At 59.5% G+C, this 56,159-nt stretch carries 55 protein-coding genes and 1 tRNA gene (2 of these 56 running past the window's edge); 39 read left to right on the forward strand and 17 right to left on the reverse strand.

The annotated features are described in order from the left end of the window. The 15 genes from nuoF to VOY09_RS01205 form a co-directional block, all read left to right on the forward strand. Nucleotides 1–842: the 3' portion of an NADH-quinone oxidoreductase subunit NuoF gene (nuoF, locus tag VOY09_RS01135; RefSeq protein WP_322892722.1), read on the forward strand. It extends 445 nt beyond the left edge of the window; the window shows 842 of its 1,287 coding nt (coding positions 446–1,287); its start codon lies off the left edge, out of view; it ends in the stop codon at nt 840–842. Beyond that, nucleotides 839–1,246, forward strand: coding sequence for a hypothetical protein (locus tag VOY09_RS01140; RefSeq protein ID WP_322892721.1), 408 nt, complete (start codon nt 839–841; stop codon nt 1,244–1,246). Before nuoF ends, VOY09_RS01140 begins: the two co-directional genes overlap by 4 nt. Before the next feature lie 125 nt (nt 1,247–1,371). Next, nucleotides 1,372–1,779, forward strand: a complete 408-nt coding sequence (locus VOY09_RS01145) for a DUF5333 domain-containing protein (protein WP_322892720.1) — start codon at nt 1,372–1,374, stop codon at nt 1,777–1,779. A 134-nt stretch (nt 1,780–1,913) separates the two neighbouring features. Beyond that, the gene (gene nuoG, locus VOY09_RS01150; protein WP_322892719.1) at nt 1,914–3,932 is read left to right on the forward strand and encodes an NADH-quinone oxidoreductase subunit NuoG; all 2,019 of its coding nucleotides are present in this window, start codon (nt 1,914–1,916) and stop codon (nt 3,930–3,932) included. An 11-nt stretch (nt 3,933–3,943) separates the two neighbouring features. After that, nucleotides 3,944–4,984 carry an NADH-quinone oxidoreductase subunit NuoH gene (gene nuoH, locus VOY09_RS01155; RefSeq protein ID WP_322892718.1) on the forward strand — a complete coding sequence of 347 codons (1,041 nt, stop codon included), beginning with the start codon at nt 3,944–3,946 and terminating at the stop codon, nt 4,982–4,984. Between the two features lie 3 nt (nt 4,985–4,987). After that, entirely contained in the window at nt 4,988–5,488 is a 501-nt protein-coding gene (gene nuoI, locus VOY09_RS01160; RefSeq protein WP_322892717.1) for an NADH-quinone oxidoreductase subunit NuoI, read from the forward strand. Then, entirely contained in the window at nt 5,485–5,883 is a 399-nt protein-coding gene (locus VOY09_RS01165) for a carboxymuconolactone decarboxylase family protein (RefSeq protein WP_322892716.1), read from the forward strand. Before nuoI ends, VOY09_RS01165 begins: the two co-directional genes overlap by 4 nt. Continuing rightward, entirely contained in the window at nt 5,880–6,485 is a 606-nt protein-coding gene (locus VOY09_RS01170) for an NADH-quinone oxidoreductase subunit J (protein ID WP_322892715.1), read from the forward strand. Before VOY09_RS01165 ends, VOY09_RS01170 begins: the two co-directional genes overlap by 4 nt. Before the next feature lie 76 nt (nt 6,486–6,561). Continuing rightward, nucleotides 6,562–6,867, forward strand: a complete 306-nt coding sequence (gene nuoK, locus VOY09_RS01175) for an NADH-quinone oxidoreductase subunit NuoK (RefSeq protein WP_322892714.1) — start codon at nt 6,562–6,564, stop codon at nt 6,865–6,867. Nucleotides 6,868–6,871: 4 nt separating this feature from the next. Continuing rightward, nucleotides 6,872–8,941: an NADH-quinone oxidoreductase subunit L gene (gene nuoL, locus VOY09_RS01180; protein ID WP_322892713.1), complete on the forward strand. Its 2,070-nt coding sequence runs from the start codon at nt 6,872–6,874 to the stop codon at nt 8,939–8,941. Then, the gene (locus VOY09_RS01185) at nt 8,941–10,482 is read left to right on the forward strand and encodes an NADH-quinone oxidoreductase subunit M (RefSeq protein WP_322892712.1); all 1,542 of its coding nucleotides are present in this window, start codon (nt 8,941–8,943) and stop codon (nt 10,480–10,482) included. The genes nuoL and VOY09_RS01185 overlap by 1 nt, the downstream gene beginning before the upstream one ends. Before the next feature lie 11 nt (nt 10,483–10,493). Further along, entirely contained in the window at nt 10,494–11,939 is a 1,446-nt protein-coding gene (nuoN, locus tag VOY09_RS01190) for an NADH-quinone oxidoreductase subunit NuoN (protein WP_322892711.1), read from the forward strand. After that, nucleotides 11,929–12,690: a biotin--[acetyl-CoA-carboxylase] ligase gene (locus tag VOY09_RS01195; RefSeq protein WP_322892710.1), complete on the forward strand. Its 762-nt coding sequence runs from the start codon at nt 11,929–11,931 to the stop codon at nt 12,688–12,690. Before nuoN ends, VOY09_RS01195 begins: the two co-directional genes overlap by 11 nt. A 16-nt stretch (nt 12,691–12,706) precedes the next feature. Then, nucleotides 12,707–13,480 (forward strand): type III pantothenate kinase, encoded by a 774-nt coding sequence (locus VOY09_RS01200; RefSeq protein WP_322892709.1) that lies wholly within the window; start codon nt 12,707–12,709, stop codon nt 13,478–13,480. Then, a complete protein-coding gene (locus VOY09_RS01205) occupies nt 13,477–15,156 on the forward strand; it encodes a ribonuclease J (protein ID WP_322892708.1) in 1,680 nt (559 codons plus the stop codon). The genes VOY09_RS01200 and VOY09_RS01205 overlap by 4 nt, the downstream gene beginning before the upstream one ends. Nucleotides 15,157–15,258: 102 nt before the next feature. Here VOY09_RS01205 and VOY09_RS01210 read toward each other — a convergent pair whose 3' ends face one another. The 3 genes from VOY09_RS01210 to VOY09_RS01220 all read right to left on the reverse strand — a co-directional run bounded on the left by VOY09_RS01210 (nt 15,259) and on the right by VOY09_RS01220 (nt 19,265). Continuing rightward, nucleotides 15,259–16,746, reverse strand: coding sequence for a DEAD/DEAH box helicase (locus VOY09_RS01210; protein WP_322892707.1), 1,488 nt, complete (start codon nt 16,744–16,746; stop codon nt 15,259–15,261). Nucleotides 16,747–16,876: 130 nt separating this feature from the next. Next, entirely contained in the window at nt 16,877–17,614 is a 738-nt protein-coding gene (locus VOY09_RS01215) for a hypothetical protein (protein ID WP_322892706.1), read from the reverse strand. 55 nt (nt 17,615–17,669) lie between these two features. Further along, the gene (locus tag VOY09_RS01220) at nt 17,670–19,265 is read right to left on the reverse strand and encodes a peptide chain release factor 3 (protein ID WP_322892705.1); all 1,596 of its coding nucleotides are present in this window, start codon (nt 19,263–19,265) and stop codon (nt 17,670–17,672) included. 104 nt (nt 19,266–19,369) lie between these two features. Here VOY09_RS01220 and VOY09_RS01225 point away from each other — a divergent pair, with 104 nt between their 5' ends. Beyond that, nucleotides 19,370–20,038 carry a hypothetical protein gene (locus tag VOY09_RS01225; RefSeq protein WP_322892704.1) on the forward strand — a complete coding sequence of 223 codons (669 nt, stop codon included), beginning with the start codon at nt 19,370–19,372 and terminating at the stop codon, nt 20,036–20,038. A 34-nt stretch (nt 20,039–20,072) separates the two neighbouring features. Next, nucleotides 20,073–20,654, forward strand: coding sequence for a transferrin-binding protein-like solute binding protein (locus tag VOY09_RS01230; protein ID WP_322892703.1), 582 nt, complete (start codon nt 20,073–20,075; stop codon nt 20,652–20,654). On the opposite strand, the gene VOY09_RS01235 is transcribed toward VOY09_RS01230, so the two are convergent. Next, nucleotides 20,643–21,605 (reverse strand): Hint domain-containing protein, encoded by a 963-nt coding sequence (locus tag VOY09_RS01235; RefSeq protein ID WP_322892702.1) that lies wholly within the window; start codon nt 21,603–21,605, stop codon nt 20,643–20,645. The two genes, VOY09_RS01230 and VOY09_RS01235, sit on opposite strands and share 12 nt — an antisense overlap. Before the next feature lie 117 nt (nt 21,606–21,722). Here VOY09_RS01235 and VOY09_RS01240 point away from each other — a divergent pair, with 117 nt between their 5' ends. Continuing rightward, nucleotides 21,723–22,502, forward strand: coding sequence for an SDR family oxidoreductase (locus VOY09_RS01240; RefSeq protein ID WP_322892701.1), 780 nt, complete (start codon nt 21,723–21,725; stop codon nt 22,500–22,502). Between the two features lie 66 nt (nt 22,503–22,568). Next, nucleotides 22,569–23,642 carry an ABC transporter ATP-binding protein gene (locus VOY09_RS01245; protein WP_322892700.1) on the forward strand — a complete coding sequence of 358 codons (1,074 nt, stop codon included), beginning with the start codon at nt 22,569–22,571 and terminating at the stop codon, nt 23,640–23,642. Between the two features lie 6 nt (nt 23,643–23,648). Here the strand turns inward: VOY09_RS01245 and VOY09_RS01250 are convergent, their stop codons facing one another. From VOY09_RS01250 to ccmI, 4 genes are read right to left on the reverse strand one after another with little or no spacing between them, the layout of a single operon-like run. Continuing rightward, nucleotides 23,649–24,149 carry a GNAT family N-acetyltransferase gene (locus tag VOY09_RS01250; RefSeq protein WP_322892699.1) on the reverse strand — a complete coding sequence of 167 codons (501 nt, stop codon included), beginning with the start codon at nt 24,147–24,149 and terminating at the stop codon, nt 23,649–23,651. A gap of 13 nt (nt 24,150–24,162) precedes the next feature. Next, nucleotides 24,163–24,399, reverse strand: coding sequence for a DUF1289 domain-containing protein (locus VOY09_RS01255; protein WP_322892698.1), 237 nt, complete (start codon nt 24,397–24,399; stop codon nt 24,163–24,165). Next, nucleotides 24,396–24,872 (reverse strand): Holliday junction resolvase RuvX, encoded by a 477-nt coding sequence (gene ruvX, locus VOY09_RS01260; RefSeq protein ID WP_322892697.1) that lies wholly within the window; start codon nt 24,870–24,872, stop codon nt 24,396–24,398. Before ruvX ends, VOY09_RS01255 begins: the two co-directional genes overlap by 4 nt. Beyond that, complete coding sequence (ccmI, locus tag VOY09_RS01265) at nt 24,869–26,065, reverse strand: c-type cytochrome biogenesis protein CcmI (RefSeq protein WP_322892696.1); 1,197 nt, start codon at nt 26,063–26,065, stop codon at nt 24,869–24,871. The genes ruvX and ccmI overlap by 4 nt, the downstream gene beginning before the upstream one ends. A gap of 185 nt (nt 26,066–26,250) precedes the next feature. On the opposite strand from ccmI, the gene VOY09_RS01270 reads away from it, so the two are divergent. The 8 genes from VOY09_RS01270 (at nt 26,251) to VOY09_RS01305 (ending at nt 34,566) form a co-directional block, all read left to right on the forward strand. Next, the gene (locus VOY09_RS01270) at nt 26,251–27,498 is read left to right on the forward strand and encodes a sarcosine oxidase subunit beta family protein (protein ID WP_322892695.1); all 1,248 of its coding nucleotides are present in this window, start codon (nt 26,251–26,253) and stop codon (nt 27,496–27,498) included. After that, complete coding sequence (locus VOY09_RS01275; RefSeq protein WP_322892694.1) at nt 27,498–28,205, forward strand: hypothetical protein; 708 nt, start codon at nt 27,498–27,500, stop codon at nt 28,203–28,205. The genes VOY09_RS01270 and VOY09_RS01275 overlap by 1 nt, the downstream gene beginning before the upstream one ends. A gap of 294 nt (nt 28,206–28,499) precedes the next feature. Continuing rightward, a complete protein-coding gene (locus VOY09_RS01280) occupies nt 28,500–28,814 on the forward strand; it encodes a hypothetical protein (RefSeq protein ID WP_322892693.1) in 315 nt (104 codons plus the stop codon). A 78-nt stretch (nt 28,815–28,892) separates the two neighbouring features. Then, nucleotides 28,893–29,222, forward strand: coding sequence for a sarcosine oxidase subunit delta (locus VOY09_RS01285; protein ID WP_322892692.1), 330 nt, complete (start codon nt 28,893–28,895; stop codon nt 29,220–29,222). After that, nucleotides 29,219–32,227 carry a sarcosine oxidase subunit alpha family protein gene (locus VOY09_RS01290; protein ID WP_322892691.1) on the forward strand — a complete coding sequence of 1,003 codons (3,009 nt, stop codon included), beginning with the start codon at nt 29,219–29,221 and terminating at the stop codon, nt 32,225–32,227. The genes VOY09_RS01285 and VOY09_RS01290 overlap by 4 nt, the downstream gene beginning before the upstream one ends. Then, nucleotides 32,220–32,783, forward strand: coding sequence for a sarcosine oxidase subunit gamma (locus VOY09_RS01295; RefSeq protein ID WP_322892690.1), 564 nt, complete (start codon nt 32,220–32,222; stop codon nt 32,781–32,783). Before VOY09_RS01290 ends, VOY09_RS01295 begins: the two co-directional genes overlap by 8 nt. 145 nt (nt 32,784–32,928) lie before the next feature. Continuing rightward, complete coding sequence (locus tag VOY09_RS01300) at nt 32,929–33,528, forward strand: superoxide dismutase (RefSeq protein ID WP_322892689.1); 600 nt, start codon at nt 32,929–32,931, stop codon at nt 33,526–33,528. 72 nt (nt 33,529–33,600) lie between these two features. Then, the gene (locus tag VOY09_RS01305) at nt 33,601–34,566 is read left to right on the forward strand and encodes a threonine ammonia-lyase (protein ID WP_322892688.1); all 966 of its coding nucleotides are present in this window, start codon (nt 33,601–33,603) and stop codon (nt 34,564–34,566) included. On the opposite strand, the gene VOY09_RS01310 is transcribed toward VOY09_RS01305, so the two are convergent. Then, nucleotides 34,561–35,115: a TIGR00730 family Rossman fold protein gene (locus VOY09_RS01310; RefSeq protein WP_322892687.1), complete on the reverse strand. Its 555-nt coding sequence runs from the start codon at nt 35,113–35,115 to the stop codon at nt 34,561–34,563. The genes VOY09_RS01305 and VOY09_RS01310 overlap by 6 nt on opposite strands. Before the next feature lie 85 nt (nt 35,116–35,200). Here VOY09_RS01310 and VOY09_RS01315 point away from each other — a divergent pair, with 85 nt between their 5' ends. From VOY09_RS01315 to VOY09_RS01325, 3 genes are all read left to right on the forward strand, one after another. Then, nucleotides 35,201–36,304, forward strand: coding sequence for a LysM peptidoglycan-binding domain-containing protein (locus VOY09_RS01315; RefSeq protein WP_322892686.1), 1,104 nt, complete (start codon nt 35,201–35,203; stop codon nt 36,302–36,304). A 62-nt stretch (nt 36,305–36,366) separates the two neighbouring features. Further along, the gene (locus VOY09_RS01320) at nt 36,367–38,193 is read left to right on the forward strand and encodes an ABC transporter ATP-binding protein/permease (RefSeq protein WP_322892685.1); all 1,827 of its coding nucleotides are present in this window, start codon (nt 36,367–36,369) and stop codon (nt 38,191–38,193) included. Between the two features lie 132 nt (nt 38,194–38,325). Continuing rightward, nucleotides 38,326–38,667 carry a zinc ribbon domain-containing protein YjdM gene (locus VOY09_RS01325; protein ID WP_322892684.1) on the forward strand — a complete coding sequence of 114 codons (342 nt, stop codon included), beginning with the start codon at nt 38,326–38,328 and terminating at the stop codon, nt 38,665–38,667. 86 nt (nt 38,668–38,753) lie between these two features. Here VOY09_RS01325 and acnA read toward each other — a convergent pair whose 3' ends face one another. Further along, complete coding sequence (gene acnA / locus VOY09_RS01330; RefSeq protein ID WP_322892683.1) at nt 38,754–41,531, reverse strand: aconitate hydratase AcnA; 2,778 nt, start codon at nt 41,529–41,531, stop codon at nt 38,754–38,756. Nucleotides 41,532–41,761: 230 nt separating this feature from the next. Between acnA and VOY09_RS01335 the strand changes: the two genes are divergently transcribed. After that, a complete protein-coding gene (locus VOY09_RS01335; protein WP_322892682.1) occupies nt 41,762–42,454 on the forward strand; it encodes a DUF1223 domain-containing protein in 693 nt (230 codons plus the stop codon). Here VOY09_RS01335 and VOY09_RS01340 read toward each other — a convergent pair. The 3 genes from VOY09_RS01340 to VOY09_RS01350 all read right to left on the reverse strand — a co-directional run bounded on the left by VOY09_RS01340 (nt 42,451) and on the right by VOY09_RS01350 (nt 45,062). Next, a complete protein-coding gene (locus VOY09_RS01340; protein WP_322892681.1) occupies nt 42,451–43,422 on the reverse strand; it encodes a lauroyl acyltransferase in 972 nt (323 codons plus the stop codon). The two genes, VOY09_RS01335 and VOY09_RS01340, sit on opposite strands and share 4 nt — an antisense overlap. A 72-nt stretch (nt 43,423–43,494) precedes the next feature. Continuing rightward, complete coding sequence (locus tag VOY09_RS01345; protein WP_322892680.1) at nt 43,495–44,529, reverse strand: FliG C-terminal domain-containing protein; 1,035 nt, start codon at nt 44,527–44,529, stop codon at nt 43,495–43,497. Nucleotides 44,530–44,573: 44 nt separating this feature from the next. Further along, nucleotides 44,574–45,062 carry an autoinducer binding domain-containing protein gene (locus tag VOY09_RS01350; protein WP_323811263.1) on the reverse strand — a complete coding sequence of 163 codons (489 nt, stop codon included), beginning with the start codon at nt 45,060–45,062 and terminating at the stop codon, nt 44,574–44,576. Between the two features lie 138 nt (nt 45,063–45,200). Here VOY09_RS01350 and VOY09_RS01355 point away from each other — a divergent pair, with 138 nt between their 5' ends. Next, entirely contained in the window at nt 45,201–45,809 is a 609-nt protein-coding gene (locus VOY09_RS01355; protein WP_322892679.1) for a helix-turn-helix transcriptional regulator, read from the forward strand. A 122-nt stretch (nt 45,810–45,931) separates the two neighbouring features. Further along, nucleotides 45,932–46,597, forward strand: coding sequence for an acyl-homoserine-lactone synthase (locus VOY09_RS01360; RefSeq protein WP_322892678.1), 666 nt, complete (start codon nt 45,932–45,934; stop codon nt 46,595–46,597). 54 nt (nt 46,598–46,651) lie between these two features. Here the strand turns inward: VOY09_RS01360 and purB are convergent, their stop codons facing one another. Continuing rightward, on the reverse strand, nt 46,652–47,959 hold the full coding sequence (gene purB / locus VOY09_RS01365) for an adenylosuccinate lyase (protein ID WP_322892677.1): 1,308 nt from the start codon (nt 47,957–47,959) through the stop codon (nt 46,652–46,654). Here purB and VOY09_RS01370 point away from each other — a divergent pair. From VOY09_RS01370 to VOY09_RS01380, 3 genes are all read left to right on the forward strand, one after another. Beyond that, entirely contained in the window at nt 47,958–48,473 is a 516-nt protein-coding gene (locus VOY09_RS01370; RefSeq protein WP_322892676.1) for a DUF6314 family protein, read from the forward strand. The genes purB and VOY09_RS01370 overlap by 2 nt on opposite strands. Nucleotides 48,474–48,550: 77 nt before the next feature. Then, nucleotides 48,551–49,156: a biotin transporter BioY gene (locus VOY09_RS01375; protein ID WP_322892675.1), complete on the forward strand. Its 606-nt coding sequence runs from the start codon at nt 48,551–48,553 to the stop codon at nt 49,154–49,156. A gap of 165 nt (nt 49,157–49,321) precedes the next feature. Next, nucleotides 49,322–49,927, forward strand: coding sequence for a hypothetical protein (locus VOY09_RS01380; RefSeq protein WP_322892674.1), 606 nt, complete (start codon nt 49,322–49,324; stop codon nt 49,925–49,927). 63 nt (nt 49,928–49,990) lie between these two features. Here the strand turns inward: VOY09_RS01380 and glnA are convergent, their stop codons facing one another. Both glnA and VOY09_RS01390 read right to left on the reverse strand, forming a co-directional pair. Next, on the reverse strand, nt 49,991–51,397 hold the full coding sequence (glnA, locus tag VOY09_RS01385) for a type I glutamate--ammonia ligase (protein WP_322892673.1): 1,407 nt from the start codon (nt 51,395–51,397) through the stop codon (nt 49,991–49,993). Nucleotides 51,398–51,462: 65 nt separating this feature from the next. Further along, nucleotides 51,463–51,801: a P-II family nitrogen regulator gene (locus VOY09_RS01390; protein ID WP_322892672.1), complete on the reverse strand. Its 339-nt coding sequence runs from the start codon at nt 51,799–51,801 to the stop codon at nt 51,463–51,465. A 172-nt stretch (nt 51,802–51,973) separates the two neighbouring features. On the opposite strand from VOY09_RS01390, the gene VOY09_RS01395 reads away from it, so the two are divergent. The 3 genes from VOY09_RS01395 to tig all read left to right on the forward strand — a co-directional run bounded on the left by VOY09_RS01395 (nt 51,974) and on the right by tig (nt 55,066). Continuing rightward, nucleotides 51,974–53,524 (forward strand): NAD(P)H-hydrate dehydratase, encoded by a 1,551-nt coding sequence (locus VOY09_RS01395; protein ID WP_322892671.1) that lies wholly within the window; start codon nt 51,974–51,976, stop codon nt 53,522–53,524. Nucleotides 53,525–53,626: 102 nt separating this feature from the next. After that, nucleotides 53,627–53,711 (forward strand) — tRNA-Leu (locus VOY09_RS01400). A gap of 23 nt (nt 53,712–53,734) precedes the next feature. After that, nucleotides 53,735–55,066 (forward strand): trigger factor, encoded by a 1,332-nt coding sequence (gene tig, locus VOY09_RS01405; RefSeq protein WP_322892670.1) that lies wholly within the window; start codon nt 53,735–53,737, stop codon nt 55,064–55,066. A gap of 189 nt (nt 55,067–55,255) precedes the next feature. On the opposite strand, the gene VOY09_RS01410 is transcribed toward tig, so the two are convergent. After that, a protein-coding gene (locus tag VOY09_RS01410) for a PQQ-dependent sugar dehydrogenase (RefSeq protein ID WP_322892669.1) crosses the window boundary here: on the reverse strand, nt 55,256–56,159 show its 3' portion. The gene runs 236 nt beyond the window's last position; only the last 904 of its 1,140 coding nucleotides appear in the window; its start codon lies off the right edge, out of view; the stop codon is at nt 55,256–55,258.

Consider the following 56,159-nt stretch of genomic DNA (forward strand, 5'->3'; position numbering starts at 1 on the left):
TCGGCCCCAATGCCTGCAAATCCGGCTGGGATTTCGATATCTACCTGACCCATGGCGCCGGTGCCTATATCTGTGGCGAAGAAACCGCGCTGCTGGAAAGCCTTGAAGGCAAAAAGGGCATGCCGCGGATGAAACCGCCATTTCCCGCCGGTGCTGGTCTTTATGGCTGCCCGACAACAGTGAACAATGTCGAATCCATCGCCGTGGTGCCGACAATCCTGCGCCGTGGCGGTGGCTGGTTCGCGGGCATGGGCCGTCCGAACAATGCGGGCACGAAATTGTTTGCGATTTCCGGCCACGTCAACAACCCTTGTGTCGTTGAAGAGGAAATGTCGATTTCCTTCGAAGAACTGATCGAAAAACACTGCGGCGGCATCCGTGGCGGCTGGAACAACCTCAAGGCCGTGATCCCCGGCGGGTCATCCGTCCCATGTGTGCGCGGTGAAAACATGCGCGACGCGGTGATGGATTTTGATGCGCTCAAAGAAAAAGGGTCCTCACTGGGGACCGCCGCTGTGATCGTGATGGATAATTCCACCGATATGATCAAGGCGATCTGGCGGCTGTCGAAATTTTACAAACATGAAAGCTGCGGCCAATGCACGCCCTGCCGCGAAGGCACCGGCTGGATGATGCGCGTCATGGCGCGTCTGGTGCAGGGCAATGCCTCGGTCGATGAAATCGACATGCTGCTGGACGTGACCAAACAGGTCGAAGGGCATACGATTTGCGCGCTGGGTGATGCGGCGGCCTGGCCGATCCAGGGTCTGATCAAGAATTTTCGCGACGAAATTGAGGACCGGATCAAGCACAAACGCGTCCCCGGCATCGCGGCAGAGTGATCCGCGCCGCCGCTTTGATCGCCACGGTGGCGCTGTCAGCCTGCGCCACCGGGTCCGGGCCGGAACGGTCCTTTGATGATCCTGCCGTGCAACAAGTGCTTGTCCTGCCGGTGCCTGAATATTTCGCGACACTGGCGATTGCATCTGACATCGCGCGCAATTGTGCGCGCTATCGCTATGATGCGGAACTGGATTCGGCGCTGAACAGCCTGCGCAATGCCGATGACCGCGGCTCGCGCGCCGCTTTGACCCAGCGGGCTGCCATCACGATGGAAACCGACGTCCGCCAGCGCAGTTTCATGGCCAGACATGGGCTTGCCTCGCTTGATGGCGATCTGTGCCCTGCGGCGGATGCCGAAATGCTCACCGCTTCGGCAATCAGCGCGATGTTGGTGCCGGTTTAGGCGGATTGGCGCTGCACTTTGGTGTAAAAAGACCGATCACAGATCCTTGTTATTGAATAACCCGTCGTCTGGCGCAATCTGTTGCGCAAGGGTGCCGTTCCGAGCACCCAAGCAGAGGCACGGACATGACAAAAAGAACAATCGCCTTATTGGTGGTGCTGCTGGCGACCGTCAGCATCGCTGGCAATCTTTCGGCACAATCATCATTGAAAAACGAACCTGCGGTGCGCGACGGGATCATTCAGGTCGGCATGGCGTTCGAGATTTCCGAACAATGCAGCAGCATCGATGCGCGCACCCTGCGCGGCATCGGCTATCTGCAATCCTTGCGCACCACGGCGCGCGACCTGGGCTACAGCGACCCCGAAATCGACGCCTATATCGATGACAGGGACGAAAAACGCCGTCTGGAAGATATGGCGCGCGAACAACTCGCTGTACTTGGCGCGGTTGAGGGCCAGCCAGACAGCTATTGCGCCATCGGCAATGCGCAAATCGCTGCAAATACACGCGTTGGCTGGCTCTTGCGCTGACCGCGCGGCATCTGTGACGAATTGCGGGGTTTTTTGCCAATCCCACTGGCATCATCGCCACTTGCGCGCTAGAACGCGACCAACGCGCCGACCCTTCGACGGATTGCGGCGCGACGGGAACAAGAAGGCACGCCATGTCTGATCTGCGCAAAGTCATCATCGATGGAACCGAGGTAGAAGTTGACGGGGCCATGACCCTGATACAAGCCTGTGAAGTCGCTGGCATCGAAATCCCCCGATTCTGTTATCACGAACGCCTGACCATCGCGGGCAATTGCCGCATGTGTCTGGTCGAGGTGGTCGGCGGCCCGCCGAAACCTACAGCAAGCTGCGCGATGCAGGTCAAGGATCTGCGCCCCGGTCCCGAAGGCCAGCCGCCGGTGGTGAAAACCAACAGCCCGATGGTCAAAAAGGCCCGCGAGGGCGTGATGGAATTCCTGCTGATCAACCATCCGCTGGATTGCCCGATTTGTGATCAGGGTGGCGAATGCGATCTGCAGGATCAGGCGATGGCTTATGGCGTCGATTTTTCCCGCTATCGCGAACCCAAGCGCGCGACCGAGGATCTGAACCTCGGCCCGCTGGTCGAAACCCATATGACGCGCTGCATTTCCTGCACCCGCTGTGTGCGGTTCACGACCGAGGTCGCGGGCATTTCCCAGATGGGCCAGACCGGCCGCGGTGAAGATGCCGAAATAACCAGTTATTTGGGTGAAACGCTCGACAGCAATTTGCAAGGCAACATTATTGACCTTTGCCCGGTTGGGGCGCTGGTGTCGAAACCCTATGCCTTTACCGCGCGCCCTTGGGAATTGTCCAAGACCGAGTCGATTGACGTGATGGATGCGCTTGGTTCCAACATCCGCGTCGATACCAAAGGCCGCGAAGTCATGCGCTTTCTTCCGCGCAATCATGACGGCGTGAATGAGGAATGGATTTCCGACAAGACCCGTTTCGTCTGGGACGGTCTGCGCCGTCAGCGGTTGGACACGCCTTACATCCGTGAGAATGGCAAATTGCGTAAAGCGACGTGGCCAGAGGCTTTGGCCGCTGCTGCGACTGCCATGAAAGGCAAAAAAATTGCCGGGCTGGTCGGTGATCTGGCCCCGGTCGAGGCGGCTTTTGCGCTGAAACAATTGATCGAAGGGCAGGGCGGCAACGTCGAATGTCGCACCGATGGGGCAAAATTGCCAATTGGCAATCGCTCTGCCTATGTCGGCACGGCTGCGATTGAAGATATTGATATTGCACAGATGATTCAGTTGATCGGCACCAATCCACGGGTGGAATCGCCGGTGCTGAACGCGCGCATCCGCAAGGCCTGGGCGCGCGGCGCGACGGTCGGGCTGATCGGTGAAAATGCGGATCTGACCTATGATGTGGTGCATGTGGGCACGGACCGTCAGGCCTTGGTTGATACCGCTGCCAAGGATATGGGCGATGTGACCGAGATGGACAGCCTTGTCGTGATCGGCATGGGTGCTTTGTGCGAGGCCGATGGTGAGGCTGTTCTCAGCCAGGCCATGACACTGGCCGATAAGACAAAATCAAAATTCCTCGTCCTGCATACCGCCGCTGGCCGCGTCGGCGCGATGGATGTGGGCGCTGTGACCGAAGGCGGGCTCGAGGCCGCTTTGGACGGTGCGGAAGTCGTCTACAACATGGGCGCCGATGAAATTGACATCAAACCGGGCGCTTTCGTGATCTATCAGGGCAGCCATGGTGATCGCGGCGCGCATCGTGCCGATATTATTCTGCCGGGTGCCGCCTATACCGAAGAAAACGGGCTCTTCGTGAATACCGAAGGTCGGCCGCAACTGGCCCTGCGCGCCAGTTTCCCACCGGGCGAGGCCAAGGAAAACTGGGCGATCCTGCGCGCGCTTTCCGCTGAACTGAATGCGACCTTGCCTTATGACAGCATGGCGCAATTGCGGCAGGCGATCGTGGCGGCACATCCGCATCTGGGACAGATTGATGAGGTCGCAGAAAACGACTGGCAGCCGCTGACAGCCGTCAAACCCGGCAAGACCAATTTCGTCAGCGCTGTCAGCGATTTCTACCTGACCAACCCGATTGCACGGGCGTCCAGCCTGATGGCCGAACTCAGCGCCACTGCCAAAGCGCGCAAATCACCGCCTTTGGCTGCGGAATAAGGACGACGTGAATGGCTGATTTCTTTTTCAACACCAATCTGGGCATCGTGCTGGTCATTCTGGGGCAATGTCTTCTGGTACTGATCCCGCTGTTGGTCGCACTGGCCTTTCTGATGTATGCTGACCGCAAGGTCTGGGCCGCTGTCCAGATGCGGCGCGGCCCGAACATGGTCGGCCCTTTTGGTCTGCTGCAATCCTTTGCAGATTTCCTGAAATATATCGTCAAGGAAATCGTGGTCCCTGCGGGCGCAGATAAATTCGTGTTTTTCCTCGCCCCGATGATCGCCTTCGTGCTGGCCGTCATCACATGGGCGGTGATCCCATTCAACGATGGCTGGGTTGTCGCCGATATCAACGTCGCGATCCTGTATATTTTCGCGATCTCCAGTCTGGAGGTTTACGGCGTGATCATGGGCGGTTGGGCGTCAAACTCCAAGTATCCCTTCCTTGGCTCGCTGCGGTCTGCCGCGCAGATGATTTCGTATGAAGTTTCCATCGGGCTGATCATCATCGGTGTGATCATCTCGACCGGGTCGATGAATCTGGGCGATATCGTCAATGCGCAGCGCGGTAATGCGGGGCTGTTCAACTGGTATGTCGTCGCGCATTTCCCGATGCTGTTTCTCTTCTTCATCAGCGCCTTGGCCGAAACCAACCGTCCGCCCTTCGATCTGCCAGAGGCGGAATCAGAACTGGTTGCCGGCTATCAGGTCGAATATTCTTCCACCCCGTTCCTGCTGTTCATGATCGGCGAATTGATGGCGGTCGTGCTGATGTGCGCGCTGGTCAGCTTGCTGTTCCTCGGCGGTTGGCTGTCACCGATCCCCGGCCTGCCTGATGGCGTGCTGTGGATGGTGCTGAAAATGCTGTTGGTGTTCTTCATGTTCGCCATGGTCAAGGCCATCACGCCGCGCTACCGCTATGACCAGCTGATGCGGATTGGTTGGAAAGTCTTCCTGCCCTTGTCGCTCGCTTGGGTCGTTCTGGTGTCGTTTCTGGCGAAATACGAAGTGCTGGGGGGCTTTTGGGCCCGCTGGACAATCGGAGGTTAAGGCATGACCAAGACCAATATGGACTATACCCGCGCTGCCAAATATTTCCTGCTGCAGGATTTCTGGGGCGGCTTCAAACTGGGGATGAAATATTTCTTCGCCCCCAAGGCGACGCTGAACTATCCGCATGAAAAAGGGCCGCTGAGCCCGCGTTTCCGGGGTGAACATGCTTTGCGCCGCTATGCCAATGGCGAAGAACGCTGTATCGCGTGCAAGCTGTGCGAGGCGGTCTGCCCCGCGCAAGCCATCACCATCGATGCCGAACCGCGCGATGACGGGTCGCGCCGCACGACACGCTATGACATCGACATGACCAAATGCATCTATTGCGGGTTTTGTCAGGAAGCCTGTCCCGTGGATGCCATCGTCGAAGGGCCGAATTTCGAATTCAGCACCGAAACCCGCGAAGAGCTTTACTACGACAAGGCCAAACTGCTCGAAAACGGCGACCGCTGGGAAGCACAGATCGCCCGCAACCTCGAACTGGATGCACCTTACAGATGAGCGATCAGAACCCCTTTGAACAAATGATGAAGATGAGCCAGGACTGGGCCAAGTCGATGAATTTCGACATGAATGCCTTTACCCCCAAGGGGTTCGAGGCGCTCTGGCCGACAATGCCCAAGGACGCGATGGAAATGTTCTTTGGCAAAGGCATCAACCCGGATGGGCTGGATGCGAAAACCCGGCTGTTGCTGACGCTCGCCGGTCTGACCGTGCTGGGCGCGCAGGCCGAGTCGCAAATTCGCCTGACCCTGCGCCATCTGGTCGAGGCCGGGGCAACCAAACAGGAAATCGCCGAAACCATCGCGCAGATGGGCATGTTCGCGGGTGTGCCCGCAATGACCAAGGCGATGGAACTGGCCAATGAGGTCTTGGAAAAGGACGACAACGCATGAGTGTCTTTGCCTTCACCTTCTATCTTTTCGCCATCACCACGGTTACGGGTGGGCTGTTCACCGTGATCAGCCGCAATCCGGTGCATTCGGTGCTGTGGCTGATCCTGGCCTTTCTGTCTTCTGCGGGTCTGTTCGTGACTTTGGGCGCAGAATTCGTCGCGATGCTGCTGATCATCGTCTATGTCGGCGCGGTCGCGGTTCTGTTCCTGTTCGTCGTGATGATGCTCGATGTCGATTTCGCCCAGTTGAAGGCGGAAATGACGAAATATATGCCGCTCGCCCTGCTGATCGGCGTGGTGATCCTGATGCAATTGGCGATGGCCTTGGGTGTCTGGGGTTTCTCAGACGGTGTCGAAATGCGGATTGCCGCACCTGCGGGGGATATCGACAATACCCGCGCACTGGGGCTGATCCTGTTTGACGATTATATCCTGCTGTTCCAACTGGCGGGTCTGATCCTGCTGGTGGCGATGATCGGGGCGATCGTGCTGACGCTGCGCCACCGCGTGGATATCAAGCGCCAGAATATCCTGAACCAGATGTACCGTGATCCGGCCAAGGCGATGGAATTGCGCGATGTAAAGCCCGGTCAGGGCCTGTGAAAATTTGCCGTTCCGGGTCTGTCCGGGGTGGTGACAACAAAGAATATCGAAGCCTGCGCTTCGGAGGGACGAATGCATGATCGGACTTGAACATTATCTGGCGGTGGCATCAGCGCTATTCGTCATCGGCATCTTCGGGCTGTTTCTGAACCGCAAGAATATCATCATCCTGCTGATGAGCATCGAATTGATGCTGCTGGCGGTGAATATCAATCTGGTCGCCTTTTCTGCCTATCTGGGCGATCTGGTGGGGCAGGTCTTTACCTTGTTCGTGCTGACTGTCGCGGCAGCAGAGGCCGCGATTGGCCTTGCGATCCTTGTGTGTTTCTTCCGCAACCGCGGGACCATCGACGTTGAAGACGTCAACGTGATGAAGGGCTGATCAGATGGAAAGTATCATTCTTTTTGCCCCGCTGGTCGGTGCGATCATCTGCGGCTTTGGCTGGAAGATCATCGGTGAGACAGCCGCGCAATGGACCGCGACCAGCCTGTTGTTTCTGGCGGCGATCCTGTCTTGGGTCGTGTTCCTGACCTTTGATCCGGCAGCCCATGCCAACGGCGGCTATGCCATCACGATCATGCGCTGGATCGACAGCGGCACCTTTGCCACCGATTGGGGCATCCGCATGGACCGGCTGACCACGATCATGCTGATCGTGATCACGACCGTGTCGGCCTTGGTGCATATGTATTCCTTCGGTTACATGGCGCATGACGAGAATTTCAAAGAACACGAAAGCTATCGCCCAAGGTTCTTTGCCTATCTGTCGTTCTTTACCTTCGCGATGCTGATGCTGGTGACGGCGGATAACCTGGTGCAGCTGTTTTTTGGCTGGGAAGGGGTGGGTGTTGCATCCTACCTTTTGATCGGGTTCTATTATCGCAAGCCGAGCGCCAATGCCGCCGCGATCAAGGCTTTTGTCGTCAACCGTGTGGGAGATTTCGGCTTTCTGCTGGGGATCTTCGCGCTCTATCTGCTGACGGACAGCATCCGGTTTGACGATATTTTTGCCGCTGTGCCTGCGATTGCCGAAACCACGATCACCTTTCTGTGGCGCGACTGGAATGCGGCGAACCTGATCGCGTTCCTGCTCTTCGTCGGTGCAATGGGTAAATCCGCGCAATTGTTCCTGCACACATGGCTGCCCGATGCGATGGAAGGGCCGACACCTGTGTCTGCCTTGATCCATGCCGCGACGATGGTCACCGCCGGTGTGTTCCTTGTCTGCCGGATGTCGCCCTTGATGGAATATGCACCAGAGGCGATGAATTTCGTCGTCTTCCTGGGTGCGACCACCGCGTTTTTCGCCGCGACCGTGGGTCTGGTGCAGAACGATATCAAACGCGTCATCGCCTATTCGACCTGTTCGCAGCTTGGCTATATGTTTGTGGCTGCCGGTCTGGGTGTCTATTCGGTGGCGATGTTCCACCTGCTGACGCATGCGTTTTTCAAGGCGATGCTGTTCCTTGGCGCAGGCTCGGTCATTCACGCGATGCACCATGAACAGGATATGCGGAATTATGGCGGGTTGCGCCATAAGATCCCAAAGACTTTCTGGATGATGATGATCGGCACTTTGGCGATCACCGGCGTCGGTATTCCGTTGCTTTACGTGGGCTTCCCGATTGGTTTCGCCGGTTTCGTGTCGAAAGATGCCATCATTGAAAGCGCCTATGCCGGCACCGCAGGCGGCTATGCTTTCTGGATGCTGGTGATCGCCGCCGCGATGACCAGTTTCTATAGCTGGCGTCTGATGTTCCTGACCTTCTACGGCACAGCGCGCGGTGACAAACACACGCATGACCACGCGCATGAAGCGCCCAACAGCATGATGGTCCCGCTTTACGTGCTGGCCATCGGTGCGATTTTCAGTGGTATGGTCTGGTATGGTGGTTTCTTTGGCTCCAACGCCAAGGTCGGCGCCTTCTTTGGCGTGCCCTATGCGGCAGCGGAAAGCGAAGATCCCGAGGCCTATCCGCATTACAACCTGACCGGCATCCCCGGTGAAGGGGCGATCCACGCCGCCGAAGGCAACCATGTCCTGAACGATGCGCATGAGGTGCCGACTTGGGTGCGGCTCGCGCCGTTCATTGCGATGCTGGGTGGCTTGGCTTTGGCCTATCAGATGTATATCCGGCGGCCTGAACTGCCCGCGCAACTCGCTAAACAACAGGCACCGCTCTATAACTTCCTGCTCAATAAATGGTACTTTGACGAATTGTATAATTTCATCTTCGTTCGGCCGGTGCTGGCCTTGGGACGCATCCTGTGGAAACAGGGCGATACCAATACGATCGACGGCGGAATCAATGGCATAGCCCTCGGGATCATCCCGTTCTTCACGCGGCTCGCGGGGCGGGCGCAATCGGGCTACGTCTTTACCTATGCCTTCGCCATGGTGCTGGGGATCGCGGTGCTGATCACCATTGTGACGCTGTTCGGGGGGGCAAACTGATGGGCAATATCCTGACGCTGACGACCTTCCTGCCTTTGCTGGGGGCGATCATTCTCGCACTTGGCCTGCGCGGCGATGATGAAGCCGCACAGCGCAATGCCAAATGGGTGGCGCTGGTGACGACGGCGGTGACCTTTATCTGTTCGATCTTCATCCTGACCAATTTCGATCCGGCCAATATTGATTTCCAATTGGTCGAAACGGCAGATTGGATTTTCGGCTTGCAATATAAGATGGGCGTTGACGGCATCTCGATCCTCTTCGTGATGCTGACCACATTCCTGATGCCTTTGGTGATCGCCTCCTGCTGGAACGTCACGACACGGGTCAAGGAATATATGATCGCCTTCCTGATCCTTGAAACGCTGATGCTGGGCGTCTTCCTCGCCCTTGATCTGGTGCTGTTCTATCTGTTCTTCGAGGCGGGGCTGATCCCGATGTTCCTGATCATCGGCATCTGGGGCGGCAAGGACCGGATTTACGCATCGTTCAAATTCTTCCTCTATACCTTCCTCGGCTCGGTGCTAATGCTGGTCGCGATGGTGGCGATGTTCAGCGAGGCAGGGACGACCGATATCCCGACTTTGCTGACCTTTAGCTTCGGGACCGAGGATTTCTCTGTCCTCGGCATCCAGATCGTCGGCGGCATGCAGACCCTGCTCTGGCTCGCGTTCTTTGCCAGTTTTGCAGTCAAGATGCCGATGTGGCCAGTGCATACATGGTTGCCCGATGCCCACGTGCAGGCCCCGACTGCGGGTTCTGTCGTGCTGGCCGCGATCCTGCTGAAACTGGGCGGTTACGGCTTCCTGCGCTTCAGCCTGCCGATGTTCCCCGTGGGGTCCGAGGTGATGGGGCCGCTGGTGCTGTGGCTGTCGGCGATTGCCATCGTCTATACATCGCTGGTCGCTTTGGCGCAGTCGGATATGAAAAAGCTGATCGCCTATTCATCCGTTGCCCATATGGGTTTCGTGACGATGGGGATTTTCAGCGCCAACCAGCAAGGTGTCGATGGCGCGATTTTCCAGATGATCAGCCACGGTTTCATCTCTGGCGCGTTGTTCCTCTGCGTCGGCGTGATCTACGACCGGATGCACACGCGCGAGATTGACGCCTATGGCGGTCTGGTGAACCGGATGCCCGCCTATGCGCTGATCTTCATGTTCTTCACCATGGCCAATGTCGGCCTGCCGGGGACATCTGGTTTCGTCGGTGAATTCCTGACGCTGGTCGGTGTGTTCCAGGTGAACACCTGGGTCGCATTGTTCGCCACATCGGGCGTGATCCTGTCGGCGGCTTATGCGCTGTGGCTTTACCGCCGCGTCGTGATGGGTGATCTGATCAAGGAAAGCCTGCGGTCGATCACCGATATGAATGGGCGTGAACGGGTGATCTTTGCGCCTTTGGTGGTGATGACGCTGCTCTTGGGCGTCTATCCGGCGCTGATCCTCGATATGATCGGGCCAAGCGTTGCGGCGCTGGTTGAAAATTACGATACGGCTTTGGCGGCTTTCCATGCTGCCAGCCAAGTCGCTGCGAATTAAGGAAGCTGACCATGATTGGCGCTGATATCCAGATCCTGCTGCCCGAGATCGTGCTGGCGGTTTACGCCATGCTCGCCCTGCTGGGTGCTGTCTATACGACCAAGGACGGGGCAGCCTCTTTGCTGACTTGGATGACCTCGGGTCTGTTCGTGCTGCTGGCTTTGGCCATCGGGGTGAATGGGGCAGGGACCAATATCGCCTTTAACGGTATGTTCGTCGATGATGGTTTCGCGCGGTTTGCCAAGGTCACGATCCTTCTTTCCGCCGCCGTCGTGCTGCTGATGAGCGAAGGCTATATGCAGCGCCGTGGCCTGTTGCGCTTCGAATATCCGGTGCTGATCGCACTCGCCGTCGTCGGCATGATGGTCATGGTCAGCGCGGGCGATCTGATGGCGCTTTATATGGGGTTGGAGCTGCAATCTTTGGCGCTTTATGTCGTCGCCTCCCTGCGCCGTGACAGCGTGAAATCGACCGAAGCCGGGTTGAAATATTTCGTTCTTGGCGCTTTGTCCTCCGGTCTGCTGCTTTACGGCGCCTCGCTGACCTATGGCTTTGCTGGCACGACCTTGTTCACCGGCATTATCGCAGCCGCCGAGGGTGGCGCATCTTTGGGCCTGCTTTTCGGTCTGGTCTTCCTGATCGCCGGTTTCGCGTTCAAAGTGTCCGCCGCCCCGTTCCACATGTGGACACCGGACGTTTACGAAGGCTCGCCCACGCCGGTCACAGCCTTTTTCGCGACAGCCCCAAAAGTGGCCGCCATCGCGCTGTTCGCCCGCGTCGTGCATGATGCCTTTGGCGGGATCGTGGGTGAATGGCAGCAGATCGTCGCCTTCCTTGCCGTGGCATCTATGTTCCTTGGTGCCATTGCCGCCATCGGGCAGAACAATATCAAACGGCTGATGGCCTATTCATCAATCTCGCATATGGGGTTCGCGCTGATGGGTCTGGCCGCTGGCACGGTCGGCGGTGTGCAGGCGATGCTGGTCTATGTGGTGATCTATGTGACGATGAATATCGGCACTTTCGCCCTGATCCTGACGATGGAAAAAGACGGACGCCCTGTTACAGACATCACCGCGCTGAAATCCTATGCCAAGCGCCAGCCGCTTTTGGCCTTGGTGATGCTGGTGATGATGTTCAGCCTTGCCGGCGTGCCGCCGATGCTGGGGTTCTTCGGCAAATATGCGGTGCTGCTGGCGGCCTATCAGGGTGGGCTGGCCTGGCTGGCGGTTGCCGGTGTGATCGCCTCGGTCATCAGCGCGTTTTACTATCTGCGCATCGTCTATTACATGTATTTCGGTGAAGACAGCCAAGCGCTCGATGGCCGCACGCCGCCCGTTTTGTGGGTGACAGCCGTGGTGACTGGCGCGATCATCGGGCTGGCGTGGATCCCCGGTGTCAACCTGTTCGGGTTGGACCCGATGGCCGCTGCTGCGGCTGCGACGCTTGTCAACTGACCGGACAGGACATGGGCACTGGCCGGAAGGCTATGGCCGCATTGTGCTGGACGAGGTCGACAGCACAATGGCAGAGGCCGCGCGCCGTGCGGCCCTGATCGACCAGCCGACATGGATCATGGCGCATGCCCAGACCGCCGCACGCGGCAGGCGCGGCAAGGTCTGGCAAACGCCTGCGGGCAATTTGAACGCGACCTTGATCTTCAAACCCGACGCCACAGCGGCAGAGGCGGCACGGCGGTCGTTTCTGGCCGCAAATGCGCTTTTCGCCGCACTCGCGATCTATGTGCCTGCCGAAAAGCTGGCGCTGAAATGGCCCAATGATGTGCTGCTCTCGGGTGGCAAGGTCGCGGGCATTCTGCTCGAAAGCAGCGGGCAGGGACCTTACATCGACTGGCTCTCCATCGGCATCGGCGTCAACCTGCGCCATGTACCTGACAATGTGACCGACGCGGCCTTTGCCCCCACCAGCCTGATGGCGGCGGGCGGCTGGGAGGTGGCACCGGGTGATTTCCTCGCCACGCTGGCCAATGCCTATGCCACGCAGGAAGCCAAGCTCAAGGAACTGGGGTTTGCCCGCATCCGGCAGGATTGGCTGAGCCATGCCGCAAGGCTGGGTGAGATGATCACCGCGCGGACCATGCGCGAAGAGATCAGCGGGATTTTCGACAGTATCGATGAAGACGGCAATCTGGTTTTGATCTCCGGCACTGGCCCGCGCGCGATCTCTGCCGCGGATGTGTTTTTCTGAAGGGGGAGGATGGCACATGCTTCTGGCCATTGATTGCGGCAACACCAATACGGTGTTTTCGATCTGGGACGGCACCAGCTTTATCGGCACATGGCGCACCAGCACCGAATGGCAGCGCACGGCGGATCAGTATTACGTCTGGCTCAGCACGCTGATGCGGTTGCAGCATCTGGATGTGGTGATTGATGAGATGATCATCAGCTCCACCGTGCCGCGCGTCGTGTTCAATCTGCGGGTCTTGGCGGACCGCTATTATAATTGCCGCCCTTTGGTCGTGGGCAAACCCGATTGCGCGCTGCCCGTGCCACCGCGCGTCGATATCGGCACGCAGGTCGGGCCGGACCGGCTGGTCAATACGGCAGGTGCTTTTGACCGGCATGGCGGCAATCTGATCGTGGTGGATTTCGGCACGGCGACCACCTTTGACGTGGTCGAAAGCGACGGCGCCTATGTCGGTGGCGTCATCGCGCCGGGCGTCAACCTGAGCCTTGAGGCCTTGCACAGCGCTGCCGCCGCGCTGCCGCATGTCGATATTTCCAAACCGCAATCCGTGGTCGGATCGAACACCGTGGCCTGTATGCAATCGGGCATCTTTTGGGGTTACATCGGTCTGGTCCGTGAGATATGCGCAAGAATCAAAGCAGAACGCGGCAGTGACATGCCAGTGATCGCAACCGGGGGCCTTGCGGCCTTGTTTCAACAGACCGAAACCCTGTTCGACGCGTTTGAAGATGATCTGACAATGCACGGGTTGACCGTGATTCACCAATATAACAAGGACAATTTATGAGCAGCGCGAAGGCTAACAGCCGATTGATTTATCTCCCGCTTGGGGGTGCCGGTGAAATCGGCATGAACTGCTATGTTTACGGCTATGGCCCGGTGGGCAATGAACGGCTGATCGTCGTTGATCTGGGCATCGCCTTTCCCGATATGGATACGACACCGGGCGTGGATATCATCCTGCCCGATATCGCCTGGCTGAAAGCCCGGCGTAACCAGATCGATGGGATTTTCATCACCCATGCGCATGAAGACCATGTCGGCGGTGTCGGCCATTACTGGCAGCAACTTGGCGCGCCGGTCTATGCGCGCCCCTTCACCGCCAATATCGCCCGGCGCAAGCTGGAAGAACATGGCGCATCGCCCAAGACCGTCACTGTCGTGGACCCTTACCCGCATGTGATCACCTGCGGGCCGTTCAAGGTCTCCTATCTGCCGATCAGCCATTCGATCCCTGAAAGTGCCGGTCTGCTGATCGACACGCCCGAAGGCCGTCTGATCCACACTGGCGATTTCAAGATCGATGAGAACCCCATCGTGGGTGATCCGTGGAACGAAGCCCTGTGGCAGGAAGTGTCCAAACCCGGCGTCAAAGCCCTGATCTGTGACAGCACGAATGTGTTTTCCCAGCATGCGGGCCGGTCGGAAAGCACGCTGACCCCGGCGATCACCGAGATGATGCGCAATGCCAATGGCATGGTGGTGGCGACGACTTTCGCCTCCAACGTCGCACGTTTGCAGACGCTGGCGACAGCGGCGCGGGATGCGGGCCGGTCGGTCGTGCTCTTGGGCCGGGCAATGCGCGCCATGGTCGAGGCGGCCAAGAACGAAGGTTTGTTGGAAGATTTCCCGACGGTGGTCTCGGTCGAGGATGCTTTGTCGCTGCCGCGTCAGAACCTGATGTTGCTGGTCACAGGGTCGCAGGGCGAACGCCGCGCGGCATCGGCGCAATTGGCGCAGGGGTCCTATCTGGGGATGAAGCTGAAGGAAGGCGATACTTTCCTGTTTTCGTCGAAAACCATCCCCGGCAATGAACGCGGCGTGATCAAGATCATGAACCAGCTGTCCGAACTGGGTGTTGATATCGTCGATGACGAAGGTGGCAAATACCACGTCTCCGGCCACGCGAACCGCCCCGATCTGGTGCGGATGCATGAGATCGTGAAGGCGCAGATCCTGATCCCGATGCATGGCGAACACCGCCACCTGCGCGCCCATGCCAAACTGGCCGAGGCGAATGGCATGACCGGCATCGTCGCCGTGAATGGCATGATGGTGGATCTGTCGGGCAACCGGCCCAAGGTCGCAGAATATATCGAAACCGGCCGGACCTATCTGGACGGCTCCGTGCAGATCGGCGCGCTCGACGGTGTGGTGCGTGACCGTATCCGCATGGCGCTGAACGGGCAGATGATCGTCACCGTGATCATCGACGAAAATGACGAAGTTTTGGGCGATCCCTGGGTCGAAACCTCGGGCCTCCCCGAGATTGGCCGCAACAACGTGCCTTTGGTCGATGTGGTGGAAGAGGATCTGGGCCAGTTCCTGGGCCGCGCGCATCCCAAAACGCTCGCCGATGATGAAAAGCTCGATAAAGAGCTCAAGATGATCGCGCGCAGATCGGCGCAGGGTGAGATCGGCAAAAAGCCCGAAGTCATCGTGATCATCAGCCGCTTGGCGTAAGTTTTCGGGTGGGTCGGGGTGAACCCCGACCTACGGCATGCAAAAAGGCCCCCGCTTTCGCAGGGGCCTTTTTTGTAGGTCGGGGTTCACCCCGACATATGATCAACCCTTGGCGCGTTCTTCAAAGCTTTTCGCGATAAAGCTGGGCGTGTCATCACCCATCCCGACAATGCGCGGCCCGTTGTCACGGCGGTCATTGTTGCGGCTGTGCTGGTGGGGACGCGGCTGTTCCTCACGCGGCTTTTGCGGCTCGCGCGCTGGACGCGGGGCGCGCTCCTGCGGCTGTTCGGCGGGCTTTTCCACCATTGTTTCGACCAGCGCTTCGGCGACTTCCGCTGCCGGGGCAGGGGCTTCTTTCGCCGGATTGCGGCGGCTGCGGCTGCGGGTGCGCTTTGGTGCTTCCTCAGTCGGTGCTGCCTCCTCGGCGACTGGGGCCGTCACACCCAGCGGGTTCTCCAACCGCGGGATCGGGTTTTGCACCAGCCGTTCGACATCTTCGAGGTTTTTCTCATCGCGGCCCGCGCAGATCATGATCGCGACACCCGACCGGCCAGCGCGCCCGGTCCGGCCAATCCGGTGGACATAATCCTCAGCATGGCTGGGGACGTCGAAGTTGAACACATGGGTCACGGCGGGGATATCAAGGCCGCGCGCGGCGACATCGGAGGCCACAAGGAACCGCAGCTTGTTGTCACGGAAGGATTCCAGCGTGCGGGTGCGGTGGCTTTGTTCCAGATCGCCATGGATCGGGGCGGCGTCATAGCCGTATTTATTCAACGACTTGGCGACCGTATCGACATCGGCCTTGCGGTTGCAAAAGATGATCGCGTTGGAACAGGCGTCACCTTCGGCATTGATCAGCGCGCGCAGCAGGGCGCGTTTTTCGGCGGCCTCTTTGGTCTTGGTGCTGGCTTTGAAGATCACCACGCCTTGCTTGATGTTCACATTGGTCGTTGCCGCGCGGGCGACCTCGACCTTTGCCGGGTTCGACAGGAAGGTGTTGGTGATCCGCTCGATTTCCGGTGCCATGGTTGCGCTGAAAAACAGCGTCTGGCGGGTGAACGGCGTGCGTTTGAAGATTTCCTCGATATCGGGGATGAAGCCCATGTCGAGCATGCGATCCGCCTCATCCACCACCATGATTTTCACATCGGTCAGGATCAGCTTGCCACGCTCCAGATGGTCCAGCAACCGGCCCGGCGTCGCGATCAGCACATCGACACCTTTGTCGATCAACTGGTCCTGATCCTTGAACGAGGTGCCGCCGATCAGCAAGGCTTTGGTCAGCTTGGTATATTTGGCGTAAGCGTCAAAGTTTTCAGCAACCTGTGCGGCCAGTTCGCGCGTCGGGGCCAGCACCAAAGACCGCGGCATCCGCGCGCGCGCGCGGCCACGGCCCAAGAGCGTGATCATTGGCAAGGTAAAGGCAGCGGTCTTGCCGGTGCCGGTCTGGGCGATGCCCAGAACGTCGCGGCCTTCAAGGGCGGGCGGGATCGCGCCTTCCTGAATCGGGGTAGGGGTATCGTAGCCGGTTTCGGCGACAGCCTTCAGAACCTTGGCGTCAAGGTTCATATCAGAGAATTTGGTCATATGCGTCCTGTGTTTGCGGATCGGTCCGCAAGTTGAATAAGGACGCAATGTTCCGGCGTCCCGGCGTCGTGGCCTGTAAAAGGCGCTGGATAGCGGGTAACGGAAATGCGTCCGATCGTCAAGCTATGGCTCAATTATGCAGCTTTTGCGCAACGTTGCGCATCAGGGCGAGGCGGCGAAAGACAGTGCCATCATCGCGGTCAAGCAGGTCCAGCAGATGCCGCGCCAACCGGCCTGCGGCAGGGGCATCCCCAGCATCGCGCCACAAGGGGGCCAGCAGATGCGCCTCCAGATCGCCTTGCAGGATCGAGAAATCCTGCATCCCCATCGGCAAGGGCGATTTATTGCGGTCGCGGATGCGGAATGGTTTCTGCGGCGGCAGGCCGGAAAAGGCGCGTTCGGCCTCGTAAATCTTCATCAGTGAAAACAACAGGTTGAACGATTGGCCAATCCGCCTGTCCCTCTCTGTCACACCATGATCGGCAAAGGTGATCACGGCAGAGATCAACCAGCGTGTCGGCAGCTGTGCGAGCAACCAATCTTCCTCTTCCGCCCACAGCCGCAGGAACAGCGCCGGCGCATGACCCGGATAGCTGTGTTTGCGCAGATGCGACACCAGCATGCCATGCAGCATCGCCAACTCGCTTTGCCCGGCCAGTTCGCCCAGCAGCATATGCCGTTTCTTTTCCACCCGCGTCAGCCCATCCGGTCGCGGCAGCACCTGCGGCGGCAAGGTGATCTGCGCCAATGCTTTGAAATCTACCTCGAAAGGTGGCAGATCCTCACCCGTCAGCAGCGCCCGCCGTTTCTGATAGGCGGGCAGCAAGGCGGCGATCCCGCCGGGATAGGTCTGGGTGTCGTCGGTCACGCTTATGCCGCCAGTGTCTGTCTGGACCTGACTTTGATCCGACCGGGCCTGCCGGTCAAACCATCATTTCCTTTGTCGCGGTCAGGGTGATGCCCGGATAATCGCGGCCGACCCGGTCAATATCCCATTGCAGCCGGGTCAGGAACACCACATCGCCGTCATTATCCGTCGCGATATGCTGTTTATTTGCCGCGACAAAAGCATCGACCGCTGCCTTTTCCCCCGCAACCCAGCGGGCCGAGGTGAATTGTGATCCTTCAAACCGCACCGGCAGGCCGTATTCCAACTCGATCCGGCTCGCCAACACCTCGAATTGCAGGGCACCGACCACACCGACGATGAAACCCGACCCGAAACTGGGCTTGAACACTTTGGCAGCGCCTTCTTCGGCGAATTGCATCAGGGCTTTTTCCAGATGCTTGGCCTTCATCGGGTCGCCCGCGCGGCAGGATTGCAGCAATTCGGGCGCGAAAGACGGGATGCCGGTGACGCGGATCGCCTCGCCCTCGGTCAGCGTATCGCCGATGCGCAATTGCCCGTGGTTGGGGATGCCGATGATATCGCCCGCCCAGGCCTCTTCTGCCAATTCGCGGTCAGCGGCAAGGAACAGGACGGGGTTGGAAATCGCCATGATCTTTTTGCTGCGCACATGGGTCAGTTTCATGCCGCGTTCAAAATGGCCCGAGGCAAGCCGGACAAAGGCCACCCGGTCGCGGTGTTTGGGGTCCATATTGGCCTGCACCTTGAACACGAAACCAGTGACGGCAGTTTCTTCGGGGGCGACATTGCGCGGCTGCGCCGATTGGATCTGCGGTTCGGGACCATAGGTCGCCAGACCGTCCATCAATTCCTTGACGCCAAAGCTGTTCATCGCCGAGCCGAACCAGATCGGCGTCATCGACCCGTTCAGCACGCTTTCAGGGTCGAGTTTGGGCAGGAGTGCCTTGGCCATCTCGATCTCTTCACGGAATTTGGCGAGCAGATCGGCAGGCACATGTTCGGCCAGTTTGGGGTCATCCAACCCGTTGATCTGAATACTATCCGCGACCTTGTTGCGATCCGCACGGTCCATCAGTTCCAGCCGGTCGCGCAGGATATCGTAGCAGCCGATGAAATCGCGCCCGACGCCGATGGGCCAGGACGCGGGGGTCACGTCAATCGCAAGGTTTTCCTGAATTTCGTCAATAATATCGAATGTGTCGCGGCTTTCGCGGTCCATTTTGTTGCAAAAGGTCAAGATCGGCAGGTCGCGCAACCGGCAGACCTCGAACAATTTGCGGGTCTGGCTTTCGACGCCTTTGGCGCCATCGATCACCATCACGGCGGCATCGACGGCGGTCAGCGTGCGATAGGTATCTTCAGAAAAATCCGAGTGACCCGGCGTGTCGACCAGATTGAACCGGTATTTGCCAAAATCGAACGACATGGCGGAAGCGGACACAGAAATCCCGCGATCCTTTTCCATCTGCATGAAGTCCGACCGCGTGCGCCGCGCCTCGCCCTTGGCGCGGACCTGTCCGGCCATCTGGATCGCGCCGCCATAAAGCAGGAATTTTTCGGTCAGCGTCGTCTTGCCCGCATCCGGGTGCGAGATGATCGCAAAGGTGCGACGGCGGGCAATTTCAGCGGGGAGTTGCGGGCGATTTGTCATGGCAACAGGCTTTATTGCCTTCGCAACAAAAGGGCAATGTGCGCGCCGCTGTTAACGCAAGATTTGCGATTGGCCTTTATCAATGCTTGGAAAGGAGGTGCGTGATGATCCGGGCAGGATGGGCCGTCGTGTTTTATCTGCTTCTGGCGGCCTGCGGCGGTGGCGGCGGCAATAGCAGTGGGCCGAGTGGGGGCGGTGATGATGGTCCCGTGGTCATCGGCCCGCCGCCGGTCCCGCAGCTTCCGCCGCCGGACCCAAGGATCGCCCGGCTGGACGGCTATGAGGCGCTGAAAATCGAGGTTCTGGGCGGCTCGGGTAGCGGTCGTGCCGGTCTGGTCCCGACGACCGCCGATCTGCCGATGCAAGGTACGGCGGCTTTTACAGGCTTTGGCAGCCTGCGTGTTGAGGGGGCGCCAGTATTCACCCTGTTCGGTGATGCGCGGGTGGATGTGGACTTTGGCACGCAGCAGGTCAGTGGTGACGTCAGAGGTTTTTTCGGGACCGGACCGGATGGCCAGGTCGCTGATTATGCCGGTGTGCTGAGCCTTTCTGCCGGATCGGTGCGGCGCGACCTGCTGCTGGACTATGCAGGTTCCTTGTCCGGGGCAGGCCAGCAACTGGCCGTCACCGGCCGGATCGAGGCTACGTTTCTGGGCGATCCGATCCGCGCGATATCAGGGGTGGATCTGGACACGCAGGTCCTGCGCAACGGCGAGGCTGCTGGCGGCACAATGCTGATCGTGGCCAAAACGCCTGCGGTGCAGGTGCCTTAACTACATATTAACCAAATCAGGGCATGATCACCGCATGATCCGCTGTATCGCCATCATGTTCTGTCTTGCGGCCTGTGCGGGCGGGCCGAAAGCGGGTTCGCGCGAAGCGGCGCCACCGCTGGGGTTCGACGCCTTGCGCGCGCAGGTCATCGCACAAGGCCAGACTTTTGCCGCGGCTTTGCCGGCCAGTGGGACGGCGGTTTATCACGGCAAGGCACAGCTTGATCTGCCGCTGGATCTGACGACGCCGCAGCCCTATCAAGGTGATCTGACGGTCAATGTCACCTTCGGCGGTGCGGCAGATCCGCTGACCGGAACGATCACCGGCTTGCAGGGGCCAGCGGGCAACCTTGCGGGGCAGTTGACGATCAGCGACGGCACCTTGGTCGCCGATGCGCGCACAGCGCGGGATTACCAGTTCGATGCCAGATTGGCGGGCACCTTGGTGCAAGGCGCGCAAAGCAATGACGTCACCGCGCGGATCGCAGGTGATTTTTACGGCACCAGCGGCACCGCCATGGCGGGGGTGATCTATTCCGGCGTTTTGCGTCAGGGCAATGAAAATGACATTTTCGACGGGGCTTTTGTCGCCCAACAGCAAGATTCAGGTGGTTGAGGCGCGGCGCAACACTTCTGCCGCCTGCTGCGGATCGACAAGCAGATGCGCGACCTCGTAATCCATATGTGGCCGGTGCCTGTGCGGTGATCCACGGTGATCAGCGGGCAGAGCATTTTGCGTGCGCGCATCGACCAGATGCGATTCCGCGGCGATCCCTTCGGCATAGATGATCTGGTGATCATCGAAAATCAGCTGGAAATAATCCACAAACCCGCCCGGACGGCGCAAAACCCGCTGCCCATCAACCAGATGGCGCGCCTTGACCAGCACGGCGGCACGGCCCGCGCCGATCAGATCGCGGCGTTGATAAACAAAAACCCGGTGATCGGGCCGCAGCACAAGATCCTGATCATTGTGCAACGTCCCCTTGGTGATGACCACCGGCGCAAAATCACCCGTCGCCCGCACGGTCGCCTGCGCGATCTGACGAAGCGGTTGCTTGCCCGCATCGCGCGTCAGGATCAGATCGCCGGACGACAGCGCCTCAACCGGCTGCATCTGCCCGTCGGCCATGGTGATCCTTGTGCCGCGCGCAAAGGACCCGGCCGAGGCTTCGGCAAAGCGCCGCGTCGCGGTTTGGCGGGTCACGCCCACCAGCCGGTAACGTTGGTCAGCGACGATATCACCCAAAGCCATCAGATAGACCGCGGCCACCAGCCCTTCAGCCGCTTCGACCAGCACCAGCGCGTCATGGGTGCTGCCGTCACTGGCCATCAGGGTGAGACAGCAATCCAGATGCACGGCGTTCTGCGCGTCCGCACTGCGATGAAGCCCGGTTTCGGTGATGACAAGGTGCAGCGGTTGCACAATTGCTGTGGCGGACAAGGCATAGACATCATCCATCACCAGCTCATCCGCGAAACTGAGCGTTTCGCCGATCAAAACACCGTCGACAACGCGCATATCTGCCGCGCGGAACACATCAATCGTCACATTTGCACTGGTCATGCGGCATTCCATACACGGCCTGCGTGCATTCGGGTAGCGCAAAATCAAGACATTGCCGCCGATTGCCCCAGCCGGGGAGCGATGCTAGGTCTGGGGCAAATAAGGGAGAGATATAAGATGGATCTGGGAATTTCAGGCAAAACGGCGCTGGTCTGCGCATCCTCGAAGGGGCTGGGGCGCGGCTGCGCCGAGGCTTTGGCGGCAGCGGGCGTCAATCTGGTGCTGAACGCGCGCGGGGCAGAGGCGCTGGAGGCAACCGCCGCCGAGATCCGCAGCACATTCGGCGTCGAGGTCACCACCGTCGCCGCCGATGTCGCGACAGAAGATGGCCGCGCGCGGTTGCTGGAGGGTGCGGGGGCGGTGGATATCCTTGTCAATAACGCGGGCGGCCCGCCCCCCGGCCTGTGGTCCGACTGGGACCGCGATGATTTCATCAAAGCCTTGGATGCCAATATGCTGGCCCCGATCGCGCTGATGAAGGCGCTGCTACCCGGCATGATCGACAATGGCTGGGGCCGGGTGGTCAATATCACCTCTGGTTCCGTCAAATCACCGATCCCGCAGCTGGGCCTGTCTAATGCGGCCCGTGCCGGTTTGACCGGCTATGTCGCGGGCACCTCGCGGCAGGTGGCGCAGCATGGGGTGACGATCAACAATATGCTGCCCGGCATCCATGCGACCGACCGCGCGATCAGCCTTGATACCGGCGTGTCCAAGGCGCAGGGCATCGATATGGCCACGGCCAAAGCACAGCGCGAGGCGACGATCCCCGCGCGGCGTTATGGCACGGCAGCGGAATTCGGCGCGATGTGCGCCTTCCTGTGCAGCCAGCATGCGGGTTTCATCGTCGGGCAGAATATCGTGCTGGATGGCGGGGCGATCAACGCCACGATCTGACCCTTGCGGTGCGGGCGCGGGATTGTTAGGTCGCCAATACCCAATGAATTCGCTCAGGGATTGCTCATGTCCGTGCCCCGCCTTGCCGTCAGCCATCTGGTCAAGACCTATGCCGGTCGCCGCGTGGTCGATGATGTCAGCCTGAATGTGATGCCGGGGCAGGTGACCTGCCTGCTCGGCCCATCCGGCTGCGGCAAATCCACGACGTTGCGGATCATCGCGGGTGTGGATATGCAGGATAGTGGCACGATCCATGTCGATGGCAACCTGATTTGCGACACGGTGGATAGGGTCCCGCCCGAAGGCCGCTCTATCGGGCTGATGTTTCAGGATTTCGCCTTGTTCCCGCATTTGACCGTGGCGCAGAACGTGGGCTTTGGCCTGCGCGGCCGCCGCGATGACGGGCGGGTCACCGATCTTTTGACCAAGGTCGGCATGCTGCGCTATCTGCATGATTATCCCCATCAATTATCGGGCGGCGAACAGCAGCGCGTGGCCCTGGCCCGCGCCTTGGCGCCCAAACCCCGGATCATGCTGATGGATGAGCCTTTTTCCGGCCTTGATGACCGGCTGCGCGACGATATCCGCGACGAGACGCTGGAGATATTGAAAAGCGAAGGTACCGCCGTTTTGCTGGTGACCCATGAGCCGCATGAGGCCCTGCGTATGGCCGATGAAATCGCCCTGATGCGCGACGGGCGGATCGTGCAGCGCGGATCGCCCTATAACATCTACAACGCACCCAAAGATTTACAGGCGGCAGGGTTTTTCAGCGATATCAATGTGATCAAGGGCAAAGTTCAGGGCGCTTTGACCGATACGCCCTTTGGTCAATTCCTTGCCCCCGGGGTGCCGGACGGGACTGAGGTGGATATCGTGATCCGGCCCCAGCATCTGAAAATCGACTTCGACCGCGCCGGGCGCGGCCCGAACCCGACGCCACAAGACGGCACCGCCGCGCGCGGCGTGGTGCAAAGGGCGCGGTTTATCGGCGCGTCGAGCTTGGTGGAGTTCCGGATGGATTTCGACGGCTCAATCCTGCGCGCCTCGGTGCCATCGGTGTTTTTGCCCAAACCCGGCACGCCGCTCTGGATCATGATCCGGCGGGATCGGTGTTTTGTGTTTCCACGGGGGGCGTGAGTTAGCTTACCCAAAATGGCGATATACCAGATCTGTCGGGTCAGGCCGGGCGGCGTGGCTATCCAAAGTCGCCCCGAGCCTTTCTGCCAGCCGCGCTGACCTTACATTGTCCGGATCGACATAGCTGACCAATGTGCCAAGGCCTCTGGCATTCCGGCCCCAGTCCCGCAAGACCAGTGCAGCCTCATATGCATAACCATGCCCTTCCGCTTGCAGATACAGAAACCAGCCCAGTTCATGCTCAGGGAATAGCGGCCCGGCGTTGATGCCGACCTGCCCGAGACATGCGCCGCTGGCGCTGTCAGTGATCATAAGCGCGCCGCAGCCGTAGAAATGCCATTGCGCGTGATCGGCGCAGAACATGCCCCAAGCGGTGGCAACCTGGAACGGACCGCCCATATAGATGGCGCGATCCGAGGACATCAGGCGAAAATATGCATCCCAGTCCTGCGCATCCATCGGGCGCAGTGTCAGGCGATCAGTCGTCAAAGTGGGTATTTGGGTCATCCGTGACTAGCCCTTACTTCACCCTTCCCGCACGCCCCCCGCGCCGTTTCGCGATCTGCCGCCCCGGCAGTTCCGCCATCACCGCTTTGCGCGCCTCTGGCGTCATGCGCGACCATGCGGTGATCTCGTCAATACTCCGCAGACAGCCCGTACACAGCCGTGTCTCTGGTTGGATCACGCAGACCTTGGTGCAGGGGCTGTCGATCTCGGCGCGTTTCCAGATCTGGTCGCTTGGGTCGGGTTTGCTCATGTGTGACGCTCCAGATGCTGCAGCCGGTCCAGCATGCCTTGCAGAATATAGCCTGCGGCGACATTGTCGATCAGTTCTGCGCGACGTTTGCGGGACGTATCCGACTCCAGAAGCGAGCGTTCGGCGGCCACCGTCGACAGCCGTTCGTCCCAAAAGGTGATCGGCAGCGGCGTCAGTTTTTCCAGATTGCGGGCAAAGGCGCGGGTCGCCTGACAGCGCGGCCCTTCCGATCCGTCCATATTGCGCGGCAGGCCCAGCACAAGGCCCACGATCAACCGGTGCGTCGTGATCTCAAACAGCCGGGCGGCGTCGAGGGTGAATTTCTTGCGCCGGATCGTCTCCAGCGGTGTCGAAACGCTGCGCAAGCCGTCAGAGACCGCGACGCCGATGGTCACAGTGCCCAGATCAAGCCCGGCAATCGCACCCGCCCTTGGCAAGGCGGCGGCGAATTCCTGCGGCGTTTCAAGGATCATTCGATCAGCCCCGCGCCCTGCGCCGCCTCGGTAATCACCTCCAGCGCCGCAGGATCGGCACCGAAAACCTCGCGCCCTTCGACCCAGACGACGCGGGCATCGTCCAGATTGCCCAGCACGCCATAGCCGGTGATCAACCGCGCCCAATCGGCGGCGGTGCCGCCATCATTGGCGAGCCTGTCGGCCAGCCCAGCGACCATGCCGCCGATCATCGCCTCGCGATCCTCGGGCGACATATCCTGTGCGTTCTCAATCTCGGCAGCAGAGGGGCCGCGCATCGCTGGCAGACTGTAGTCAATACCGGCGCGAAACGCCGCATCCTCGATCATTTGGCGGGCAGAGGCGGTGTGGAACGTCTCCGGATCGCCATTTTCCGCGATATCGCGCCACAGGCGATAGGCCAGATCGGGCCGGTCGGTTTGGTCGTAAAGCAGCCCCAGATAATAGCGCGCGGCGATATTTCCCTCGTCCATGGCGAGGATCCGGCGGACCAGCTCCTCCGCCTCGGGCGAGACGAGGCCACCGGCGGCCACGACTTGCAGATCAAGCAGGCGGGTCAGGTCGGTTACCGCGACCTCATCGCCGATGATCGCGATGACCCGTTCCTGCGCCGCAGCGGCACCTGCGTAATTGCGCAGTTCCACCTCGTGAAACGCAAGCCGCGACCAGGCTTCCAGATCGTCGGGGCGGGTGGGCGCAATCTCGCGCAGCCGGTCGATGGCGGCGACATATTCGTCGGGCAGATCAACGGCAGGGGGCGGCGGGGCGACCTGTTGCAGCATCGCCTGTGCGGGGCGGTTGGCGCGCATCTGGTCCGAGGCAGCAAGCCGCGCCTGCAACGGCACATCACCGTATCCGGGTGCGCCGATGCGATCATAGACGGTAAAGGCCACGGCCGCGATCACCACCAGCACCAGCAGGGCGATCACGCCTTGCTGTTTATAGGCCCCGACCGGCGCATCTGCCGTCTTGCTGGCGGCCAGCAAGCGGCGGGCGATTTCATTGCGGGATTGTTCGGCCTCGGACGGGTCCAGCAGGTTGCGTTCCAGATCGCGGTCAATTTCGGCCAGTTGCGCGCGGTATAGGTCGATATCTGGATTGCCCTCGGCCACCTCAGGCGCGCGCAGCAAAGGCACGGCGATAATCCCGGCCACAGCCAGCGTCAGCAGACAGATCACAATCCAGAAAACCATAATGCCTCACATTTCCTGGCCCCGACATAACCGCCCATGGCGAGGGTGAAAAGGCCCTGCGACCCGGTGACCATTCACTGTCTGGCGATGATGTCGTAAATTGCCGGTCAGACGCCGCTGACGATATCCTTTTGCCGCTGCGAAAGGTCCAGACAGGGGCAAGGACCAGCCAGGGAATCTTTTGTGTGAAAAACCGATATTCCGCCTTTGCCATTGCGCGTGAAGCCTTCCGCCAACACAGTGGCTGGACCCGCGCCTGGGCCAATCCCGCGCCAAAGGCGAAATATGATGTGATCATCGTCGGCGCAGGCGGGCATGGTCTGGCGACAGCCTATTATCTGGGTAAGAATTTCGGCATCACCAATGTCGCGATCCTCGAAAAAGGCTGGCTGGGTGGCGGCAATACAGGCCGGAACACAACGATCATCCGCTCGAATTACCTGCAAGATCCCTCTGCCGCGATCTATGAAAAATCGCGCAGCCTTTATGAGACGATGTCGCAGGACCTGAACTATAACGTCATGTTCAGCCCGCGCGGGGTGATCATGCTGGCGCAAACCCAGCATGAGGTGCGGGGATACAAACGCACCGCCCATGCCAATGCGTTGCAGGGTGTCAAAACCGAATGGATCGGCCCGGACCGCGTCAAGGAACTTTGCCCGATCATGAATATCGACGGGCCGCGTTACCCGGTGCTCGGCGGCCTCTGGCAGGCGCGCGGTGGCACGGCGAGGCATGATGCTGTGGCCTGGGGCTATGCGCGGGCCTGTTCCGACATGGGCATGCATGTGATCCAGCAATGCGAGGTGACAGCCGTGCGCCGCGACGGCGCGCGTGTCGTGGGTGTCGATACCACCAAAGGCCCGATTGATTGCGACAAGCTGGGGCTGGTGGTGGCCGGCCATTCCGGTGTGCTGGCGCAAATGGCCGGTTTCCGGCTGCCGATTGAATCTGTGGCCCTACAGGCGCTGGTCAGCGAGCCGATCAAACCCTGCATGGATGTCGTCGTGATGGCCAATACCGTGCATGGCTATATGTCCCAATCCGACAAAGGCGAGATGGTGATTGGCGGCGGCACCGATGGTTACAATAACTACACCCAGCGCGGGTCGTTCCACCATATCGAGGAAACAATCCGCGCGCTGATCGAAACCTTCCCGATGATCGCGCGGCTGAAAATGCTGCGCCAATGGGGCGGGATCGTGGATATCACTGGCGACCGCTCGCCCATTCTGTCGAAAACGCCGGTGGAGGGTGTCTTTGTCAATTGCGGCTGGGGCACCGGCGGGTTCAAGGCAATCCCCGGTTCCGGCTGGGCCATGGCCGAGCTGATGGCCAAGGGCGCGTCGCCGCTGACGGATGAATTTTCGATGTTCCGGTTCCGGGAAGGGAAGTTCATCGATGAAAGCGTGGCGGCGGGGGTGGCGCATTGATGGAGGGGTCGTCACTCGTTCCTGTTTTGGTGGGCGGCGCTATATCACTAGTTAGTTCTGTGGTCATATTGAGCCTTGGACTTCTTATTGAAAGTAAGCGGAAGGGCCGGGCAGCAAAAAGTGAGGCGGCGCTCCAAGCGTTTGTTGGCTTGAACAAGCTTATGATGACGATCAACTCAATTGAAAATATAGCTAAGCACATTGATCGCGAGTTTGAGGGTGCAACTAAAGGCGGAGTAACCCTCGAACCTGCATCAATTTTACGACCGTTAATCGGCGCAATGAACGAAATTGATCTCGTCACGCCGCACGAAATGCTGTTTCTAGCGACAGGTGACGGCGAACTACCAGCCGCTATTCAGGAAATACAACACCGCGCAAGAAACTTGAATGTGATTATCGCGGAATACAATTTGCTGCGACGTGAGCACGATGACTTTCTGGAACGGAATGCAAAAATTGGTGATTTGGACGGAACGAACGTTGGGTACACCCTCTCTGGCAAAGCGCGTAAAATTTCTAAAATCAAGATTGGGCGGCTCAACGTACTTGTGGCGGGAATTATTGAAATGGTCGAAGAAGATAGAAAGACGGTATTTGACGTAACGAACGAATACTTGGCTAAAGCACGAGAGCACTTTGGTAATGATTTCCCTGCGAAGGCTTTAGAAATACGTGCATCTGGCAAGCGGAGCTTAGCGCTTTGAAAAACAGTCTGTCATCTTTTGACCGGAGTTCATCCGCGAATTTTGCTGAGATTTACGCATGTTAACCATACGCGACATGCAGCATAGCACTAACGAGAAGCGTAGCAATTTGCATGTAGTCAAAGGTAGCGCATTGATGGTGCTGCTAAGCTGCAGGGCCAAATCGGCCAAGGATAGCGCATCGCAAGCGCATAAATCGGCTATCCATTGCCGATCAGACCAGCAGACAGGAACCAATTCGCGTCGCGCCGTGTTGTTTGGGCAGATAGCGCAACCAACAGAAAAGGTTTTATCATGTCATATGATCCACAACGCCCGCAGGATCCGCTCAACCAACGCGACCCGCTACATACACCCCCACCCGCTGCCCGCACTGGCACGCCGATGTGGGTCTGGGCGGCCGTCGCCGTGGTTGCGGTCATCCTTCTGGTATTCATGTTCTCGGGCGGCGACGCGCCTGATGCAACAACGCCGGTTGATGACACCAGCGCCCCAGCGCAATCCGACACGATGGCACCGACTGATCCAGCGGCGCCTGCACCTGCTGAACCCGGCATGGGCATTGACGCTGACCCAGCGGCTCCAGCCGAACCGGCTCCTGTCGAGTAACCCAGCCTACTTTCACTGTCTGACAGGCGGGCGCAGCAATGCGTCCGCCTTTTTTGCATCCTGTTCAAAGGCTTACCCATGCTGATCCTGCACTGCCCCTATTGCGGCGTCGATGCCGATGAAACCGATCTGTATGCAGGCGGGCAGGCGCATCTGAAACGGCATGGTCCGGGGTCTACGGATGATCAGTTCGAGGATTACCTATTCATGCGCGAAAACCCCAAAGGAGTGCATTTTGAACGCTGGCGGCATGTTTATGGCTGCGGGAAATGGTTCCTCGCCGCGCGTTGCACCGCGACGTTAGAGGTGTTTGGCACCTATCCCGCCCAGACAACGGAACCGCCGCAGGATATCCGCGACAGGATCAGTGCCAAGCGCCCCGGCTGGACATGGGGGGATTTCGCATGAGCACGCGTCTGGCCCGCTTGGGACGTCTGATCGACAAGAATAAACCCGTCCATTTTACCTTCAACGGCAAACGCTTACGCGGCTTTGCGGGGGATACTTTGGCCTCGGCGCTCTTGGCCAATGACCAGATGCTGGTGGGCCGGTCGTTCAAGTATCACCGCCCGCGTGGTGTGGTGGCGGCGGGTGCCGAGGAACCGAATGGTCTGGTCAATCTGGGCGAGGGCGCGCAGTTTGAACCCAACCAGCGCATCACAACGACTGAATTGTTTGACGGTCTGGTGGCGAAAAGCCAGAACCATTGGCCATCCTTGGAATTCGACGTGGGCGCGATCAATGCGCGCCTGTCGCGCTTTCTCCCTGCGGGGTTTTACTACAAAACCTTCCTGTTTCCGCGATCGTTTTGGAAACATATCTATGAGCCGATCATCCGCCATTCCGCCGGTCTTGGCCGGGCGCCGAGGGATCGGGATGAGGATACATACGAACATTTCAATCTGCATGTGGATGTGCTGGTCGTCGGCGGCGGGATCGCGGGGCTTGCCGCCGCGAAAGCTGCCGGAGAGGCGGGCGCACGCGTTCTGCTGATCGAACAAACCGCCGATTGGGGTGGCCGCGCGATGGTCGATGCACCGCAGATTGACGGGATGGCGGCGGCGGATTGGGTGAATTCCACGCTGCAAGTGCTTGAAGATATGTCGAATATAATCCTGTGTTCACGTTGTATGGGGGCAGGGGTGTACGATCATGGCTATGCGCTCGCCTATGAACGGCTGAGTGACCATGCGCCGGATCAGGACGGCCCGCGTCACCGGCTCTGGCGTATTCGCGCGCGGCAGATCGTGACGGCGACAGGCGCGATAGAGCGGCCTTTGTCCTTTGCGGGCAATGATATTCCCGGTGTCCTGCTGGCCGGGGCTGTGCGCGATTATGCGGTGAATTTCGGCGTGTCGGTGGGCGACCGGACGGTGGTCGTGACCAATAACGACGATGCCTATCGCACGGCGATCACGCTGAAGGAGGCGGGTCTCGAAGTGCCGGTGATCGTTGACGCGCGGCCCGCACCAGAGGGGCCACTGATCGATCAGGCGCGTGCTTTGGGCATCCGGGTGGCAACCGGCAAAGGCATCGCAAAGGTCCTGGGCGGCAAGCGTGTGACTGGCGTGACGCTCTGCGCGCAGGCGGGTGAAGGGGCTGTGCTGGAAGAGATTGCCTGCGATTGCGTCGCCATGTCCGGTGGCTGGTCGCCCGTGGTGCATCTGTGGTCGCATTGCGGTGGCAAGCTGACATGGGATGACGCGCAGGCGATGTTCCGGCCTGACGGGACGCGCCCGCCGACTGGCGCGGACGGGCAGGGCTTCGTGATCGCCGCTGGCGTGGCGAATGGGCATCTGCGCAGCGCGGATGTGCTCGCCGATGCCGTGGCCGCAGGCAAGGCTGCCGCCGGTGCCGCAGGGCATGCGCAGGTGGTGATCCCGGCACCCGTGGCGCTGGATGCCGACGAAGGACCGCTCGCCCCGGTCTGGCTGATGCCGCAAGGGGCATCTTATGAATTACGCGCCAAAGCATGGCTGGATTTCCAGAATGATGTGAAGGTGTCGGATGTCCAATTGGCCGCACAGGAGGGGTTTGAAAGCGTCGAACATGCCAAACGCTATACCACCTTGGGGATGGCAACAGATCAAGGGAAGCTGAGCAATATCAACGGTCTGGCGGTGCTTTCTGATGCATTGAATGCGGCGATCCCGCAGGTCGGCACCACAACCTTCCGCCCGCCCTATACGCCGATTTCCATGGCGGCGATCGCGGGGGCGGCGCGGGATGAGATTTTCCAGCCGCTGCGCAAGACCCCGATGTCGGATTGGCATAATTCCAATGGCGCCGACAATGAACCTGTCGGGCAATGGCGCAGGCCCTTTGCTTATGTCCGTGAAGGTGAAACCGTCGAGACGGCGGTGCACCGCGAGGTCATCAACGCCCGCAATAATGTCGGGCTGCTGGATGCTTCGACCCTTGGCAAGCTGGTGGTCAAAGGGCCGGATGCGGGCAAGTTTCTTGATATGCTCTATACCAATATGATGTCCAATCTGGCCGTCGGCAAATGTCGTTACGGGCTGATGTGTTCCGAAAACGGGTTCCTGATGGATGACGGCGTGGTCGCGCGGATGTCTGATGACACCTGGCTCTGCCACACCACCACCGGCGGGGCGGAGCGTATTCATGCGTGGATGGAAGACTGGCTGCAATGCGAATATTGGGACTGGAAAGTCTATGTCGCCAATGTCACTGAACAATATGCGCAGATCGCTGTCGTCGGGCCGAAAGCGCGGAACTTGTTGGACAGTCTAGGCGGCATGGACCTGTCGGCGCTGCCTTTCATGCACTGGCAGGCAGGACAGATCGGCGGTTTCGATGCGCGGGTGTTCCGGATCAGTTTCTCGGGTGAGCTGAGCTATGAAATCGCCGTGCCTGCCGGGCAGGGCCGGGCCTTCTGGGACCTACTGCTGGCGGCGGGTGCTGAGTTTGGCGTGATGCCCTATGGCACCGAGGCTTTGCATATCATGCGTGCCGAGAAAGGCTTTATCATGATCGGCGATGAAACCGATGGTACAGTGATCCCGCAGGATTTGAACCTGCATTGGGCCTTGTCCAGGAAGAAAGATGATTATCTGGGCAGACGCGCGCAGGAACGCCGTTTCATGGATAACCCGGATCGCTGGCGACTGGTGGGGTTGGAAACGCTCGATGGCTCGGTCCTGCCCGACGGCGCCTATGCGATGGTCGAAGGTGTCAACGCCAACGGGCAGCGGAATACGCAGGGCCGCGTCACCTCGACCTATCACTCGCCCACATTGGGGCGCGGGATTGCCATGGGGCTGGTGCATCGCGGGCCTGACAGAATGGGCGAGGTGATCAGTTTCAACACGGTGGAAGAGGGCAAGACCGTCGCGGCCCGCATCGTTGATCCGGTGTTCTATGACAAAGAAGGGGCAAAGCAGAATGTCTGATGCGGTGAGCGCCCTGCAAGGCCGGATGGTGCCCGGCGAAGTGACTGTGCGCGAGGCCGGTTTGCGCGGGATGATCACCCTGCGCGGGGATTTATCCGACGCCGCACTGCGCGCGGTTTGTGCAGAGGTGACGGGATGCGACTTTCCTGATCGCGGCAAAATCACTGCCGAGGGCGAGATGGCCCTGTGCTGGATGTCGCCGGATGAAATCCTGATCCTGCTGCCCTACGCACAGGTGACGGGCGCTTTGGCGCGGAACGACGCGGCCCTGCAAGGCCAGCATTATCTGGCCGAAAATGTTTCTGACGCCCGCGCGCTGATCCTCGTTGAAGGCGATTTCGCGCGGGAAGTCATGGCCAAAGTCACCCCCGTCGATCTGCATCCCGCGCAGTTCGGCCCCGGTGATTTCCGCCGCTCGCGGCTGTCGCAAGTGCCTGCGGCTTTCTGGATGACCGATGAAGATACTTTCGCGGTGATCTGTTTCCGCTCGGTTGCGGAATATGCCTTTGATCTGCTGGTAGCCTCGGCCAAGGCGGGCCGTGTCGGGGTGTTTTGACGTGGCTGACCGCGCGGGGCGCGGTGCCTCCGGCGGGGATATTTATACTCGGAAGATGGGCTAGAATCGTGGCTTGCCCTTGACCTTCGGGCAGGTGAGGGCCACCTAAGAGGAGACGCCATTTGAACAACAAAGAGGACTAACCATGTCATTCTCCCTTCCCGATCTGCCCTATGCCCATGATGCGCTGGCCGCCAAAGGCATGTCCGCCGAGACGCTGGAATTTCACCATGACATCCACCACAACGCCTATGTGACCAATGGCAACAAGGCGATTGAAGGCACCGAATGGGCCGGCAAATCGCTGGAAGAGATCATTACCGGCACCTATGATAAATCTGCCGTCGCGCAGAATGGTATCTTCAACAATATCAGCCAGTTGTGGAACCATAACCAGTTCTGGGAAATGATGTCGCCTGATGTTAGCAAGATGCCAAGCGAGCTGGAAAAGGCTTTGGTTGAAAATTTCGGCTCCGTCGATGATTTCAAGACCAAATTCAGCGAAGCCGGTGCCGGACAGTTCGGCTCTGGCTGGGCCTGGCTGGTGAAGAAGGAAGACGGATCGCTGGCAATCACCAAGACCGAAAATGGTGTGAACCCGCTCTGTTTCGGTCAGACCGCCTTGTTGGGCTGTGATGTCTGGGAACATTCCTATTACATCGATTTCCGCAACAAGCGGCCCGCCTATCTGACCAATTTCCTCGATAACCTTGTGAATTGGGAAAACGTCGCTAGCCGGATGTAATTGCTGCAGCGACATGGACAATTGCAAAGACCCGTGGGAAACCCTGCGGGTCTTTTGCTTTGGGGGTTTACGATGATGGGTCCTGATCTGGCCGCGATCCATGCGGCGGCGGATATTCTGCGGGATGCGGTGATTGCGACGCCGGTCCTGCCGCTGACATCGGCGCGCTGGGATGGGGTTTTGCCGGACTGCGCCAGCGCGACGCTGAAGCTGGAATTGTTCCAGCAGGCCGGGTCGTTCAAGGCGCGCGGCGCCTATCTGGGGATCATGGGGCTGGATTCGGCAGAGCGTGCCGCGGGCGTGGTCGCGGCCAGCGGCGGCAATCATGCGCTGGCGGTGGCCTGGGCCGCGCAGGCGGCGGGTGTCGCGGCCCTGATCTGCATGCCGCGCGCGGTGGACCCGGCACGGATCGCAGGCTGCGAGGCTTTGGGGGCGGAGGTCGCGCTTTACGATGATATGGCCGCTGCCTTTGCCGCGATGAATGATGCGGCGGACAAGGGCCGGACGCTGATGCATCCGTTCGAGGCCGCGCATATGGTTCTGGGGGCCACGAGTTGTGGGTTGGAATATCTGGCTCAGGCACCGGATGTGGAGACGTTCATCGTGCCGATTGGCGGCGGTGGGCTGATTTCCGGCATGGCCTGCGCCATCAAACAGGCGCGTCCCGATGCGCAGGTGATCGGGGTCGAGCCATTTGGTGCCGACAGCATGTTCCGATCATTGGGGAAGGGAGCGCCTGTCACTTTGGACCGGGTCGCGACGATTGCCGATAGTCTTGGGGCACCGTTGGCGCTGCCCTATACCTTTGGGATCGTGCAGCACTACGTCGACAGGATCGTGCGGATCGACGATGCCGAGATGCTGCGCGCGATGGAGATGTATCAATCCATTCTGCGGATCACCGCCGAACCGGCCTGTGCTGCGTCACTTGCTGCAATGCTCGGGCCGTTAAAGGATGATCTGACAGACCGGCATGTCGGCATCATCGCCTGTGGGTCGAATATCTCGCTGACCCGCTATGCGGCGCTGATGTCATAGCGCCGTTTGCAGCGCCTGTTCCAAAGCATCTACATCATCGGCCACGCTGACGAATGCCAGAATGTCGTCACCGGCAAAGCGCTGATCCACCACATGCCGCAACAGCGCCAGCAACGGGTCCCAGAACCCGTTGATATTCAGCAGGACAATCGGCTTGGCATGCAGCCCCAATTGCCGCCATGTCAGCGCCTCGAAAAATTCGTCCAGCGATCCCGCGCCACCGGGCAGGACCACGACCGCATCGGCATTCATGAACATCACCTTTTTGCGTTCATGCATCGTCTCGGTCACGATGAACTGGTCCAGATCGGGCTTGCCGACCTCGCGTGCCATCAGATGGGTTGGGATCACGCCAAAGGTGCGGCCACCGGCCTGTTGCACCGCTTGTGCCACGCGGCCCATCAACCCGACATCGCCCGCGCCATAGACCAGCCGCCAGTCGTTGCGGACCAGCATCGCGCCGGTATCCGTCGCGGCGGCAGCGAAATCGGGCTGCGCGCCATCGCGAGAGCCGCAATAAACACACACTGATCGTGGAAAATCTTTCATTTGCACCCTATTGTTGCAGCTTCGCTTTGACCCGGTCATAGCGGGCTTGCTAGTCTGGCTCAACCATCTGGCGGGGAACAGTGACGTGAACGAGGATAAGGGATTCCAGAATAAAGGCTGGGCGCTTGGCGCTTTGGCCATCGTGGTGATTGGTGGGGCTGCGTTTTATCTCCGGCCTGCGCCTGTGCCTGAAGTGGCACCGCAGGTTGCAGTGGCAGCGCCTGCACCGGTCCAAGCGCCGGTTGAGGCCGAGGCCACAGCGCCTGTCTTCGACACGTTCCGCCTTGACCCTGACGGCGGCATGGTTGTCGCGGGCCGCGCCGCACCGGGGCAAGTGGTGGAGCTGATCCTCGCCGATGAGGTGATCGCCAGTGCCGAGGCTGATGCCAGCGGCAGTTTCGTGATGCTGACCGAGGCCGGGCCATCCGATGCGCCGCGCCGCCTGTCTTTGCTGGCCGATCCTGCCGGCGCCGCGCTGCCATCGCAGGGCAGCTATCTGGTCGCCCCGATCACAGCGCCCGTCGCCATCGCCGAAGCGGCCCCCGCCATCGCCGAAGCGGCCCCCGCCATCGCCGATGTGGATGACCAGCCGGTTGATGTACTGGCCGAAATTGCCGCCCCCGCACCGGCACCTGCCACAACACCTGTCGTCGTGCAGGCTGATCCAGAGGGGCTGCGCATCGTGCAAGGCGCACCCGCCTTGCCTGCCCCCAATGTTGTGCTGGATGCGATCACCTATGACCCTGACGGCACCTTGCAACTGGCAGGCCGCGCCACCGGCAGCGGGCAGGTGCAGATCTATCTTGATGATCAGCCAATCTCGACCGCGCCGGTGCTGGAAGGGCGCGACTGGCGCATTGATCTCCCCGATGTCGCGACCGGCATCTATACCTTGCGGATTGATGAGGTCGATGCGAGTGGCGCTGTCGTGTCCCGTCTTGAAACCCCGTTCCAGCGCGAGGCGGCAGCCAATGTCGCCGCCGCGATGGCGGACGACACCAGTGAGGACGGGTTCGAGGTCGCGATCCGCACTGTGCAACCCGGATCGACGCTCTGGGCGATTGCCGAGGAAACCTTGGGCAGCGGCATTTTCTATGTGCAGGTGTTCGAGGCCAACAGCGATCTGATCCGCGATCCTGATCTGATCTATCCCGGCCAGATCTTCCGCATCCCAGACCCGGCAGAGTGACCCTGTCGCACTGGTCAATGCCCGGCCAGCCGCTTAGGTAAAGGCGTCAGCCGGAGAGAGATATGCGCCCCACCCATCATTCCGATGCCAATCTGGATAACACCCGCACCCAAGGCTGGCGGGTGATCCGGCGTGTTGCACCCTATATCTGGCCCGATGGGCGGGTCTGGGTCAAACGCCGCGTGGTTTTGGCGCTGCTGATCCTGCTTTTGGCCAAGGTGATCGCTGCCGGCACGCCGATCCTGTATAAATACGCTGTCGATGCTCTGGCACCCGAAGGGGCCGATGCCGCGACAATATTGGGGCTGGGGGCGGTCGGGCTGACGCTGGCCTATGGCCTGGCGCGGCTGATGAATGTGGGCTTTCAGCAATTGCGCGATGTGGTCTTTACCCCGGTCGGGCAGCGCGCCTTGCGGCAATTGGCGTTAGAGACGTTTACCCATATCCACCGCCTGTCGCTGCGCTATCACATCACGCGCAAGACCGGCGGTCTGAGCCGGGTCATCGAACGCGGTGTCAAAGGCGTGGATTTCTTGCTGCGGTTCCTGTTGTTCTCGATCGGGCCGCTGATCCTTGAACTGCTGATGATCGCGGTGGTGTTGTTTTTCTTGTTTGACGTCTGGTATCTGACGGTCGTTCTGGGGACCATCGCGCTATATGTCTGGTTCACCTTTGCAATTACCGAATGGCGGGTGAAGATCCGCAAGATCATGAATGATCAGGATACGGATGCGAACCAGAAAGCCATCGACAGCTTGCTGAATTTCGAAACCGTCAAATATTTCGGTGCCGAAAAATGGGAGGCGGATCGCTATGACCGCGCCATGGCACAATATGAAAACGCCGCGATCCGCACCAATTATTCGCTGGCCTTTCTGAACTTCGGCCAGTCCGTGCTGATCACCGGCGGGCTGGTGCTGGTCATGGTCATGGCCGCTTACGGCGTTCAGCGCGGCGATCTGACGGTGGGCGATTTCGTGATGGTGAATGCCTATATGATCCAGATCACCATGCCGCTGAATTTCCTCGGCACGGTCTACCGCGAGATCCGGCAGGCGCTGATCGATATGGGCGATATGTTTGATCTTCTCGGTCAACCGGCAGAGGTGCAGGATGCCCCCGATGCCAAGCCCTTGGTCGTAACGGGCGGGCGTGTGACCTTGCGCGATGTGACATTCGGCTATGATGCCGCGCGGGGGATATTGAAGGGGATCAACCTTGATGTCGCCCCCGGTCAGACGGTCGCGATTGTCGGCTCATCCGGGTCAGGCAAATCCACCATCGGGCGGCTTCTTTTCCGGTTCTATGACGTCACCGGCGGCGCGCTGCTGATCGATGATCAGGATATCCGCGATGTCACGCAGGACACATTGCACGCCCAGATCGGCGTCGTGCCGCAGGATACGGTGCTGTTCAACGACACGGTGCATTACAACATCGCCTATGGCAGGCCCGATGCGGGCGAGGCCGCGATCATCGCCGCCGCGAAAGCCGCCAAGATCCATGAGTTTATCATCAGCCTGCCTGATGGTTACCAGACCCAGGTCGGCGAACGCGGGCTGAAACTGTCGGGCGGTGAGAAACAGCGCGTCGGCATCGCGCGCACCTTGCTGAAAAACCCGCCGATCCTGCTCTTGGATGAGGCGACAAGCGCGCTCGACACTCAGACCGAGATGGAGATTCAGGCCGAGCTGAAGGCGATGGGCCGTGGCCGCACGGTGATCACCATCGCGCACCGCTTGTCCACTATCGCCGATGCTGATCTGATCGTGGTGTTAGAGGATGGCGTGATCGTCGAACAGGGCACGCATGATCTGCTGCTGGCGCAAGACGGCCGTTATGCGCATCTGTGGAACCGCCAGACCGAGGAAGAGGCCGCGCCGGTTTGACGCGCCACCGTGATCCGGTCGGGGAGAACCCCGACCTACGGCTATTGTAGGGCGGGGTTCTCCCCGCCACGACATCCAGCCAACCCGTAGGGCGGGGTTCACCCCGCCACGCCCCACCAAGGAAAGAACACCATGCCCGACACACTCCCCCCATGCCCCGAATGCGGCGCGACCTTCACCTATGCGGTGGATGCCCTGCTCAACTGCCCCTCTTGCGGGCATGAATGGTCCGCCGAACCCGCCGATACTGATACCGACGTGATCCGCGATTCCGTCGGCAATATCTTGCAAGACGGCGACACCGTTACCGTGATCAAGGATCTCAAGGTCAAGGGCTCCTCAACCGCGCTCAAGGTTGGCACAAAGGTCACCGGCATCCGTCTGGTCAGCGGCGATCATGATATTGACTGCAAGATCCCCGGTTTCGGCCAGATGGGGCTGAAATCGCAATTCGTCAAAAAGATCAGCGATTAACCAGCGTAGGGCGGGGTTCACCCCGCCACCCCCAACAAAAAAGCCCCGGCGTTTCCACCGGGGCCTTTTGTAGCGATGCGCTGGCTTTACGCTGATTTCGCCAGATTGCGCAGCACGTAATGCAGCACGCCACCGTTTTCGATATATTCGATCTCGACCGCTGTATCGATCCGGCATTTCACGGTGATGTCCTTGACCGTGCCATCGGCCATGGTGATCTGGGCTGTCATCTCCTGCAACGGCTTGACCGCATCCAGCCCCAGGATCGTCACGGTTTCTTCACCCGTCAGGCCCAGCGATTTCCGCGTATCGCCGCCGGTGAATTCAAACGGCACCACGCCCATACCGACGAGATTGGAGCGGTGGATACGTTCAAAGCTTTCCGCGATCACGGCCTTGACGCCCAGCAAGGCGGTGCCTTTCGCGGCCCAGTCACGGCTGGAGCCTGCGCCATATTGCTCACCCGCAAAGATGACCAAAGGCGTGCCGTTCTCCTGATGCGCCATGGCGGCATCGAAGATCGAGGTCTGTGCGCCATCCGGCCCTGTGGTATAGCCACCTTCGACGCCATCCAGCATCTCATTCTTGATGCGGATATTGGCAAAAGTGCCGCGCATCATCACCTCATGATTGCCGCGCCGCGACCCGTAAGAGTTGAATTCGCGCAAAGGCACCTGACGGTCGATCAGATATTGCCCGGCCGGGGTGGTATCCTTGAACGACCCGGCAGGGGAAATATGGTCGGTCGTGACCATATCACCCAGGATCGCCAGCACCTTGGCATCTTTCACGTTCTGGATCGTGCCGGCATCCTTGGCCATGCCTTTGAAATAAGGCGGGTTCTGGACGTAGGTGGATGAGGCGGGCCAATCATAGGTCTCGCTATCCGTTGTCTCGACCGCCTGCCATTTCTCATCGCCTTTGAACACATCGGCGTATTTCTTGATGAAGGCTTCGCGCGTCACAGTGCGCTCAACCAATTCATTGATCTCTGCCGAGGTCGGCCAGATATCACGCAGATAGACGTCATTGCCGTCTTTATCCTGCCCGATCACATCGGTCGCGATATTGACGTTCATGTCACCGACCAAAGCATAGGCCACGACCAAGGGCGGCGAGGCCAGATAGTTTGCGCGCACGTCAGGCGAAATCCGGCCCTCAAAGTTGCGGTTGCCGGACAGGACCGATGTCGCGATCAGATCGTAATCATTGATCGCCTTGCTGATCGCAGGGTCCAGCGGGCCGGAGTTGCCGATGCAAGTTGTGCAGCCATAGCCGACAAGGTTGAACCCGATGGAATCGAGGTCCTCTTGCAGGCCCGCAGCCTCCAGATATTCCGACACGACCTGTGACCCGGGGGCGAGCGATGTTTTCACCCAAGGTTTACGGTTCAGACCCAGTGCGCGTGCTTTTCGCGCGACCAGACCGGCCCCGATCATCACATAGGGGTTCGATGTATTGGTGCAGGATGTGATCGAGGCGATGACAATCGACCCGTCATGCAACTGGTAAGTGCCTTCCTCGGTCTTCACATAGCCACGGCTATGGTGGCCTTCATCGCCGGGGATGGTCGCAGGTTCCGGCTGGCCGCCTTCACCTTCCCAACGGACTTCTTCCTTGGCGGTGGCATCGACGCCGCCGCGCAGACCTTTGACGTAATCGCCAAAGGCTGTGCCTGCCACATCCAGATTGATGTGATCCTGCGGCCGTTTCGGGCCGGAAATCGCAGGCACCACAGTGCCCATGTCCAGCGACAATGTCTCTGTATAGACTGGCGCGTAATCCGCACCACGCCAGAACCCGTTTTCCTTGGCATAGGCTTCGACCAGCGCGATGCGGTCCTCGTCCCGGCCGGTGTTGCGCAGGTAGCGCAGAGTTTCATTGTCAATCGGGAAGAAACCACAGGTAGCCCCATATTCGGGGGCCATGTTCGCGATCGTCGCCCGGTCGGCCAGCGGCAGGTTATCAAGACCCGCGCCATAGAATTCCACAAACTTGCCGACAACGCCCAGTGCGCGCAGCATTTCCACGACTTTCAGCACAAGGTCGGTGCCTGTGGTGCCTTCGGTCATCGCCCCTGTCAGCTCAAACCCGACAACTTCGGGGATCAGCATCGACACGGGCTGGCCCAGCATCGCGGCCTCTGCCTCGATCCCGCCGACGCCCCAGCCGAGAACGGCCAGACCATTGACCATGGTGGTGTGGCTGTCGGTGCCGACCAACGTGTCAGGATAGGCGACCAATTCGCCGTTCTGGTCCGTATCGGTCCAGACGGTCTGGGACAGATATTCCAGGTTCACCTGATGGCAGATGCCGGTGCCCGGTGGCACGACGCGGAAATTGTTGAACGCACCCTGACCCCATTTCAGGAACTGATAGCGTTCCATGTTCCGTTCATATTCGCGGTCCACGTTCATCTGAAAGGCGCGGGGATTGCCGAATTCGTCGATCATCACCGAATGGTCGATGACCAGATCGACCGGGTTCAACGGGTTGATCTGCTGGGCATCGCCACCCAAGGCCTTGATCCCGTCGCGCATCGCGGCAAGGTCAACGACAGCGGGAACGCCGGTGAAATCCTGCATCAGCACGCGGGCCGGGCGATAGGCGATTTCGCGGGGGTTCTTGCCGCCTTTGTCGGCCCATTCGGAAAAGGCTTTGATATCATCGACCGAGACGGAAAAACCGCCATCTTCGAACCGCAGCAGGTTTTCCAGCACGACCTTCAGCGCGGCGGGCAATTTGGAAAAATCGCCCAAGCCTGCAGCCTCGGCCGCGGCGATGGAGTAATAGGCGACCGATTGGTCCCCCACGGTCAATGTCTTGCGGGTCTTGGCGGTGTCTTTACCGACGGTAACGGTCATGGCTATCCCTTTCATGGCTTATGCAAAGCAAGGCTATTGCGCCGCTTTTGCCCCATGCCGCGCCACCGATCAAGGGGGTCGCGTGAATATTTGTATACCATTGCACACAATTGACGGATTTTTGCCGCATTCATACTGAAACAATGGATACAAGACAGTCGCGATTGGTTGATTGGCCATTTCAGCCAGATTTGCCTAGATGTTTCACGCGGCATAACTTTGGATGACACATGCGCTTTTTGCTTTTCACGATCACGTTTTTTGGTTTTCTGCAGAACACGCAGGCTGTCGCCCAGAATAATGCCGTCGTCGTTGAATTGTTCACGTCGCAAGGCTGTTCAGCCTGTCCGCCTGCCGATGAAATCCTGCGCGAACTTGCCGCGCGCGATGACGTGATCGCGCTGGCGCTGCATGTGGATTACTGGGATTACATCGGCTGGGTCGATGTGTTCGGCAGCGCGGAAAACACCGCCCGCCAACAGGCCTATGCGCGCGCGGCACAGGCAACCTCGGTCTATACGCCGCAAATGATCGTAGGCGGGATCGACCAATTGGTCGGATCGCGCGCGATGCAGGTGATGCAGACGCTGAACGAACATAGCCGCGTGAAACAGGCCTTTGATCTGCGCCTGACGCGTTCGGCTGACGGCCTGCTCATCCGCGCTGATCCGGGCGTGCCGGGCACCTATGATGTGCAGATGGTGCGCTACGTGCCGTCGCAGACTGTCGATATCCGGCGCGGTGAAAATGCCGGTCGGGCTTTTGACTATGCCAATGTCGTCACCTCCTGGGATGTGCTGGGGCAATGGAACGGCGTCACCCCGCTTGAAATGCGCGCAGCAGCCGATGGGCCTGATCCCGTTGTCGTGATCATCCAGAAAGCCGGGCAGGGCGCGATTGTCGCCGCCGCAAGGCTGCGCTAATTGTCAGCGCGCGGTTTCCAGCGCCTGTGAACCCAGAACCATTGTGATGGATTGCGCGCGATCTGCCGTTCAAGCGCAAGGGTCAGGCTGGCCATCATCTGAACTGGCGCGTCATGTGCGACGGGCGCATCCAGCAAGATCTCGAATGATACGCCATCCGCTTGCCGCACACCGAAATAGGGAATGACCAGCGCATCTGTCTTGATCGCGATATCGGCAATGGATGTCGCAGTATGCGCCGGATGGCCCAGAAACGGGATCGCAGGCCCTTTGGCCGCCACATCGAACAATAACGTGCCCATGCCACCGCCGCGCAGATGCCGCACGAACCCCATCGTGCCCTGACGGCCCTGTTCAAAAACCGGCCCCCCCCAGGATGTCATTGTCTTGGCATAATGGGCGTTGAAAAAGGCGTTCTGCATCGGACGGTACAGCCCGCCGATATCATAGCCCAGCCGGGTCAGCACCTGACGGGGGGCTTCATGATTGCCGAAATGCCCGGTGGCAAAGATCACCGGGCGCTTGTCTGTGGCCGCCTGCTGCAAGGCCGCGACACCGGGCCCTGTCGGCATCGTCCCGGCCAGCCGTGCGCCGAATTCAGCCCAGGAATAATTCTCGATCAGGGTGCGGCCGAAATTGTCGCAACAGGCACGGGCCAGTTGGCGCCGCTCTGCCAGATCCATCTGGGGATAGATCAAGGTCAGATGCGTCTCGGCTCGTTTGCGATATCCGGCCAAAGGCGCGATCCCCTGCGCCAAAGCCTGGCCCATCAGGCGCACGCGCAGCGGATAGGGCAGGCGCTTCGCCCCACCAATCAGCCCGCGCAGCGCGATATCGGCTAGCCGGTCGGCTCTGCTGCCGGTGATGGCGGGTTCTTCAGCCGGGGTTGTGTCCGGGCTGTGCAGGTCGGCTGCAGTTTGCACCGGGGCAGTTGCAGGATCGGTGCGTGGATCATGTTTTTGTGACATGCCGCAGGATTAAGCAAAACCATGCTGGCTGTCCACGCGAATACGGCAGGGGTGGGCGGGGCCTGACCCAGCTTACGGCGCATCACCCAACGCATCAGGATCGCGCAGCGTGATCGCCCCGCTATCGACCAGATCACGCAAACCGCAGGTGACAGCGGCCATCGCCGCCTCGCCTTCGGCCTTTTTCACAATCCCGCGTTCTGCGGCCTGATCACGCAATTGTGCCGCCATCCGCTGTGATATATTGTCGAGGATGAATTCAGCCGTCGCCACAACATCGGCATCCCCGGCCAAAGCCGCCGCGATCGCGGTGGTCAGCGCCGCGCCATCCACCGCGCGCAGGCCATTGGCGATATCCGCCGGTTTCACCCGTGTCGCGATATCCTTGAAGGTAAAGATCGCGCGGCGCACGTCGCTGGCAAAATCGGCATCCTGCACGCCCAGCCCGGCCAACACATCTTCACGCGTGTCGCTGGCGGCGGAGTTCAGGATCGCGCCCAGCCGCTGCACCGGCGCCTTGTCAAAGGCGGTGGCGGCGACCTGCCCATAATCCTGTGCCAGAGCCTGCCCGATCCGGCGCACCACGTCGGGCGTGACATCTGCCGTCAGCGACATCGCATAGGTGATCCGGCGGGCGCGGTCACCGGGTGTTTTTGCCAGAACTTCTGCCGCTTTGGCGACGGGGAGTTTGGACAGGGCAACAGCGCAAATTTCCACGCTTTCCGCCTGCATGATCTGGACCAGCCGCGCAATTGGCAGCCCTGCCACCACCGGCCAATGATCCCCGTCGCGCACAGAGGCGCGCTGTGATTGTAAACGCCGCGCCAGATCGGGGCTCAGATGATCTGCCAAGGCCGCAATCGCACCATCGCGGTTGCCCGGCGCGGCCATGCCGACCTTGTCCAACGCATCAACAAATTCTGCCGCCACCGCCGCCATCATGTCCCGGTCAAGCAGCCGCAAATCAGCCAATTCGCCGGTCAGGGTTTCCTGCAAGGGTTCGGGCAAGGAGGACAGCGGCAGGCTGCCGCCATCGGCAATCAACATCTGCACGATGATCGCCGCCTTGCGACGGCGGGACAGCAGGGCTGCGGGCATATCGGACATCACATTCATGCCCGTAATCTACATCAGCGGCGGTGAAGAAAGCGTTACGATCCCGGATGCGTCACGATGATCGACATTTTCTTCAGCTGTTCAACGGTTCCCGCAGGCAAGGAGGCCTGATCGCGGGTCGCCTCATGCAGGATATCGAACCTTGCGGTCAATTCGCTGATTTCTGCATCGGTATATTCGCGATCCGGGCGGGCAAAGCCGGCCATGCTGTGGCTGCCGCCCGCGTCCGTTGCGTAAACCATGCCATATTTCATACCATAGGCCGCTGCCTGCGTCAGAATGCCCGCTGGATCCTCCAGATCGGACCATCGACAAAACCCGGTGTTTTCAAAACACCAGGAGACGGTCGGGTCATTCATCAACAACCCAGTCTTTGAATAATGATCAAGCCATGGCCGTGGGTAGCTTTGGAAAAAATAAGCGGGAGTCGTGAAATTGATATGCAGACCCATCGCATAACCAGAACTGGCACGATCCTTGAACTCACCAAGCGTTTTACTCAGATCAAGTTTGGACTGGGCCATCAATTATACTCGCTTTCTGGTTGCCAAAAGTGCAAAACTGGCGATAGTGTAACAACGCCGTTGAGTGTCTCCAGTGTATAGGTAACAATAATGCAGCAACAAGGCCTTTGTCGCTTTGGCAAAGGTTGGGGATTTTTTATGTCGGCACTTTTGGGCCCCGATGATATCAGCCAACTGGCACCATCGGGTCATTATATTGCGTTACGAATCGGTTTTGCCTTCCCGATGGAAGAGGTGAATGAACTGCCCGCTGATTGGGTGGATCACTATACAAAACAACGGTTCATGTTGTTTGACCCGCTGATCCGCTGGGCCTATGCCAATATCGGGTCCTGCCGGTGGAGCGAGATGCCATTGGATGATCCCAAACGGGTGATCCTGCAAGCGCGCAGCTTTGGTCTGCGCTTTGGCGTGACAGTGTCGGTCATGGACAGCGGCAGTTCGGCACAGCGATCCTTTGCCAATTTCGCGCGGCCGGACCGCGAATTCACCGATCTCGAAATCAAGCTGCTGCAGGCCTATATCACCCGCCGCCATATCGAGACCGCACCGCCGACGAATCTGACCCGAGCCGAGCTTGAGGCGCTTGGCATGGTCAAGGACGGCAAGCGTCTGAAGGAAATCGCGCATGAGTTGAGCGTCAGCGAAGGTGCCGTCAAGCAACGCCTGAAGAACGCCAAACTCAAGCTGGGGGCGAAAACCGGCACGCAGGCGGCCGCGTTGGCAAATCAATACGGCCTCATCTGACGCTTTCGCTTCTTTTCTCTCTCCGTTAGATCGAATTAACGATAAATTGTCGTTATCGCGGGTGAATTGCAATCTGAGGATGTAACTTTGCCCAAGAGATCACTGATTTGAATGAGGGACCTATGGAAAAGATTACGTTCAACCTGACGCAACTGCACAAACACGGCACCGCGTTTTTCGAGTATCTTGCGCTGCGCAAGCAGTTTTTCGTGGACCAGCTAGGCTGGGATATTCCACATGACGATGATCTGGAGATGGATCAATACGACAACCCGCAGGCCTATTATTCACTGGTCTTGCAAGATGGCAAAGTGATCGGTGGCGGCCGTGCGATGGCGACAACAGCGCGCTGGGGATCGCATACCTACATGCTGCGCGACGCGGTTGAAGGCAAGATCATCGGCATCCCCGATACGATTGTCGATCAGGTCCTGATCACGGCCAATGTCTGGGAATGTACCCGCGTCGTAGTCTCCTCTGAAATCAAAGACCCGGCTGCCAGTGCGGAATGTCTGTCCTTGATCGTCGACGGTCTGGCAGATCAGGCCCGCCAGTCAGGCGCGACCGAGATGATGGCGCTCAGCCGTCCGTCACTGGTGCGTGCTTTGCGCAAGATCGGCTATGCCCCGCAGATGATCGGCGAATCTTATGTGAACAGTGACGATGGTCGCCGCTATGTCGCGATGACCATGTCGGTGAATGACCGGATTGCACCGACCCGTCAGATCACGCCACGCCGTCCGGTTGATGCAAAATCGGCCCCTGTCTTTGCGGCATCCCCGCTCTGATCTGTTGCCGGATTGCGGATCCGGGCGTGGTCCCGCCCGGATGCACCGATTGGCTTACGCCGCGCCGAAAACGCGGGCGAAAATCGTATCGACATGTTTCATGTGATAGCCAAGGTCGAATTTCTCTTCGATCTCTGCCGGCGTCAGCGCGGCCAGCACATCGGCATCGGCGAGCAGTTCGGTCTTGAAATCCGCCCCCTGTTCCCAGACCCGCATCGCATTGCGCTGCACCAGTCTATAGGCATCCTCGCGGTTCACCCCCGCCTGCGTCAGCGCCAGCAGCACGCGTTGCGACATCACCAGCCCCCGGAATTCATTCATATTCGCCAGCATGTTGTCAGGGTAGATCACCAGTTTTTCAACGACACCCGCCAACCGGTGCAGCGCGAAATCCAGCGTGATCGTCGTATCCGGCCCGATCGCGCGTTCGACGGATGAATGGCTGATATCGCGTTCATGCCACAAAGCCACGTTTTCCAGCGCCGGGATGACCGACATCCGCACCAGCCGCGCCAGCCCGGTCAGGTTTTCCGTCAGTACCGGGTTGCGCTTATGCGGCATCGCCGAACTGCCCTTTTGCCCGGCAGAAAAGAACTCTTCCGCCTCCAGCACTTCGGTGCGCTGCATATGGCGGATCTCGATGGCGATGTTTTCGATGCTGGATGCGATGACGCCCAGCGTCGCGAAAAACATCGCATGCCGGTCGCGCGGGATCACCTGCGTGCTGATCGGCTCGGGTGTCAGGCCCAACTGGGCACAGACATGCTCTTCCACACTTGGATCGATATTGGCGAAAGTCCCGACCGCGCCGGAAATGGCACCCGTCGCAATCTCGGCCCGCGCATTGACCAGACGGGCGCGGTTCCGGTCCATTTCGGCATAGAACCGGGCAAAGGTCAGGCCCATTGTCGTCGGTTCTGCGTGAATGCCATGGCTGCGCCCGATCCGCACGGTGTCTTTATGTTCCAGCGCGCGGGTTTTCAGCGCGGCCAAGACACGGTCCATCCCCGCCAGCAACAGATCCGTCGCGCGGACAAGCTGCACGTTGAACGTGGTGTCCAGCACATCGGATGATGTCATCCCTTGGTGGACAAACCGCGCAGTATCCTGCCCGATGATCTCGGCCAGATGGGTCAGAAAGGCGATGACGTCATGTTTGGTCACGGCCTCGATCTCATCAATCCGGGCGACATCAAAGGCCACATCTTTGGCTTTCCACACCGCCGCCGCATTTTCCGCCGGGATCACGCCGATCGCAGCTTGCGCGTCGCAGGCATGCGCCTCGATCTCGTACCAGATGCGGAACTTGGTGGCGGGGTCCCAGATGGCGGTCATTTCGGGGCGGGAATAACGTGGGATCATGGGGCACCTTTTGATTGATCTGGGCAGCAGCCTGCCTTTGCGTCATAAAAGGGAAGGGGCCAAGCCTCAACCCAAGAACAAGGATGTTGCGGTGCTGGGGCGCAGTGATTTTGCAGGGAATTGGCATCTGGCGCGCCGGATTGACGACCGGCATGGGCAGATGCGGGGGGAATTCACTGGCACAGCACTGCTGACACCCATGGGCGATGACAGGCTGGATTATGTCGAGGTCGGCCAGATGCGGTTTGGCACCGCCCCGCCGATGCAGGCGACAAGGCGCTATCGCTGGCAGTTTCTGCCGCGCCGCGTCATCATCCGCTTCGCCGATGGCGGCGATTTCCACAGTTTCACGCCAGCGGGGCAGGCGGCAGGCACTGACCATCCCTGCGGGGAAGATTATTATACTGTCACCTATGATTTCACCCGCTGGCCGGATTGGCGCGCGACATGGGTCGTGAATGGTCCGCGCAAGGATTATACATCGGTCACCGATTACCGGCGGGCGGCGGGGTGAACCCCGCCCTACGGGCTTGCGCCGCGTTGCGGCATCAGCAATAAATAGCGCAGGTAACAATTAGGGGAGAGTGGCAGATGGCCCTCGCATTGAATGACAAAGTCCTGACCGAGGCTTTCGGCCCATCCAGCGGCACCGCCCTGCGCGTCAAACAGGCGCTGATGGTGGTGCTGGGCATCATCGTTCTGGCCGTGATGGCCAAGATCAAAGTCCCGGTCCCCGGCAGCCCCGTCGCGATCAGCATGGGTACTTTCGCCGTGCTGACCGTCGCTGCCGCCTATGGGCCGCGTCTGGGTCTGGCGACGATGCTGGGCTGGATGATCGTGGGGATGCTGGGCTTTGACGTCTTCCAAAGCTCCAGCGCCGAAGCTTACGGCATCAGCTACATGATGGGCAGCACCGGCGGCTATCTGGTCGGCTATGTGCTGGCGACCTTGGCGCTCGGCTATGCCGCCCGCGCTGGCTGGGACCGGTCGGTCGTGATGATGGCGCTGGCGATGCTGATCGGCAACGTGCTGATCTATGTGCCGGGTGTCGCCTGGCTCGGCGTGCTCTACGGCTTTGACCAGCCGATCTTCGCCTGGGGCCTGACACCGTTCCTTTTGGGCGATGCGCTGAAACTGGGTCTGGCCGCACTTCTGGTGCCGGGCCTGTGGAAGCTGATCGGCGACGCGCGTAAATAAGCGCTTGGTGAGGCTGAGAGATAAGGGGCGCGGGCTGAAAGGTCTGCGCTTTTTTGTTGGGTAAAGCCGGATACGAACTAGGTCTTGAATAGTCGTTGGTTTTCCCTTTTGACCAATTGGGTAAACAGTATTGCTAAGGAACCTAAAAAGTGAAGGAGACAGTAGATGCTGGAAGATTTTAATAAAGATCGAGTGACCCTCGTAAAACCAGATGGACAGGTCGCAAAAGAAGAATTTGGCGCTCTTGTTCTGAACAATAAGGTCTACACGGCAGATCTGACCCTGCGGTTAGAAGTTGGTGACCACCTTCTACGCAAATTGCCGAATGGACTGGTAGAGGATTACGAGATCATTGATCCCAAATATTATAACCTTGGGTCAGACTCACATTTTAACATAGACGTCAGGAAAATTGGTGTGCCTCAGTCGAAAGCCACAGTTGTTCAAGATATCACAAACATTTTTCATGGCGCCAACGCACGCATGAATATGAACTCAACCGATAATTCAATTAATTTAGCATCAGATATATCGCAGGAGCAGCTACGCGACTTTATAAATCAAGTTCGACCAGTTGTTTCTCTTCTTCCTGAGGAAAATCGGGAAGCCGTTATGACCGAGTTACGCAAGATAGAAGTGGAAGCGGAAAAACCGAAACCGTCAGCGTTGTCAGTGATGGCCGCTCTTCAATCTATTAAGTCTGTTGCTGAGGGCGCTTCTGGCAATTTGGTGGCGGCTGGAATCATCAGCCTGATTGGCTCATCTTTTTAATTTTCTATACAAAAAAGCCCCGCCTGACCTAACAGACGGGGCTTCCTTGCGATCATTCAGCCATTAGCAGCTGTAATACATCTTATATTCAATCGGATGCGGTGTGTGCTCGTAGGCGTAAACCTCTTCCCAGCGCAGCGCCATGTAGCCTTCGAGCTGGGATTTGGTGAAGACGTCACCGGCCAGCAGGAATTCGTGGTCGGCTTCCAACTCGGTCAGGGCTTCGCGCAGCGAACCACACACGGTGGGGATCGATGCCAGCTCTTCCGGTGGCAGATCGTAGAGGTCCTTGTCCGAAGACGGACCCGGATCGATCTTGTTCTTGATCCCGTCGATGCCAGCCATCAGCAGGGCGGCGAAACACAGGTATGGGTTCGCAGCCGGATCGGGGAAGCGGGCCTCGACGCGCTTTGCCTTGGGGGATTCGGCCCATGGGATGCGCACACAGCCCGAGCGGTTGCGGGCGGAATAGGCGCGCAGGACGGGGGCTTCAAAGCCGGGGATCAGACGCTTGTAGCTGTTGGTCGTCGGGTTGGTGATCGCGTTCAGCGCTTTGGCGTGTTTCAGGATACCGCCGATGAAATACAGCGCCTCCTGCGACAGATCGGCGTATTTATCGCCTGCAAACAAAGGCTTGCCGTCTTTCCAGATCGACATGTTTACATGCATCCCGGTGCCGTTATCACCAGCAATCGGCTTCGGCATGAAGGTCGCCGATTTGCCGTAGGCCTGTGCCACGTTGTGGATTACATATTTGTATTTCTGGATCTCATCGGCCTGATGCGTCAGCGTGCCGAAAATCAGACCCAGCTCATGCTGGCAGGACGCCACTTCGTGGTGGTGCTTGTCGACCTTCATGCCCATCCGCTTCATCGTAGACAGCATTTCGGAGCGCATTTCCTGCGCGTCATCGATCGGGTTCACCGGGAAATAGCCGCCCTTGATGCCGGGACGGTGGCCAGTGTTGCCCATTTCATATTCGGTATCGGTGTTCCATGCGCCGTCGAGCGCATCGACCTGGAACGAGACTTTGTTCATCGACACGCTGTAACGCACATCGTCAAAGACAAAGAATTCCGCTTCCGGCCCGAAATAGGCGGTATCGCCCACGCCGGAGGCTTTCAGATATTCCTCTGCCTTCACGGCTGTGCCGCGCGGGTCGCGGTCATAGGGTTCCATCGTGTCGGGTTCGACCACGTTGCAATGCACGCAAAGCGTCTTTTCCGCATAGAACGGATCGATATAGGCGCTGGCCGGATCGGGCATCAGTTTCATGTCGGATTGGTCAATCGATTTCCAACCGGCAATGGACGAGCCGTCGAACATGAAGCCTTCTTCAAGGAAGTCTTCATCCACAAGATCGGCAACCACGGTGACGTGTTGCAGCTTGCCGCGCGGGTCGGTGAAGCGGATATCGACGTAATCGACCTCTTCATCCTTCATCAGTTTCAGAACAGCTTTATTGTCCATAAGGGCACCTTTCGTAAATATCTGCGTTACCTTGCATCATCCCCGCAGCGCGAGGGCAAGGGGTGTTAAAGGGCTTCGTCCCCGGATTCGCCAGTACGGATCCGGATCGCCTGTTCCACAGGCGAGACGAAAATCTTGCCATCACCGATCTTATCGGTCTTGGCGGCGGCAATGATCGCTTCAATCGCGCCATCAACCTGATCATCGGGCAGCACGACCTCGATCTTGACCTTGGGCAGGAAGTCGACGACATATTCGGCACCGCGATACAGTTCCGTATGGCCCTTTTGGCGTCCAAATCCTTTGACTTCGACGACAGAAAGACCCTGCACGCCCATTTCCTGCAATGCTTCTTTGACCTCGTCGAGCTTGAAAGGCTTGATGATCGCTTCGATCTTTTTCATGGCACTGCGACTCCCCGTATTTCATGCCTCGTCGTGAGACCATTTCTGTTGCACCGGGACAATTCATGGCAAAGTCTGGCGGTGCAATGGCCCAAGGAAACCATAGGTCTTGCCTAAAGAATGTGCAACTAGGCTATAGAATGGGCGCAAAAAGAACATGAGGCGAGAGGCAATGACCAAAGTCCTGACAGCGGCGCAAATGCGCGCAAGTGAAACCGCCGCCATGGCGCAGGGCGCTGTGACGGGTTTGGCGCTGATGGAGCGCGCGGGGCAGGGCGTGGTGGCGGCCTGTTTCGCGCATTGGCCGGAATTGGCCGGTGATAGGCCGATAACCGGGGGCCAGCCCCCGGACCCCCGGGATATTTCTGCTCGGACGATCGGACGACGCGCGGTGATCCTCTGCGGGCCGGGAAATAATGGCGGTGATGGCTATGTTGTCGCGCGGCTGCTGCAGGATGTGGGCTGGCAGGTGGATGTCATGGCTTTGCCGGGCGCAGGCAGTCCTGATGCGCGGGTGAATGAATATGGCTGGCGCGCCTTGTGGCCGGTGCAGGCGCTGACTGTGCAGGCGTTGCGCGATCATCCGGGCGCGGATCTTTATGTCGATGCGTTGTTCGGGATCGGGTTGTCGCGGGGTTTGACCGGCGCGGTGGGTGCGGTTGTGGAGGTTTTGGCGCAGATGGATGTGGCGCGGCTGGTGGCCATTGATCTGCCATCCGGCCTGTCGGCTGATAGCGGTCTGGCGCTGGGGCCGGTCGCGCGCGCCGGGCTGACGGTAAGTTTCGACAGCCCCAAGCCGGGGCATTTTCTGGCGCAAGGCCCGGGGTTCTGCGGGTGGTTGGAGGTGGTCGATATCGGCATCGCCGCGTTCCGACCGGAGGCGACGATCACCTTGGTCGATGCTTTGGCACCTGCGAACATCGCGCGGCTCGGCAAAGCGCAGGGGCATAAATACAGCCATGGTCATGCTCTGGTGCTGGCGGGTGGCTCAGGTCAAGGCGGTGCCGCGCGGCTGGCGGCGCGCGGGGCTTTGCGGATCGGGGCGGGGGCGGTGACTTTGGCCGTACCGCCGGATGCTGTGGTCGAGAATGCGGCGCAGCTCAACGCGGTGATGCTGCGGCCACTGCCGGATCCGGCGGCGCTGCGGGCCTTGCTGGAAGACCGGCGCATTTCGGCGCTGTGCCTTGGGCCGGGGATGGGGACAGGGTCGCGCGAGGCTGAATTGCTTCAGGCGGCGCTGAACGGCATCCCGCTAGTGCTGGATGCTGATGCTTTGACGCTGCTGGCGCGCGCGCCGGATCTTTTTGCCGTTTTGCATGATAAATGTATCCTGACCCCGCATGACGGCGAATTCGCCCGGCTGTTTCCTGATCTCGCGGCACAAGGCGGATCGCGGGTGGATATGGCGTGTCAGGCGGCAGAGCGGGCCGGCTGCCTTGTCCTGCTGAAAGGGCCGGATACGGTGGTCGCCGACCCCATGGGCCGCTCTTTCATTCATGCGGCCGTCTACGCCCGCAGCACGCCCTGGCTTGCCACCGCAGGGGCGGGCGATGTGCTGGCCGGGATCATCACCGGGTTGCTCGCGCGTGGTTTTGCGCCGATGGACGCGGCCACCACCGGCGCCTTTCTGCATGCCGCCTGCGCCCGCGTTTTCGGCCCCGGCCTGATCGCCGAAGACCTGCCCGACATACTGCCACAGGTGCTGCGCGATCTGGGCGTCTGAGGCTTTGTCATAAAGGCGATTTTTCCTCTCGCATCCCGCCCGTAGCTTTGCTAGACAGCGCCCAACATGGGGCAGGCCCGAAAACCTGCCCCTTTTGATCATGCGGGTGTGGCGAAATTGGTAGACGCACCAGATTTAGGTTCTGGCGCCGCAAGGCGTGGGGGTTCAAGTCCCTCCACCCGCACCAAGTTAGTGAAAGAAGGACAGCATATGCAGGTCACCGAGACCCTGAACGAAGGCCTCAAGCGCGGCTACGCCATCACCGTCACGGCGGCTGAACTGGACGCGAAAGTCGAAGAAAAGCTCAAAGAAGCCCAGCCCGGCATCGAGATGAAGGGTTTCCGCAAGGGCAAGGTCCCGATGGCATTGCTGCGCAAGCAACATGGCCAGCGCCTGATGGGTGAAGCCATGCAGGACAGCATCGATGCTGCCGTGCGCGAACATCTGGACACATCCGGCGACCGCCCTGCGGCCCAGCCTGAGATGAAGATGGCCAACGAAGACTGGAAGCCCGGCGATGATGTCGAGGTCAATGTGACCTACGAAAAGCTGCCCGATATTCCTGCTGTCGATTTCAGCAAGATTTCGCTGGAACGTATGGTTGTCAAAGCTGACGACGCAGCCGTGCAGGAAGCCTTGGACAATCTGGCCGCCTCACCGCAGGCCGTGTCCTATGAGCCCAAGAAAACCCAGGCGAAAAAGGACGATCAGGTCGTTCTGGATTTCGTGGGCAAGATCGACGGCGAGGCCTTTGAAGGTGGCGCTGCGGAAGATTATCCGCTGGTGCTGGGCTCCAATTCCTTTATCCCAGGCTTTGAAGACGGGTTGCTGAAGGTCAAGGCGGGCGAGACGAAAGACGTCGAAGTCAACTTCCCCGAAGATTATCAGGCCCCCAATCTGGCCGGTAAAAAGGCCGTTTTCACCTGCACGATCAAAGAAGTCCGCGCGCCCAAAGCGCCCGAGATTGATGACGAACTGGCCAAGAAATTCGGCGCCGAGGACCTTGCCGGTCTGAAAACCCAGATCGCTGACCGTCTGGAAGCCGAATACAAAGGTGCCTCGCGCGCCTTGGCGAAACGTGCGTTGCTGGATGCCTTGGACAAAGAGGTCAGCTTTGATCTGCCCGCCTCCTTGGTCGAGGCCGAGGCGAACCAGATCGCGCATCAGCTGTGGCACGAAGAAAACCCTGATGTGCAGGGCCATAACCACCCCGAAATCAATCCCAGTGATGAGCATAAGACGCTTGCCGAACGCCGGGTGAAACTGGGGCTGCTTCTGGCGGAGATCGGTCAGAAAGCTGAAGTGAAGGTCACCGATCAGGAAATGACGCAGGCGATCATGAATCAGGCGCGGCAGTACCCGGGTCAGGAACGTCAGTTCTTTGAATTCGTGCAGCAGAACGCACAGTTCCGCCAGCAATTGCAGGCGCCTTTGTTCGAGGACAAGGTTGTGGACCATATTTTTGCCGCCGCGACGGTGACGGAAAAAGAAGTCAGCAAGGAAGATTTGCAGGCGGCTGTTGAGAAGCTGGAAGAAGAATAAACCAAGCCAGATGCTTGTGGAAAAGGGCACCTTCGGGTGCCCTTTTTTGTTGGCGCTTGAGGTGTGTCGGGGAGAACCCCGACCTACTTGGTGGTGTTGGCGGTCGGGGTGAACCCCGACCTACGGGGCACGCTCCCTTTGCCTGGCATGCATATGTAGGTCGGGGTTTTCCCCGACCCATAAAACACATCACCCCTCGCTCGGGACGATCCGCATCAGCGGCGCGGAATCGCCATCGCCGATCACATAGATGAACCCGTCATTCGGCCCGACCGCGACGTCACGGATGCGATGCCCTTCGCCTTCCAGCAAGCGGGCAGGGTCTGACACCTCATCGCCGTTCACCGCGAACAGCCCAAGATATTGATGCGCGAGGTTGCCTGCCAGCAAATGCCCCTGCCAGTCTGGGAAAGCATCGCCATCATAGAATGTCATCCCCGAAGGTGGGAAATTATCCTCGCGCCCCGGACCCCAATTATATACGGGGGCAATGAATCCGTCATCCTCCTGATGGGTGGGCGCGAATTGTTCGCCGGTGCGGTAATCGACACCATAAGCGGCCAGCGGCCAGCCATAATTCTCGCCACGGGCGACGATGTTGATTTCATCGCCACCCGCCTCGCCATGTTCGGCGACCCAGATCTCGCCGGTGTCAGGATGTACGGTCATCGCCTGAATATTGCGGTGGCCATAAGACCAGATCGCAGGTGCCGCCCCGGCGATATCAACAAAGGGGTTATCGGCGGGGGCTTCGCCGTCCAGTGTCAGACGCAGAACGCTGCCATTCTCGGTCGCGATATTCTGCGCCACATGTTCCGGCCCGAACTCTTTGTTATTCCGGTCGCCCGTGCCCATGTAAATATGACCATCATGGATCACGATACGCGACCCGTAATGCGCATTGCTGTCCACACCGGGGCTGACCTGAAACAATGTCTCAACATCATTCACACTGCCTGCGGCCAGATCGAGCGTGCCGCGTCCCAGATGCGTCGTGGTGCCACCTTCGACATTGCCAGCCCATGTCATGTAGATCACATTGCTGGTCGCAAAATCTGGGGCCAAGGCGATATCAAGCAGGCCACCCTGACCG

Source organism: Yoonia sp. 67-2 (assembly GCF_035117555.1).
Taxonomy (GTDB): Bacteria; Pseudomonadota; Alphaproteobacteria; order Rhodobacterales; family Rhodobacteraceae; genus Yoonia.

Excerpts from the sequence above, each read along its gene's own strand:
- VOY09_RS01170 (WP_322892715.1), top strand. The coding sequence starts at position 5,880 with ATGAGTGTCTTTGCCTTCACCTTCTATCTTTTCGCCATCACCACGGTT.
- tig (WP_322892670.1), top strand. The coding sequence starts at position 53,735 with ATGCAGGTCACCGAGACCCTGAACGAAGGCCTCAAGCGCGGCTACGCC.
- VOY09_RS01200 (WP_322892709.1), top strand. The coding sequence starts at position 12,707 with ATGCTTCTGGCCATTGATTGCGGCAACACCAATACGGTGTTTTCGATC.
- VOY09_RS01370 (WP_322892676.1), top strand. The coding sequence starts at position 47,958 with ATGGGGCACCTTTTGATTGATCTGGGCAGCAGCCTGCCTTTGCGTCAT.
- VOY09_RS01145 (WP_322892720.1), top strand. The coding sequence starts at position 1,372 with ATGACAAAAAGAACAATCGCCTTATTGGTGGTGCTGCTGGCGACCGTC.
- VOY09_RS01390 (WP_322892672.1), bottom strand. The coding sequence starts at position 51,801 with ATGAAAAAGATCGAAGCGATCATCAAGCCTTTCAAGCTCGACGAGGTC.
- VOY09_RS01285 (WP_322892692.1), top strand. The coding sequence starts at position 28,893 with ATGCTGATCCTGCACTGCCCCTATTGCGGCGTCGATGCCGATGAAACC.
- VOY09_RS01205 (WP_322892708.1), top strand. The coding sequence starts at position 13,477 with ATGAGCAGCGCGAAGGCTAACAGCCGATTGATTTATCTCCCGCTTGGG.
- VOY09_RS01220 (WP_322892705.1), bottom strand. The coding sequence starts at position 19,265 with ATGACAAATCGCCCGCAACTCCCCGCTGAAATTGCCCGCCGTCGCACC.
- VOY09_RS01225 (WP_322892704.1), top strand. The coding sequence starts at position 19,370 with ATGATCCGGGCAGGATGGGCCGTCGTGTTTTATCTGCTTCTGGCGGCC.
- VOY09_RS01165 (WP_322892716.1), top strand. The coding sequence starts at position 5,485 with ATGAGCGATCAGAACCCCTTTGAACAAATGATGAAGATGAGCCAGGAC.
- purB (WP_322892677.1), bottom strand. The coding sequence starts at position 47,959 with ATGATCCCACGTTATTCCCGCCCCGAAATGACCGCCATCTGGGACCCC.
- VOY09_RS01325 (WP_322892684.1), top strand. The coding sequence starts at position 38,326 with ATGCCCGACACACTCCCCCCATGCCCCGAATGCGGCGCGACCTTCACC.
- nuoL (WP_322892713.1), top strand. The coding sequence starts at position 6,872 with ATGGAAAGTATCATTCTTTTTGCCCCGCTGGTCGGTGCGATCATCTGC.
- VOY09_RS01305 (WP_322892688.1), top strand. The coding sequence starts at position 33,601 with ATGATGGGTCCTGATCTGGCCGCGATCCATGCGGCGGCGGATATTCTG.
- VOY09_RS01230 (WP_322892703.1), top strand. The coding sequence starts at position 20,073 with ATGATCCGCTGTATCGCCATCATGTTCTGTCTTGCGGCCTGTGCGGGC.
- VOY09_RS01275 (WP_322892694.1), top strand. The coding sequence starts at position 27,498 with ATGGAGGGGTCGTCACTCGTTCCTGTTTTGGTGGGCGGCGCTATATCA.
- VOY09_RS01240 (WP_322892701.1), top strand. The coding sequence starts at position 21,723 with ATGGATCTGGGAATTTCAGGCAAAACGGCGCTGGTCTGCGCATCCTCG.
- VOY09_RS01290 (WP_322892691.1), top strand. The coding sequence starts at position 29,219 with ATGAGCACGCGTCTGGCCCGCTTGGGACGTCTGATCGACAAGAATAAA.
- VOY09_RS01250 (WP_322892699.1), bottom strand. The coding sequence starts at position 24,149 with ATGACCCAAATACCCACTTTGACGACTGATCGCCTGACACTGCGCCCG.
- nuoN (WP_322892711.1), top strand. The coding sequence starts at position 10,494 with ATGATTGGCGCTGATATCCAGATCCTGCTGCCCGAGATCGTGCTGGCG.
- VOY09_RS01300 (WP_322892689.1), top strand. The coding sequence starts at position 32,929 with ATGTCATTCTCCCTTCCCGATCTGCCCTATGCCCATGATGCGCTGGCC.
- acnA (WP_322892683.1), bottom strand. The coding sequence starts at position 41,531 with ATGACCGTTACCGTCGGTAAAGACACCGCCAAGACCCGCAAGACATTG.
- VOY09_RS01340 (WP_322892681.1), bottom strand. The coding sequence starts at position 43,422 with ATGTCACAAAAACATGATCCACGCACCGATCCTGCAACTGCCCCGGTG.
- VOY09_RS01355 (WP_322892679.1), top strand. The coding sequence starts at position 45,201 with ATGTCGGCACTTTTGGGCCCCGATGATATCAGCCAACTGGCACCATCG.
- ccmI (WP_322892696.1), bottom strand. The coding sequence starts at position 26,065 with ATGGTTTTCTGGATTGTGATCTGTCTGCTGACGCTGGCTGTGGCCGGG.
- VOY09_RS01395 (WP_322892671.1), top strand. The coding sequence starts at position 51,974 with ATGACCAAAGTCCTGACAGCGGCGCAAATGCGCGCAAGTGAAACCGCC.
- nuoK (WP_322892714.1), top strand. The coding sequence starts at position 6,562 with ATGATCGGACTTGAACATTATCTGGCGGTGGCATCAGCGCTATTCGTC.
- VOY09_RS01185 (WP_322892712.1), top strand. The coding sequence starts at position 8,941 with ATGGGCAATATCCTGACGCTGACGACCTTCCTGCCTTTGCTGGGGGCG.
- nuoI (WP_322892717.1), top strand. The coding sequence starts at position 4,988 with ATGACCAAGACCAATATGGACTATACCCGCGCTGCCAAATATTTCCTG.
- nuoH (WP_322892718.1), top strand. The coding sequence starts at position 3,944 with ATGGCTGATTTCTTTTTCAACACCAATCTGGGCATCGTGCTGGTCATT.
- VOY09_RS01350 (WP_323811263.1), bottom strand. The coding sequence starts at position 45,062 with ATGGCCCAGTCCAAACTTGATCTGAGTAAAACGCTTGGTGAGTTCAAG.
- VOY09_RS01380 (WP_322892674.1), top strand. The coding sequence starts at position 49,322 with ATGCTGGAAGATTTTAATAAAGATCGAGTGACCCTCGTAAAACCAGAT.
- VOY09_RS01310 (WP_322892687.1), bottom strand. The coding sequence starts at position 35,115 with ATGAAAGATTTTCCACGATCAGTGTGTGTTTATTGCGGCTCTCGCGAT.
- VOY09_RS01255 (WP_322892698.1), bottom strand. The coding sequence starts at position 24,399 with ATGAGCAAACCCGACCCAAGCGACCAGATCTGGAAACGCGCCGAGATC.
- VOY09_RS01295 (WP_322892690.1), top strand. The coding sequence starts at position 32,220 with ATGTCTGATGCGGTGAGCGCCCTGCAAGGCCGGATGGTGCCCGGCGAA.
- ruvX (WP_322892697.1), bottom strand. The coding sequence starts at position 24,872 with ATGATCCTTGAAACGCCGCAGGAATTCGCCGCCGCCTTGCCAAGGGCG.
- VOY09_RS01345 (WP_322892680.1), bottom strand. The coding sequence starts at position 44,529 with ATGTCCGATATGCCCGCAGCCCTGCTGTCCCGCCGTCGCAAGGCGGCG.
- VOY09_RS01245 (WP_322892700.1), top strand. The coding sequence starts at position 22,569 with ATGTCCGTGCCCCGCCTTGCCGTCAGCCATCTGGTCAAGACCTATGCC.
- VOY09_RS01335 (WP_322892682.1), top strand. The coding sequence starts at position 41,762 with ATGCGCTTTTTGCTTTTCACGATCACGTTTTTTGGTTTTCTGCAGAAC.
- VOY09_RS01375 (WP_322892675.1), top strand. The coding sequence starts at position 48,551 with ATGGCCCTCGCATTGAATGACAAAGTCCTGACCGAGGCTTTCGGCCCA.
- VOY09_RS01210 (WP_322892707.1), bottom strand. The coding sequence starts at position 16,746 with ATGACCAAATTCTCTGATATGAACCTTGACGCCAAGGTTCTGAAGGCT.
- nuoG (WP_322892719.1), top strand. The coding sequence starts at position 1,914 with ATGTCTGATCTGCGCAAAGTCATCATCGATGGAACCGAGGTAGAAGTT.
- VOY09_RS01280 (WP_322892693.1), top strand. The coding sequence starts at position 28,500 with ATGTCATATGATCCACAACGCCCGCAGGATCCGCTCAACCAACGCGAC.
- VOY09_RS01235 (WP_322892702.1), bottom strand. The coding sequence starts at position 21,605 with ATGACCAGTGCAAATGTGACGATTGATGTGTTCCGCGCGGCAGATATG.
- VOY09_RS01360 (WP_322892678.1), top strand. The coding sequence starts at position 45,932 with ATGGAAAAGATTACGTTCAACCTGACGCAACTGCACAAACACGGCACC.
- VOY09_RS01320 (WP_322892685.1), top strand. The coding sequence starts at position 36,367 with ATGCGCCCCACCCATCATTCCGATGCCAATCTGGATAACACCCGCACC.
- glnA (WP_322892673.1), bottom strand. The coding sequence starts at position 51,397 with ATGGACAATAAAGCTGTTCTGAAACTGATGAAGGATGAAGAGGTCGAT.